The organism is Micromonospora sp. PRAS1, assembly GCF_059553435.1.
In genome coordinates this window covers 1-55605 of record NZ_JCANNB010000035.1, presented here as the reverse complement: position 1 = coordinate 55605, position 55605 = coordinate 1, and the positions used below count along the sequence as shown (strand labels likewise).

The window sequence follows — 55605 nt, the reverse complement described above, 5'->3', positions numbered from 1 at the left end:
CCGGCGGCACGAGGAGTCGATCATGCCCGTGATCATGCCGTCCCGCCGCAAGCTGCGCCGGTGCCGCCGGGTCGGCCGGTCAGTCCCGGCGCCGCCAGACCGGCCGGTCAGTCCCGGTGCCGCCGGGTCGGCCGGTCAGTCCCGGTGCCGCCGGTCAGTCCCGGCGCCGCCGGTCAGTCCCGGTGCCGCCGGTGCCGCCGGTCAGTCCCAGCAGAGGCAGAAGGGGTGGCCGACCGGGTCGGCGTAGACCCGGAAGCCGTCACCGTCGCCGGGCAGCCGGCGGGCGCCAAGCGCCAGCGCCGCCTTCTCCGCGCTCTCGATGTCGTCGACGGTGACGTCGAGGTGGAACTGCTGGGGCCGCGCCGGATCCGGCCACGACGGTGGCCGCAGTTCGGGAGCCCGTTGAAAGGCGACCCGGGGCTGGTGCCCGGGACTGCCGCCGAGCACCACCCACTCGTCGCCGTCGCACTCCTCCTCCACCACTGGCAGGCCGAGCAGCTCGGCGTAGAAGCCGGCCAGTGCGCGCGGATCGGGACAGTCGATCACCGTGGTACGCAGCCGTCCAATCATGGCGAGCATCCTGCCCGCCGGGTACGACAGGAAACCTCACTCCTCGGACAACCGGCGGCCGGCGTCCCGACAGGCCGTGAGGAGCGCCCGGGCATCCGCCGGAGCCGCCCCGGCCAGGCCACACGCGGGAGTGACCACCACCTGCTCGGCGAGCCGGCTGCGAGGGAAACCGAGGCGGTCCCAGAGGGTGCGTACCCGGTCGGCGACCTGTGCGGAGGTCGGCGCGCGACCGGCCGGCGCGGCGCTCGACGCCAGCCGGGGCCGGGCACCGGCTCCGCCGGTTCGAGCACGACCGGCCGGCGCGGCACCGGGCGGCGGGCTGGTCGGTGCGGCACCGGCAAGCAGCCCGAGCCCGGCGTCGATCGCCTCGCCGAGCGGGTCGAGTTCGGTGATCAGGCTCAGGTCGAGCGCGACGCCGACCGCACCTGCGGTCCGGATCAGCTCCACCGGCACGTCCGAGGCGCAGCAGTGCACCACGGTCGGCACCCCGACCGCCTCGACGACCGCGCCCAGCAGCGTACGGGCGTCCGCCTGGTCCATCGCCCGGTAGGTGCCGAGACCGCTCTCGGTCGGTACCCGCCCGGCGAGCACCGCCGGCAGGGCCGGCTCGTCCAGTTGGAGCAGCACCGACGCCCGGGGCACCCGGCGGGCGACCGCGTCGACATGGCCGCGCAGTCCCTCGGCGAGCGAGCCGGCCAGGTCACGGACCGCGCCGGGGTCGCGCAGCATCCGACCGCCGATCGGCAGCTCCACCGAGGCGGCCAGGGTGAGCGGGCCGGCCGCCTGGATCTTCAGCGGGCCGACGTACTCCTCAGCCTGCTCGGCGAGCTGGTCGAGGTCACGTTCCATCAGGTCACGCGCGCGGCGCAGGTCCTTGCCGGGGCGCGGGGCCACCCGCCAGCGGGCGGCGTACAGCTCCACCGGCAGCTCGACGAGCAGGCCGCCTGTGCGGCCGATCAGGTCGGCCCCCGGCCCGCGCGCCGGCAGCTCCGGCAGATGGGGCAGGGCCGGCAGTTCCCCGAGCACCACCCGCTGCGCCTCGGCGATGTCGGTGCCCGGCAACGACCCGATTCCCGTCGCCGCACCCGCCGGCCAAGGCCAAACCTGATCACTCACGGCCGAAGCGTACCCGCCGCCGACCCCACCCCCGATCGACCAGGAGGTACGCGTCCGGATTCCGTGGCCGCGCCGCCGCGAACTCCTTGGTCAGCTCGAAGCTGGGGTGGTGATGGTGGCGGAGCCGAGGACGATGTCGCCGGCCGGATCGGGGCGGTAGGCGACGATCGCCTGGCCGGCGGCGACGCCACGGACCGGGCGGCGCAGCTCGGCGTGCAGGCTGTCGGCGGTGACCGTCACGGCGGCGGGCACGACCACGCCGTGGGCGCGCAGCTGCACCTCGCACTCGATCGGAGCGTCGGGGCGGGACGCGCCGGTCCAGATCGGGCGGACCGCGCGGACCTCGGAGACCTCCAGCGCCTCGGCCGGGCCCACGGTCACCGTGTTGGTCTTCGGGGTGATGGAGAGCACGTACCGCGGCCTGCCGTCCGGTGCCGGGCGGTCCAGGTGCAGCCCGCGCCGCTGGCCGACGGTGTAGGCGTACGCACCGGCGTGCTGGCCCACCACGGCACCGGTGGTCGCGTCGACCACGTCACCCGGCGTCTCGCCGAGCCGCTGGGCCAGGAAGCCGCGGGTGTCCCCGTCGGCGATGAAGCAGATGTCGTGCGAGTCGGGCTTGTCGGCGACCGCCAGGCCCCGGCTCGCCGCCTCCTGCCGCACCTGCGCCTTGGTCGAGTCGCCGAGCGGGAAGATCGAACGGTCCAACTGCTCCCGGGTCAGCACGGCCAGCACGTACGACTGGTCCTTGGCCTCGTCGACGCTGCGACGCAGCAGGCCGTCGGGGCCGAGCCGGGCGTGGTGGCCGGTGACCACGGCGTCGAAACCCAGGGCCACCGCCCGGTCCAGCACCGCAGCGAACTTGATCTTCTCGTTGCAGCGCAGGCACGGGTTCGGCGTACGCCCCGCCGCGTACTCGGCGACGAAGTCGTCGACCACGTCGGCGTGGAACTGATCGGCCATGTCCCAGACGTAGAACGGGATGCCGAGCACGTCGGCCGCGCGCCGGGCGTCGCGGGAATCCTCCAGGGTGCAGCAGCCCCGCGCGCCGGTGCGGTAGGTCTGCGGATTGCGCGCCAGCGCCAGGTGCACGCCGGTGACGTCGTGGCCGGCCTGCACCGCCCGCGCCGCCGCCACGGCGGAATCCACTCCGCCGGACATCGCCGCCAACACCCTCACCCGGACCACGCTCCCTTCGCCAGTCGAGCCTATCTCTGCGCCCGCCTCCGCCCCGCGCGGCAGCGACGAACCCCGCCGATCTTGCACTTATCGTCGCCGAATTGCACCCTTCACGGCCTTTGCCGCGACCAGAAGTGCAAGATCGACGGGGCGGGCGGGGGCGGGGGCGGGCGGGGGCGGGGGCGGGCAGGGGGTCAGCGGGGGGTGCGGAGGGCGGCGGCTCGGCGGGCGCGGTCGACGGCGGCCGGCAGGGCGGCGATGAGCGCGTCGATGTCCTCGGCGGTGCTGGTGTGGCCGAGGGAGAAGCGCAGCGAGGAGCGGGCCCGGTCGTCGTCCGCGCCCATCGCCAGGAGCACGTGCGAGGGCTGGGCCACCCCGGCCGAACAGGCCGAACCGGTCGAACAGGCGATGCCCTGGGCGTCCAGCAGGAGCAGCAGGGCGTCCCCCTCGCAGCCCGGGAAGGAGAAGTGCGCGTTGCCGGGCAGGCGGTCGGTCGGATCGCCGTTGAAGATGACCTCCGGCACCGCCTGCCGGACCCGCCGGACCAGGTCGTCGCGGAGCGCGGCCACCCGGGCGGCGTACTCCTGCTGGCCCTTGACCGCAGCCTCGACGGCGACCGCGAAGGCGACGATGCCGGCGGCGTCGAGGGTGCCGGAGCGCACGTCGCGTTCCTGTCCGCCGCCGTGCAGCAGCGGCACGGCGGTGACGTCGCGGGCCAGCACCAGCGCGCCGACCCCGACCGGGCCGCCGAGCTTGTGGCCGGTCACCGTGAGCGCGGCGACCCCACTGGCCGCGAAGTCGACAGGCACCTGGCCTACCGCCTGGATGGCGTCGGTGTGGAACGGCACGGCGTACTCCGTGGCCACGGCGGCCAGCTCGCCGATCCGCTGGACGGTGCCCACCTCGTTGTTGGCCCACATGGCGGTGATCAGGGCGACCCGGTCGCCGTGCTCGGCCAGCTCGGCGCGGAGCGCGTCGGGGTCCAGCCGGCCGGCGCCGTCGACCGGCAGCCAGCCCACCTCGGCCTCCTCGTGCCGGCTCAGCCACTCCACCGCGTCGAGCACGGCGTGGTGTTCGACCGCGCTGCAGACCACCCGGCCCCGGCGGGCGTCGGCGTCCCGGCGGGCCCAGAAGATGCCCTTCACCGCCAGGTTGTCGCTCTCCGTACCGCCCCCGGTGAAGATCACCTCGGAGGGCCGGGCTCCCAGCGCGGCGGCCACCCGCTCCCGCGACTCCTCCACCCGCCGCCGGGCACGCCGACCGGACGCGTGCAGGGAAGACGCGTTGCCGACCTCGCGGGCGGTCGCGACGTACGCCTCGAGTGCCTCGTCGAGCATCGGGGTGGTCGCGGCATGATCCAGGTAAGCCATCACGGTTCAGCCTAACGACCGCACCTGCTCCGACCGCAGGCCGGATGACCGGATGCCGGCGGTCAGAGCGGCACCGCGGTCACGACGATGTTGTCGCGGTACCGACGGGCGTCGGCGTCGAACGGTCCGCCACAGGTGATCAGGGTCAGTCGGGGCTGGCCGTCGCGCGCGAAGTAGCGCTCCAGCGGGATCTTCGTCTTGTCGTACTCCTCCCGGGCCACCACCCGGTAGGCCCGCTCGGTGCCGTCCTCGCCGGTGGCCGTCAGGGTGTCGCCCGGGGCGAGTTCACGCAGCCGGTAGAAGGCGCCCTTGCCCTGCTCCGCGCTGTCGACGTGCCCGGCGATCACCACCGAGCCGGCCTCGGCCTCGATCCCGGGGCCGTAGCGGTACCAGCCGATCTGGTCGACGCTGGGCGGCACCTCGAACTCCCCGGTGCGCTCGTTGACCCCGACGGGATTGACCCGCGCGGTGACCTGGATCGCGGGGATCCGCAGCCGGACCGGGGGCACCGGTTCGGCGTCGTCGGGCAGGGTTCCGGGGGCCACCGCCACGGAGGGTGCGGCACCCGGCGTACCGGTGACCGACGGGCTCGGGCTGGCCAGCGCGGCGGCCTGCTCGGCGCCGACGTTCCCCGCCGGCCGGGACATCACGGCCAGCGCGGTCGCGACGGCGAGCGCGGCGGCGCCGGCGGCCACCGCCGCCAGCGCCCCACGGTTGACCACGGTCACCGGCGGCCCGACCTGACGACCGCAGCCCGCGCCCCGCCCGCGACTAGCAGCAGGAGCCCGGTACCCGCCAGCGCGTACCACCAGACACCGAGGCCGGTGTCGGCCTGCCCGCCGGTGCCGCTCGGCACGCCGGAGGGCGCCGAGTGCAGGCCGGTGATGGTCTGCGCCACGACGGCCAGGTTCTCCGCCTCGGCCGAGCCGATGGCGTAGACGATCGTCGCGGTGCCCTCACGTAGGTTGAGGTCGGCCGGCCCGATCGCCACCGTCTCGGTGCCGGCGAGCACCACGTCCGCCGAGACACTGCCCGCGTCCACGTCGGCCTTGGCCTCGTTCGGGTTGGTCAGGTCCTCGAAGACCGGGCTGCCGCCGGCACGCACGTCCACGGCCGGGGCGGCGGCGGTGTGCCGGACGATCAGCCGGGCCTTGCCGGCGTCGAGCTTCGCGGTGTCGTTGACGAACGGAGTGATCTTGGGCTGGCCCTCGGCGTCGAGGTGGGCGGCGATGCTGATGTTCGCCCCGCCCGGCACCTCGGCGTCGTCCACGGTGAGGATCGCCTGCCCGATCGGCTCGCCGGGCTTGGTCAGGGCGATGTCGTACGCGCCCTCCGCCAGGTCCAGCGGGCCGGCCACGTCACCGGGCTCGAAGTTCTCAAGCGTCTTCTCGCCGTTGACGTAGACGTCGACCGGAGTGTCCGGGATGCCGTGCACCACGGAGACCTTCGAGCTGGCGGCGTACGCGGGAGTCGCCGTCGCGAGGCCGGTGCCGACAAGGGTCAGCGCGGCGACCGCGCCACCCGCGGCAATCCGGCGAAGGTGCCCGAACCGCATGTCTGCCTCCTGATGGTTCGTACTGGTTCGTTGGTGTTGCTGACATCCCGAGTTACGCCGGCACGTCGCCGCCTGGATGCGACCCGCTGCGACTTTCTTTTTTCGGCTCCGACCGCATCCGCCGGGCGGGTTCCGGACGAAGTGGGGTCGAGGAGCTACTGGGCTGACAGAGGGGACGGCACCGGTGCGAGCTACAGTCGGGCATGCCCCCAACCAGGCGAACTGTCCCGTGACCGGGACCCGGCAGGCGCCGGGAACGCCCGAGGACGACCTCGCCGACCGGTTCCGCCACGGCGACGAACTTGCGTTACGCGAGGCGTACGACCGCTACGGCCGGGCCGTCCTCCATCTGGCCACCAGCACCCTGGTCAACCGCAGCGACGCGGAGGACGTCACCCAGGCCACCTTCGTCGCCGCCTGGCTCGGCCGGGACACCTTCGATCCGGCCAAGGGCTCCCTGGTCGGTTGGCTGCTCGGGATCGCCCGGCGCAAGGTCGTGGACCGGCTGCGGTCGGCCGGCCGGGAGAACCGGGTGACCGAGGCGGTACGCCAGTTGCCCGAGCCGGCGGCCACCGCGAGCGATCCGGATCTCGTGGTCGACCGCCTGGTGATCGCCGACGAACTCGCCCGGCTTCCCGCCGAGCAGCGACGCATGCTGGAGTTGGCGTTCTTCGACGATCTGACCCACCAGCAGATCGCGGCGGTGACCGGAGTGCCGCTCGGTACCGTCAAGAGTCACATCCGACGCGGCATGGCCAGCCTGAAGCGCAGATGGGAGGTGGACGGTGCCGCACCTGGAGCACGATCGACTGGTCTTTCTGGCACTCGGTGAGAGCGAGGCGGAGGAGGTCGACCGCACCCACCTCGACCTCTGTTCGCACTGCCGGGGAGAGTTGGAGAAGCTGCGGCACGTCGCCGGCCTCGGCGCCGCCACCCAGGGGCTACGTCACCTGCCCGACCCGCCGGAGCACGTCTGGCAGGGCATCACGGCCGAGGTCCAGGCCGCGCGGGAACTACCCGCACTGACTGCCGACCGGCGCCAGCGACCGCCCGAGCCGCGCAGCGGTGCCGCCCCGACCGGAGTGGCCGCCCCGACCGTCACCGGCCCTGGCGCGCCGGCACGCCCACGGCGGGTACGCGTGCCGCGCTGGGCGACGACCGTGGCCACGGCGGTGGCCGCCGCCGCTGTCGGGATCGCCGGCACCGCCGCTGTGCTGGGTGGGCGCCCGACCGAGCCCGAGCCGCCGGCCCCGCAGGCGGTGCTGGCCAGCGCTCCGCTGGCCGCGTACGGCAGCACTCCGCCACAGGCCCGGGGAGACGCGCGGGTGCTTGAGAGCGGCGAGCTTCACGTGCATGTGGCGAATCTCCCAGCCGTGCCGGGGTACTACGAGGTCTGGCTCATCAACCCGCAGAACATGGAGATGTTCTCGATCGGCGTACTCGGCAGCGGTTCCGACGTGTTGCTACCGCTGCCGCCCAACGTCGACCTCGGGCAGTACTCTGTTGTCGACATCTCGGCCGAACAGTACGACAACAACACCGCCCACTCCGGGGACAGCCTGTTGCGGGGCTCCTTGACGGGCTGATCGGCGGGCCGGATCAGCTCCCCGGCCCGCCGATCAGCTCCCTGTCGGCGCGAGACGACGAAGCCGCCGTCCGATATCGGACGGCGGCTTCGTCGCGTACGCGTCACTTGCGCTTGCGGATCTCCTCGGCGGCCTGCGGCACGATCTTGAACAGGTCGCCGACCACGCCGTAGTCGGCCAGTTCGAAGATGGGTGCCTCGCCGTCCTTGTTGACCGCGACGATGGTCTTCGAGGTCTGCATGCCGGCCCGGTGCTGGATCGCGCCGGAGATGCCCAACGCGACGTACAGCTGCGGGGAGACGGTCTTGCCGGTCTGCCCGACCTGGAACTGGTGCGGGTAGTAGCCGGAGTCGACCGCGGCCCGGGACGCGCCGACCGCGCCGCCGAGCAGGTCGGCCAGCTCCTCGACCAGCTTGAAGTTGTCTGCGTTGCCCACGCCGCGGCCACCGGAGACGACCACGCTGGCCTCGGTGAGTTCCGGGCGGGAACCCTTCTGCTCGGCCACCCGCTCGACCACCCTGGCCAGCTTGTCGGTGTCCGTGGCAGTGACGCCGAGCTGCTCGACCGCTGCGGTCGCGGCGGCCGGCGTCGGGGTCACCGAGTTCGGTCGGACGGTGACCAGCGGCAGGCCCCGGGTCACCTTGGACTTGACGATCGTCGAGCCGGCGAAGACCACCTGGGTGGCGGTGCCGTCGGCGGCCAGGGCGACCACGTCGGTCAGGATGCCGTTGTCCAGCTTGACGGCCAGCCGGGCGGCGATCTCCTTGCCCTCCTGCGAGGAGGCGAGCAGCACGGCCGCGGGCTGCACCCGCTTGACCAGGTCGGCGACGACGGTGGCCTTCGGCGCCACCAGGTACCCGTCGATCTCCTCGCCCTCGGCAGCGTAGATCTTCTCGGCTCCGTACTCGCCAAGCTTGCCGGCGAGCGCGTCGGCGGCACCGGCACCGCCGAGCACCACCGCGGACGGGCTACCCACCTCCCGGGCCAGGGTCAGCATCTCCAGGGTGACCTTCTTGACGCCGAACTCCCGGGTGGCTTCGACGACGACGAGAACCTCAGACATATCCCCCACCTCTCACACGAACTTCTCGGTGGCGAGGAACTCGACCAGCTGGACGCCGCCGGAACCCTCGTCGGTGACCTTCACGCCGGCCGAGCGCGGCGGACGCTTGCTGTGCTCAAGCACGACGCTTGTCGCGCCGTCGAGGCCCACCTCACCGGCGGCGACGCCCAGGTCGGCCAGGGCCAGGGTCTGCACCGGCTTCTTCTTGGCGGCCATGATGCCCTTGAACGACGGGTACCGCGGCTCGTTGATGGTGTCCCACACCGAGACGATCGCCGGCGTCGCGGCGGTGACCACCTCGTAGCCCTCCTCGGTCTGCCGTTCCACGGTGAGCGTGGTGCCGTCGACGGTGAGCTTGCGGGCACCGGTAAGCGCCGCGATGCCGAGCCGCTCGGCCAGCATGTGCGGCATGACCTGTACCCGGCCGTCGGTCGACTCCGACCCGCAGAGCACCAGGTCGGCGTTGAGCTGACCCAGCGCGGCGGCGAGCACCTTGGAGGTGGCCACCGCGCACGAACCGTGCAGCGCGTCGTCGACCACGTGCACCGCCTTGTCCGGGCCCATCGACAGCGCCTTACGGATCGACTCGGTCGCCCGGTCCGGACCCATGGTCAGGATGGTCACCTCGCCGCCGTGCGCTTCCTTGATCTTCAACGCCTCTTCGATGGCGTACTCATCCATCTCGTTGATGACGTTGTTCGCCGAACCGCGGTCGACAGTGTTGTCGTCAGAACGCAGGTTGCGGTCCGCGCCCGAATCGGGCACCTGCTTGACGAGTACGACGATGTTCATCGCGCTTCGACGACCCTCCTGCTGTGGTGGTGTGATCATTCACCCGGTCTGTGGGCCGCAGCCTCGCTCCTGAGCCACCGTTCGGTCAACCACGAGCCGCTGTGCGGTTGCCCACGGCGCAATGTTACCTGTCAGTAGCATCTGCGCCCAGCGCGCCCCTGACCCGGTCGATGGCCTCGGCCTCGGCGGGACTGACGCCGTCGTGGGCCCGCGCCGTGCGGTCGGCGGCGGCCAGCACCACCGAACGGTAGACCGGCACCTCCCCCGGCGCCTTCTCGGCCAGGATCTGCACCGCCCGGCGCAGCGCCGGCAGCGTCACCGACTCGATCTCCGCCGCCGAGTCGCGCGGCAGCCTCGGCAACGGCCCACTTGTCAACGCCTCCCGCACCACGCCACCGGCGTCGGTCAACACCCCGGCGGCAGCGAAGCTCTCCCGGAACAAGGCGAGTATCCCCGGATCGGCGTTCACGACCAGGAACACCGCGCCGAAGGCACCGGTCTTGAGGGTCAGTTTCTCCTCGTCCGTCAGCCGTAGCGCCATGATCACGGAGTGTAGACGTAGGGAGTCGTGGTGGTGACCGGGACGAGCCCGAGCCGGCCCAGCACCGGTCGGCTCTCGGCACCGGCGTCGACCTGCAACAAGGTCCGGCCGCGCTGCCCGGCGAGCCGGGCCCGGTAGGTGACAAGCGCCCGGTAGATCCCCTGGCGCCGCCACTGCGGCCGGGTCGAGCCGCCCCAGAGGGTGGCGAACGTGGTGCCGGCGGGATAGCGCACCCAACCCGCGCTGACCACCGTCTCGTCGGCCTCGGCCACCACGACCGTGATCGCCTGCGGATCGGTGACGATCTCCCGTTCCAGCCCCTCGGCCAGACCGGCGAGGTCGTGACCCCACGGCTCGGTCTCCAGCTCCGCGATCCGGTCCAGGTCCGCACGGGTGGTCACCTCCCGCAGGCGTACGCCCTCGGGGACCACCGGCAACGCGGAGGCCAGCGGCGCGACCGGACCGACAAGCACGGTCTCCTCGTCCTCCGGCGCGAACCCCGCCGCGCGCAGCCGCTGCGGCAGGTCGGCCGGTTCGTCGTGGCCGTGCAGCTTCCACTCCACCGGCTCGCCCCGCTCCCGGAACACCGCCACCTGACGGCGGATCAGGTCGTCGAGTTCGGCACCACCCAGGCCACCGAGGTCGCGATAGGTCACCAGGCCCCGATGGCTGAGGCCCAGCACCCGGAACAGCGGACCGTCCGACTCCACCTCGACGCCGTCCGGCGCCGGGTCGGGCAGGCCCGGCCGCAACTGGGTGTCGTACGCCGAACGCAGCGTGGTCTCGTCAAGATCCGTCATGTCCCCAGGCTATTCCCGCTCGGCACCGGATAATCACCACCGTGTGGCAAGGGATCAAGAACTGGTTCGACCCCAGGGAGCTGCGGTCGGTGGGTACCACCCCCGACTACCGCTTCTCCCTGGCCAACGAGCGAACCTTCCTGGCCTGGCTGCGTACCGGGCTGGCGCTGGTCGCCGGCGGTTTGGCCGCCGCACAGTTCCTGCCGAGGCTACCGATGGTGCACCTGCGCGAGGCGATCTCCGTGAGTCTGCTCCTGCTCGGCGGCGCGGTCGCGATCCGGGCGGTCGACCACTGGGCGCGTACCGAACGGGCCATCCGGCTCGGCCGGGAGCTGCCCGCGTCCCGCTTCCCGGCCGTGCTCGCCCTCATCGTCGGTCTCGGCGCGCTGCTGCTGGTGGTCGCGGTGCTGGCCGGCGCGATCAACGAATGACCGGTACCCGCGATCCCGGGCTCCAGCCCGAGCGGACCCGGCTGGCCTGGCGACGAACCGCCCTGGCGACGACGGTGGTGGCCCTGCTGACCGTCCGGCTGGCCCTCACCGGCGGCCCCTCCGGCGCGCTGCCGGCCACGCTGGCCATCCTCGGTTGGGGCGGCGTCGTCACGCTCTGCTGGCGACGGGCCACCGGCACCGGCCGGCACCGCACGGGCGGTCGCACCCTGGCCACCGCCGGTCTGGCCACCGCCGGATTCGCCCTGATCGGCGTCGTGCTGGTGCTGTGCGGGCTGTGACCACTGTCCGGGGTAGGCCATGATGGGTACATGGCCCGGCTCTACATCCTCCTCTTCGTGGTGCAGGTCGTCCTCGCCGTCTGCGCCCTGATCAGCTGCCTCTCGGCCGAGGAAGACGACATCCGTCATCTGCCCCGGATCGTCTGGGTGCTGATCATCCTGTTCTTCCCGCTGGTCGGCTCGATCGCCTGGTTCGTCGCCGGGCGCGAGCGCAAGACGGTCGCCGGCGGTCCGTGGGCGGGCACCAGCCCTGCCCAGCACCGGCCGGCCCGGCCGGTCGCACCCGACGACGACCCCGAGTTCCTGCGCTCGATCGAGGAGCGTTCCCGCAAGGAGGACCAGGAACTCTTCCGCCGCTGGGAGGAAGATCTCCGCCGCCGCGAGGACGACCTGCGCAAGGAGGATCTCCGCCGCCGCGAGGACGACCTGCGCAAGCGCGAGGGTGACCCCCCACGCGAGGAACCCCGCCCCTAACCGCTCCCCCACCCACCCACCCCGCCCCCAGCGTTGATCATGAGGTTGGCGGCAGTTTGAAGATCAACTACTGCCGCCAACCTCATGATCAACGAAGTGCTGGGGGTTGGGGGGTGGGGGGTTAGGCGAGGTTTGAGGAGCGGGGGTAGGCGTCGGCGGGGTCGGTGAGGACGTTTACCAGGTAGGGGACGTTGGCGTCGAAGGCGCGGTGCAGGGCCGGACCGAGATCCGCGGCCTTGGCGACCGTCTCGCCCGCGCCACCGAGCGCGCTGACCACCTGGTCGTAGCGCAGCTCGGGCTGGAGATCGGCGGCGACGTCGTAGCCGTACATGGCGTGCATCGGGTGCTTCTCCAGGCCCCAGATGCCGTTGTTGCCGACCACGATGACCACCGGCAGCTTCTGCCGGACCAGGGACTCCACGTCCATCAGCGAGAAGCCGGCCGCGCCGTCGCCCATCAGCACGCAGACCTGCCGGTCCGGGTGGGTGACCCGGGCGCCCATCGCGTAGCCCATGCCGGTGCCGAGGCAGCCGTACGGGCCGGGGTCGAGCCAGGTGCCGGGCTGGGCCGGCTCCAGGTACCGGCCGGCGTACGAGACGAAGTCGCCGCCGTCGCCGATGGTGACCGCGTCGCGGGCGAGCACCTTGCGCAGCTCGCCGTAGATCCGGGCCGGGCGGATCGGGTCCGTCTCGGCGGCCATCTCCTCGGCGTCGCGGGCCTTCGCGGCGTCCTCGGCGGTGCGCAGCTGCGCCACCCAGTCACCGTGGTCGGCCCGGTCGCCGGCGTGCTCGGCCAGGGCGGTGAGGATGCTGCGCAGGTCACCGGCGGGCGCGACGGCCGGCTGTACGTGCCCGGCGCGCTGGCTGGGCGCGTCGACGATGTGCACCACCTTGGCGTCGCCGAAGTCGCCGAAGGAGAGCCGGAAGTCCAGCGGGGTGCCCACCACCACGACCACGTCGGCACCGGAGAGGGCCACCCGACGGGCCTTGGCGAAGGCCAGCGGGTGCTCGGGCGGCAGCGCGCCCCGGCCCATGCCATTGGTGAAGACCGGCACTTCGAGGGCCTCGGCGGCGGCGCGCAGGGCCTCCACGGCGTCACCGGCGTAGACGTCCGAGCCGGCGACGATTACCGGACGCGCCGCGCCGGCGATCAGGCGGGCCGCGCTGGCCACCTCGTCGGGGTCGGCCTCGATCGGGGCGATGGCCGGCCCGGCGGGCGCCTCGGCGTCGCCGGTGGAGAAGATCGCTTCGAGCGGGAAGTCGAGAAAGACCGGGCCCCGGTGCGGGGTGAGCGCGGCGTCCAGCGCGGCGGCGACGGCCCGGGGAATGTCGTCGGCGCCGAACACCGTCTCGGCGTGCTTGGTCACCGGGGCGACCAGCGGCAGGTGGTCCATCTCCTGGAGGCTGCCCGAGCCCCAGCGGAACTGCGGGGCTCGCCCGCCGAGCACCAGCACCGGGGAGGCGTTGAAGTACGCGCTGGTCAGCCCGGAGATGCCGTTGGTGACGCCGGGGCCGGCGGTGAGCACGGCGAGACCGGGGCGGCGCTGGAGCTTGGCCACTGCCTCGGCGGCGAAGACGGCGGACTGCTCGTGCCGGACGTCGTAGATCGGGAACCCGGTCCTGTGCGCGGCGTCGTAGAGCGGAAAGACGTGCCCGCCGGAGAGGGTGAACATCTCCCGCACCCCGTACGCGCGCAGCGCCGCGAGGGCGAGTTCTCCGCCGTGGCCTTCGATCCGCTCCGTCATGCCCGCTCCCTCTCGTTGCCCTCGTCGCTCGACCGGAGTCACACGCTACTGGCCGGTAAGAGGAATGTGAACCATCTTCATCGGCCGGTGAAGTCCGGCTTGCGCTTCGCCACGAACGCCGCCATCCCCTCCCGCCGGTCGTCGGTGGCGAAAAGCGCCGCGAAGAGCTGGCTCTCCCAGGCCAGACCCGAGTTCAGGTCCATCTCCAGGCCGCCGTCGACGGCCAGCTTCGCCGCGCGCAGCGCCTGCACCGGGCCGTTGACGTACGGCTGCACCAGCGCCACCGCGGCGTCGTAGACCTCGCCGGCCGGGGCGACCCGGTCGGCCAGGCCGATCCGCAGCGCCTCCGGCGCGTCCACCATCCGGCCCGACATGATCAGATCCTTGGCACGGGCCGGGCCGACCAGCCGGGCCAGCCGCTGGGTGCCTCCGGCACCGGGGATGATGCCGAGCTTGATCTCGGGCTGGCCGAGCTTGGCGTCCTCGGCCACCACCCGCCAGTCACAGGCCAGCGCCAGCTCGCAGCCGCCGCCGAGGGCGTAGCCGGTGATCGCGGCGACCACCGGCTTGGGGATCCGGGCGATCGCGCCGAGCGCGCTGGACAGGTCGGCCGCCCGGTCGGCCATGTCCACGTAGGACATGTCGGCCATCTCCTTGATGTCCGCCCCGGCGGCGAAGACCTTCTCCCCGCCGTACACGATGACGGCACGGACCTCTGGGTCGGCGGTGGCCGCCGTCGCGGCGGCCCGCAACTCCTCCTGCACCTGGGTGTTGAGGGCGTTCATCGGCGGCCGCTCCAGCCGGATGGTGCCGATGCCGTCAGTGGTCTCCAGCCGCACGAACTCGCCCACGCTGACCCTCACTTCCTCGTCGAAGTCGCCTGCCAACCTTACGGCCAGCCGCCACCGGCACGTAGTCTGGCTGCCAGTCCCACGACCCGGAGTTCCCGTGATGGTCACGTACTACGACGACAGGTCCGTGCAGGTCACCTCCGTCGCCGTCACCGTCGACGGCGACTCCTACCCGCTGTCCGAGATCACCGATCTCTGGCACCACCGGGGCAGCCTCTCCTGGCGGGTCCTGGCCGGTCGCGGCGCGCTCGCCGGGGCCATGATCGGCCCAGTGGTGGCCGCCGTCGCGGGCATCGCGCTCGCCGTCTGGCTCGACGGGTCGGCAACCGTCACCGTCGCAATCATCGGCAGCTCGATCCTGATCGGGCTGGCCGCCGGACCGATCGCCGACCAGCTCTTCGAGTACTTCGACCGCTCGTACGCCCGGGGCAGCCGCCCCCGGGAGATCTGGATCCGCTGGCGTGGCCACCCGGTCCGGCTCCTGCGCACCCCCGACGCCCTGCGCTTCGGCCAGATCTACCGCGCCCTGCAACGCGCCCTCGAAGCCACCCAGGTGCAAGGAAGGGCCCCCTATTAACGCCTGCGGTATAGCAAGGGCCCCTTATTAACAAAGCCACCCCCTCCGAGTCGAGCGGTCATCCGACCGGCACAGGTTGCCCGGAGATGGTTAGGCTTAGTGATGGTCCTCTATTACCGGGACGACGCGGTGCAGGTCACCTCGGACGCGATCCGGACCGGCGGGCAGGTCATCCCGATCGACGAAGTCACCTACGTCTGGCACCAGAAGGGACGCACGACCCTGGCCGTACGGGGTCGGGTGCTCGGTCGGGGCGTACTGGTGCTGCTGCTCTCGCTGCCACCGCTGGTCGCGCTGGTCTGCGTACTCTCGCTGGCCTGGTCGGCGCAGGACCGGGGCGAGTGGATGCCGGCCCTGATCGTGCTGGTGGCCTGCGTGGTCATCGCGCTGGCGCTGACGCCCTTCCTGGAGATCCCGCTCGGCTGGCTGGACCGGTCGTACGAACGCGGCAACCGGGTGCACGAGTTGTGGGTGCAGTACCGGGGGCAGCAGGTGATGTTGCTAGACACCCCGGACGCGCTGCGCTTCGGGCAGATCTACCGGGCGGTGCAGCGGGCCGTGGAGCACGACACGCCGGACGGGTGACACCATCCGGCCGCATGGTGGCCGAGCCGGCGGACCGGCCCGGCCACCATCAGTTCCCGCACCCGACACCGGCGACAGGACCGGCGGTCGCTACTGGGTCAGCTCGGCGACCTGCTCAGCGGTCAACCGGGGCACGTCCGCCGCGGCCCGCTGCGTCGCGGCGGCGGTCGGCGGATCCGCCGGCCGACGCAGGTGCCAGTCCGTCACCGCCTGGTAGGCGGCGACCACCGAAAGCAGCCGGTCCTCGGCGTACGGGAGGCCACCGAGAATCGTGCCGATCGGTACCCCGGCGGCGGTGGCCCCGATCGGGAAGGCGATCTCCGGCAGACCGAGGATGTCGAAGGGCACCGGGCCGGTCTGCACCACCACGTCGCAGCTGTCGAAAAGGTCGTTGAGTACCCGTTCCATCAGCAGCAGCTTGGCCCGCTGTCCGGTGATGAACTCGTTGCTCCCCAGCAACGCACCCTGCAACCAGCTGGTCACGGAGACCCCGAACCCGCGCAGGTCCGTACGCAGGTACGGCATGAACGGCTCGCTGCGCTCCGGCAGGCGGATGTTGTTGAACGTGGTGCCGGTCAACTCGTTCCAGCCCTCGGGCAGGGCGACGTCCACAAGCGTGACGCCGGGAATGGCGGCGAGCTGAGCCAGGTACGCCTGGCGGGCCAGCGCGGTCGCCGAGCTGCCGTTGGTGAAGCCGGGCAGCACCCCGATCCGGCTCTTCCAGCGCAGTCTGACCCGACGCCCCTGGTACACCGGGGTCGCCGCGTCGATCAGGTCGGGCACCTCGGGCAGCCCCTGGCTGCGCGGGTCGGCGGGGTCCTCGCCGGCCATCGCGGTAAGCATGATGGCGGCGTCCTTGGCGTCCCGGGCCAACGGACCCGGATGGTCGCGGGTGTAGCTGAGCGGGATGATGCCGGCTGCCGAGACCCGGCCCATGGTCGGCTTGAGCCCGGTCAGGTTCTGCGCGTTTGCGGGGGCGGTGATCGAGCCGCCGGTCTGGGTGCCGATACCCGCGGTCGCCATCCGGCCGGCCACCGCCGTCGCGGTGCCGGTGGACGACCCGCCCGGGTCGGTGTTGCGGTTGGTCGGCGTCCAGGCGTTGACAGTGGTGATGACACCAGCCGGGGTGGTGGCCCGGGTGGTGGCCAACGGTCCCATCTGCGTCTTGCCGAGCACGATTCCGCCGGCCCCGGTCAGCCGGGCCACCGCCGTCGCGTCGTACGGCGGCCGGAAGTCCTGGAACAGGAAGGAGTTGGCGGTGGTGAGCACCCCTTCGGTGTAGAAGTTGTCCTTGACGGCCAGTGGAATGCCGTGCAGTGCGCCGCGTCGGGGCCGGCGGCGGGCGTCCCGCGCCGCCGCGATCGCCGCGTCGGCGAGCACCAGGTTGAAGGCCTGGTACGTGCCGTCATGGGCGGTGATGCGGGCCAGGTACGCCTCGACCAGCTCCTCCGGAGTGAGCTTGTTGGCCCGGATGAGCCACGCCGCCTCGGCGATGGTGAGTTCGGTCGGATCGGCGACGGCCTCTGGGCGTGGCTTGACGTAGGCGCTGGGGCGATCCAGCGCCTGCCTTGCGGCCCTGGCGTTCGCCGCCGAGGGGCTCGCTGCGGCCACTGCGGGAAGCGCGACAGTGGTGCCCACGGCGGAGACCGTGGCCAGCGCGGCGGTGCGGGCCAGGAACGCCCGGCGATCGATCGAACGGTCGAGTGGTTGAGCGCTCATGCCTTCCGCCATTCGATGCTGTTCGAGGGGTACAGGATCGGCACCCGCTGCTGGGACAGGGCCTTCGCGGTGTCCGCGTCGGCCGCCTCGGGTGTTGGCAACTGGTACGCGGCCAGCGCCACCACGGTGCCGCGCAGGAAAGAGCGCAGCGAAGCGAGCACCGAGTCGCGGCCCGGCGAACCGGTTTCCGGGTCGGCGGCGGTGCCGGGCGGAAGTTGATCGAGATCGATGCCGAGCGCGGCGATCCGGGCCCGGATCAGGGTGTTCAGCTCAGCATCGGTTGGCGGAGTGGGCGCCATGGTGCTCCTCCAGGTGCTGATCGACGAGGTTCGTGATCCACGGTGACCTGAAGCTAGGTGGCCCGCCGCCAGCGGGACTGCGGGCGACCATGGAATTGAGCAACATTTGATTCTGGCTCCGCGGCCCTTCGGCCGAGGCACGGTTCGCCGAGAGCCGACGCGGCCTTCAGTCGAGCCCCGATTTGCCGGGAGCCGACGCGGCCTTCAGTCGAGCCCCGATTTGCCGGGAGCCGACCCGTGCCGGGGAAGCCAGGGCGGCGGCGCGAGGCGCTGGTGCCGGGGTCGTCCGGCGTACCGGGGCCGCCCGGCGCACACTTGACCCATGGCGATCCCCCTTCCCCGGCCGACCGCGGTCGTCGGTCTCACCCGTTCGGCCTTCGACTCGGCCGCGTCCTTCGCTGCGATCCCGGGCCGCGCCTTCGCCGTGCTCGACGGGGTGGAGGCGCTGCTGACCCGGATCAACGGCGTGGTGGACCGGGTCGAGCAGACCCTCGACCGGACCGACCAGCTGCTCACCGACGCCGACGTGGCGGTCCGCGAGGTCGCGGTGATCAGTGCCGCCGCCACCGCCGCGGTGGAGAACGCCACCGAGGTCGCCGCCGCCGCGACGGTGGTGATCGGCGAGGCCGAGCAGGTGTCGGCCGCCGCCGGGGTGGTGGTCGCCACCGCCGACCGGGTGGCCCGGGCGGCGGCCGGCGTGATCGACACCGCCCAGTCGGTCGCCGGTCGGGCCGCCGAGACGGTGGGGGTGGCGGCCGAGGCGGCGAGCACGGCCGCCGAACTGCTGGCCGCGTACGAGCCGGCGTTGCGGCGGGCCGCCCCGATGGCGACCCACTTCATCGAGCAGCTCAGTCACGAGGAGGTGACCGCGGCCGTCCGGCTCGTCGACGAACTGCCCAAGCTGCGACAGCACCTGACCTCGGACATCCTGCCGATCCTGGCCACCCTGGACCGGGTCGGCCCGGACCTGCACGATCTGCTCGACGTTACCCGGGATCTCAAGCTGGCCGTGGCCGGCATTCCCGGCCTGGGCATGCTCCGGCGGCGGGGCGAGAAGATGACCGACGAGACCGGCTGACAGGGACCTCGTCCGGCCGCGACCAGCAACGGTCGCGGCAGCGCTGGTTCAGCGGTCGCGACCAACAGCGCTCGCAGCCAACAGCGCTCGCGGTCGGCAACGGTCGCGGCCAACAGCGCTCGCAGCCGGCGGCGGTCGCGGTCGGCGCTGGTTCAGCAGTCGCAGCCGGCGGCGGTGCAGGCGGCACCGGCGGGACGCGGTGCGGTCAGGTCGTCCACCGGGCGGTGGATCCGTCCCGTCGCGGTGACCACCGGCAGGCCCTCCCGGACCCAGTACTCGTACCCGCCGCGCATCTCCTTGACGGGATAGCCGAGCCGGGCGAACTCCAACGCGGCCCGGGTGGCGCCGTCACAGCCGGGACCCCAGCAGTAGGTGACCACCCGCGACCCGGCCGGCACCGTACCGGCCGCCGCCGTGGCGATCCGGGCCGTGGGCAGGTGTACGGCATCCGGCAGGTGCCCCTGGTCCCAGGCGACCTCACTGCGCGAGTCGACCACCACCAGGTCGGGCAGCGCGGCGGTGAGGTCGGCGTGCACGTCGGCTACGTCGGTCTCGAAGCGCAGCCGGGCGAGGAAGTGTCGGACAGCTGCGGCCGGCTCGGCGGCCGGCACGGCGAAGGCTCTGGTCATGACAGTGATCCTGGTCCGGCGGCGCTGGGCGGGCGAGTGGCGGAGACGACGTACTCCGCTAACATCCCGCCATGTCTCCGGTCGACCGCAGCGTCGCCGTGCTCGCGTACCCCGGGATGTCGGTCTTCGAGACCGGGATCGTCACCGAGGTCTTCGGGCTGCCCCGCCCCGAACTCGGCGTGCCCTGGTACGACCTGCGGCTCTGCGCCGAGCGGCCGGGTCCGGTCCCGGTGCTCGGCGGCGCCAGCCTGCACAGCCCGTACGGGCTGGACGTGCTGGCCACCGCCGCGACGGTGATCGTGCCCGGGGTGCCGGACGTGACCGGCGTACCGTCGCCGGAGTTGGTCGCCGCGCTGCGCCGGGCGCACCGCCGCGGCGCCCGGATCCTCTCCATCTGCTCGGGCGCGTTCGCCCTCGCCGGCGCCGGCCTGCTCGACGGCCGGCGGGCCACCACCCACTGGCAGTACGCGGACCTGCTGGCCCGCCGGTACCCGGCGGTGACGGTGGACGCCGACGTGCTCTACCTGGACGACGGCGACATCCTCACCAGCGCTGGCAGCGCGGCCGGTCTGGACCTCTGCGTGCACGTGGTCCGGCGCGACCACGGCGTGGCGGTCGCCAACGCGGTGGCCCGCCGGCTGGTCATCCCACCGCATCGCGACGGTGGTCAGGCACAGTTCATCGAGGCGCCGGTGACCGTGGACCCGGACGACGACCGGATCGCCGGCAGCCTCGCCTGGGCGCTGGCCCACCTGGCGGAACCGGTCACCGTGGCGCGGCTGGCCCGGCAGGCGCACATGTCGACCCGTACCTATCTGCGGCACTTCGCCCGGGCCACCGGCACCAGCCCGATCCGCTGGCTGGTCGAGCAGCGGATCCGGGCCAGCCTGGCGCTGCTGGAGACCACCGACGCACCGATCGGGCAGATCGCGGCGGCGGTGGGCTTCGACACCCCGGTCACCTACCGTCACCACTTCGCCCGGGCGATGCGGACCTCGCCGTCGGCGTACCGCCGGGCCTTCCGGGCCGACCGGGGCCGCCCGCCGGCGCGCGGCGGCTGAGCAGGTCGAGGCGGCTGAGCAGGTCGAAGCGCCGGCCGTCAGCCCCGGCGGCGCAGGGCCGACCGGTCAGGAGACCGGTACGTACAGTTCGTCGATCTCGGCGCGGCGGGGCAGCGACACGCTCGCGCCGAGCCGACGGACGCAGGCCGCGCCGGCCGCAGCGGCCCAGCACACCGCGTCGACCAGGTCGCGGCCCTCACCCCAGGCCACGGCGAGCGCGCCGGTGAACGCGTCCCCGGCGGCGGTCGAGTCGACCGTCTCCACCGGTACGGCGGGCACGTGCACGGCGGTGCCGTCCCGGTCGCCGTACCAGGCACCCTGCCCGCCGAGGGTGAGCACCGCCCGGGGCACCAGTTCGAGCAGCGCCTGCGGGTCCTCCCGGCCACGGCCGGTGTACGCCTGCGCCTCGTTCTCGTTGACCACCAGCAGATCCACCGCGGCCCAGAGCTCCGGCGGAAGCGGGACGGCGGGCGCCGCGTTGAGCACCACCCGGGTGCCGGCGGCCCGGGCGGCCACGGCGGCCTCGGTCACCGTCTCGACCGGGATCTCCAGCTGCGCCACCAGCACGTCTGCGTCGCGTACCAGGGCGAGTTCGGGCTCGGTGAGCGTGGTCAGCGAGGCGTTCGCGCCCGGCGTCACCAGGATCGCGTTCTCGCCCTCGGCGTTGACCATCACCAGGGCCACCCCCGAGGCACCGTAGGTGACGCGCAGCTGGCTGGTGTCGACACCGGCGGCGGTGATCCGGGCCCGCAACGTGACGCCGAACGAGTCCGAGCCGATCGCGCCGAGGAAGGCGCAGGCGGCACCCGCGCGGGTCGCGGCGATGGCCTGGTTGGCACCCTTGCCGCCGGGCACCATGACGAAGTCGGTGCCGAGCGTGGTCTCACCCGGCCGGGGCAGGGCCGGGGCGGTGGCGACCAGGTCCATGTTGGCGCTGCCCACCACGACGACGCGGGGCTGTCGCACGGCGGCCTCCTGCCTTCCCTACGCCTCAGGCGGCGCGGGCGGTGTAGCGGTCGCCGGCGCGCTCGACCAGCAGCGGCAGGCCGAAGGTCTTGGTCAGGTTGTCCGGAGTGAGGGTGTCCGCCAGCAGCCCCTGGGCCATCACCGCGCCCTCGCGCAGCAGCAGCGCGTGGGTGAAGCCGGGCGGGATCTCCTCCACGTGGTGGGTGACAAGCACCAGCGCCGGGGCGTCCGGGTCCTGCGCCAGCTCGGCGAGGCGGGCCACCAGTTCCTCCCGGCCGCCCAGGTCCAGCCCGGCCGCCGGCTCGTCGAGCAGCAGCAGCTCCGGGTCGGTCATCAGCGCGCGGGCGATCTGCACCCGCTTGCGCTCACCCTCCGACAGGGTGCCGTACGTCCGGTCGGCGAACGAGCCGACGCCGAGCTGGTCGAGCAGCAGGCGGGCGCGGGCCTCGTCGGCCGGGTCGTAGCTCTCCCGCCAGCGGCCCACCACCGACCAGGCGGCGGTCATCACCACGTCACGGACCCGCTCCTCGGCGGGCAGCCGCTCGGCGAGCGCGGCGGTGGAGAGCCCGATGCGGGTACGCAGTTCGTTGACGTCGGTGCGGCCGATCCGCTCCCCCAGCACGTGCGCGGTGCCGGTGGTGGGGTGCAGCCGCCCGGCGGCGAGGTTGAGCAGGGTGGTCTTGCCGGCCCCGTTGGGCCCCAGCACCACCCAGCGTTCGTCCAGCTCCACCCGCCAGTTCACGTCGTGCAGCAGGGCGGTGCCGGACCGGCGTACGCCAACGCCGTCGAGGCTGACCACCAGATCCGCGTCCACGGGCGAGGGGGCGGGTGCGGCACCGGCGGCGCCGGGGATCAGGTCACCAGTCACCTGCCCATCCAATCACGCACGGCCGGGCGGCCCCCACCGGCGTACGAGGTAGCCGTAAGGTGGGGCGCCGTGTCGTTGCTCACCCCATCCGGAGGGACCATGCCGAGCGGGGTCATTGAGATCGAGGGTCTGCGCAAGACCTTCCACAGTGTGCGCCGGGGTCGTCGGGTCGCCGTCGACGGTTTCGACCTGGAGGTCGGGGCCGGCCAGGTGCACGGATTCCTCGGTCCCAACGGGTCGGGCAAGACGACCACGCTGCGGTCGCTGCTCGGGTTGGTCCGCGCCGACGCGGGCCGGATGAGCGTGTTCGGTGCGGACGCTCCGGGTCACCTGCCCCGGGTCGCCGGCCGGATCGGCGCGATCGTGGAGAGCCCGCAGTTCTTCGGCAACTTCACCGGCTACCGCACGCTGCGGCTGCTCGCCCTGGCCGGCGGCGTGCCGCTGGCCAGGGTGGACGAGGTGCTGGAGGAGGTGGGGCTGGGCGACCGGGGCGACGAGCGGGTCAAGGGCTACTCGCTCGGCATGAAGCAGCGCCTGGCGGTGGCCTCCGCCCTGCTCAAGCGCCCCGAGCTGCTGATCCTCGACGAACCGGCCAACGGGTTGGACCCGGCGGGCATCCGGGAGATGCGTGACCTGATGCGCGGGCTGGCCGCCAACGGGGTGACCGTGCTGCTGTCCAGCCACATCCTGGCCGAGATCCAGCTCATCTGCGACCACGTCACGATCATCTCCCAGGGCCGGCGGGTGGCGGCCGGTCCGGTGGAGCAGGTGCTGGCCGGTTTCGACCGCAACGAGTGCCTGGTCCGCGTGGACGACCTGGCCCGGGCCGAGGAGTTGCTGCTGGCCGCCGGGCTGACGGTCACCGGGCATCCCGACCACCTGGTGGTCGGCGGCGTGCCGGATCCGGTCACGGTCAGCCAGACGCTGGGCGAGCAGGGTATCTGGGTACGCGAGCTGACCCCGCTGCGGCCGGATCTGGAGAGTGTCTTCCTGGAGTTGACCGGCACCACGCCGGATCCGGGCATACCCCGGCAACCGGACGGCCCGGGGCCGTACCAGGATCCGGCCATGATCGACCTCGACGTGCGGGGAGCTGACGCGTGAACCTGATCCGGGCCGAGGTGGAGCGACTGGCCGGGCGACGCTTCGTGCAGCTCATGGTCGTCCTGCTGGTCTTCGCCTTCGCGGTGACGGCGGCGACCACGCTGGCCGGCTCGCACCAGCCCAGCTCCGTCGAGCTGGCCGAGGCGCAGCAGCGGGCCGTCGCCGAGCGGCGCGAGATGGAGTTGCAGCACGCCCGCTGCCTGGCCCGGGAGCAGGGCGCCACGCCGCCGGCCGAGGACTTCGGCTACGTGCCGGCCGACTGTAGCGAGCTGGATCCGGCCCTGCGGGACCGGCTGCCGGTGACCGCCGACTTCCTGACCGGGGTCTTCACCTTCACCCGGCAGGCGGAGCCACTGCTGTATTTCCTGGTGGCGTTCCTGGTGCTGTTCGGCTTCCTGGTCGGTGCCTCCTACATCGGCGCCGACCTGAACTCGGGCGGTGTGGTCAACCTGCTGCTGTGGCGACCGCGCCGGCTGACCGTGCTCGGCGCCAAGCTGGGCACCCTGCTCGGGGTGACCCTGGCGTTGTCGGTGCTCGCCTCGCTGGCCTATCTCGTCTCCTTCTGGCTCATCGCACAGATCGCCGGCTATCCCGGCCCGACCGACGCCTCCTTCTGGGCGTCGCTCGGCGCGATCTGGGGACGTGGCCTGGTGCTGGTGCTGTTCGCCACGGCGACCGGCTTCGCCATCGCCACGCTCGGCCGGCACACCTCGGCGGCGCTCGGCGCGGTGGCCGCGTACCTGGTGGTCTGGGAGCTGGGCGCCCGGATCGTGCTGGAGATCCTGGACACGGCGCGGCCGGACCAGCTGATGCTCTCCACCTATATCGGCGCATGGCTGAACGGGCAGCTGACGGGCTGGGACAGCAGCGCCTGCACGGCGGTGACCTACGGTTACTGCGACGGCAGCTACATCGTGACCTGGCGGCCGGCGCTGGCCGTGCTGCTGCTGCTCACCGCCGGCCTCACCGCGCTGGCCTTCGCCGTGTTCCGGCGTCGCGACCTGGTCTGACCGGCCCCCGGTTGAGCTGGTCTGCCCCGGGCCGGCCGAGCTGGTCCGGGCCGGCTGGTTCTGATCCGGCCCGGGCCGGTCAGCCGACGGTGGAGCCGAAGACCTCGTCCCGGACGGCGTCCAGGGCGGTACGCAGCGCCCCGTGCAGGATCGGCTCCTCGGTGAGCCCGGTGGGTACGACCCGGGGGCGTACCAGGGTGATGGCGGCGACCTCGTGCTGGACCCGCTCGGCCAGCGCCGCCCCGCCGGCCTGACCGACCTCGCCGGCGAGCACCACCAGCGGCGGGTCCAGCACCACGCAGGTGCTCGCCACACCGAGGGCGAGCCGGCGGGCCACCTCGTCGAGCATCGGGCCGCCGGTGGTGCCGTCGGCGATCGCGGCGCGCACCGCGTCGGCGGCGGCAGCGTCGGGATAACCGTGCTCGCGGGCCAGCGCCCGGATCGCGTCCGCGCCCGCCACCTGCTGGAACGCGGGCTTGGCCCGGCGGGAGACGTCGCGTGGGATGGGCGCGCCGGGCACCGGGAGGTAGCCGATCTCGCCGGCCGCGCCGCTGCTGCCGTGGTGCAGCCGCCCACCCAGCATGATCGCCAGGCCGACCCCGGCGCCGACCCAGACCAGTACGAAGTCCGCCAGGCCCTGGGCCGCGCCGGACTGCGCCTCGGCCACCGCCGCGAGGTTGACGTCGTTCTCGAACACCACCGGGGTGTCCAGGTCGTCGCGGAGCGCGGCGAGCAGACCGCGGTGCCAGCGGGGCAGGTTGAAGGCGAAGGTGATGTCGCCGGTGCCGGGGTCGACCAGTCCGGGGGTGCCGAGCACGATGCGGCGCACGCTCGACAGCTGTGCTCCGGCGCTGCTGGCGGCCTGGACCACGGCGTTGTGCACCACGCCCACCGGGTCGTCGGTGTCCCGGGTGGACTGCTCGACCCGGCCGATCACCGTGCCGGTGATGTCGGCGCAGGCGGCCACCACCCGGTCCGGACCGACGTCCACCCCGATCACGTGGGCGCTGCCCGGCCGCACCGCGTAGAGCTGGGCGTTCGGCCCCCGCCCGCCGGCCTGCTCACCGACCCGGGTGACCAGCCCGCGTTCCTCCAGCCGCTCCACCAGCTGCGAGGCGGTGACCTTGGACAGGCCGGTCAGCTCGCCGAGCCGGGCCCGGGTCAGCGGCCCCTGTTCCAGCAGTAGTTCCAGCGCCGCGCGGTCGTTGAGGGCTCGCAACAGACGTGGGGTGCCGGGCAGCCGGGTCGCACTCATGCCGTGTCCTCGAGTTCAGTAAACTTTGCTAACTGTAAACTGCCCTGCGAAAGGGTAGCCGTAGCGTATCGGCCGCGCCGACGGGAAGCTCTCCACCGACCCGGTACGAGATCCGCGACGGTACGAGATCCGCGACGGCCGGCAGGAGAGGAGAGATCACGTGGGACTGGATCCCGGACTGCGCCGCCTCGCGCTGGGCACCCTGCTGGCCGCGTACCCCGGACCGGTCCCGCCCGACTGGGCCGTCGACCTGGTCGCCGACGGGCTGGCCGGGCACACCCTCTTCGGTACCAACATCCACCAGCCGAGCCAGGTGGCGGCGAGCACCGCCGCGCTACGGGCCGGCCGGTCCGACGTACTGATCGCCATCGACGAGGAGGGTGGTGACGTCACCCGGCTGGCACACGCCACCGGCAGCCCGTACCCGGGCAACGCGGCGCTCGGCGCGATCGGCGACGTCTCCCTCACCCGCCGGATCTACCGGGCCATCGGCGCGGAACTGGCCGGCCTCGGCATCACCGTCAACCTGGCACCCACCGTGGACGTCAACAGCGCCGACGACAATCCGGTGATCGGCACCCGGTCGTTCGGTGCCGATCCGGTGCGGGTCGCCGCCCACTCGGCCGCCGCGACCACCGGCCTCCAGTCCGCCGGGGTCGCGGCCTGCGCCAAGCACTTTCCCGGGCACGGCGCCACGGTCACCGACTCCCACTACGAACTGCCCACAGTGGACGTCTCGCCGGAGCTGCTGCGCCAGCGTGACCTGACGCCGTTCGCCGCGGTGGTGGCCGCCGGAGCCCGGGCGGTGATGACCGCGCACATCCGGGTACCCGCGCTGACCGGCGACCGACCGGCCACCTTCAGCCGGGCCGTGCTGGTGGACCTGCTGCGCGTCGAGTACGGCTTCACCGGTGCCGTGGTCACCGACGCGCTCGAGATGAAGGGCGCCGCCCTCGCGGCCGGCGGGATCGCCCCCGGCGCGGTGCTGGCGCTGGCCGCCGGCGCGGACCTGCTCTGCATCGGCGCCAGGGTCGACGCCGACCTGGTCGAGCGGGTGGCCGCCGAGATCGTGGCCGCGCTCGGCGACGGCCGGCTGCCCCGGAAGCGGGTCGAGCAGGCGGCCGGCCGGGCCGCGGAACTCGCCGCCTGGACCCGGGCCGCCGGCACCTGCACCACCGTCCCCAGCGACCTGGGGTACGCGGCAGCCCGGCGCGCGGTACGCGTGGAGGGCGTCCTGACCGGGTTGGAGCAGCCGCTTGTGGTGCAGCTGCACGCCGCTGCCACCATCGCCGAGGGGCGGGTGCCGTGGGGCCTCGGCCCGCACCTGAACGGCACTGAGCAGATCCGTGTGGTGGCTGCCGAGATCGACCCGGAGGAGCTGCGACAACGCGCGGGAAGCCGGCCGATCGTGCTGGTCGGCCGGCACCTGCACCGGCTGCCCGGCGGGCCGGAACTGATCGCCGCCCTGGCCGCCACCCATCCGGTGACGGTGGTCGAGATGGGCTGGCCGGCCAGCTGGCGACCGACCGGTGCCCGGGCGTTCGTGGCCACGTACGGCGCGAGCCACGCCAACGGCCGGGCCGCTGCCGAGACGCTCGGCCTGACCCGCTGACCCAGCCGCCGCCCGGCTGCCAGGTTCCGCCGCTCCACACTCGACCGGCAGCCCTCTTGAACGTGTTCAACTCATGTCGTACGCTGACCACATCGATACTTGAACGTGTTCAAGACGGGGGTCCGGCATGGACATCAAGGTCTGGATGTACGTGGTCTACCTGGCGGTCAGCATCGGCCTGACCATCTGGGTGGCGCGGGCGCTGGCCCGCAACGGGCTGATCTTCCTGGAGGATGTGTTCGCCGACGAGCGCCTGGCCCGTGCCGTGAACAACCTCCTGGTGGTCGGGTTCTACCTGCTCAACCTCGGCTACGTCACGGTCGCCATGCGCCACTCCGGATCGGTCGGCTCGACCAGCCGCGCGATGGAGGAGCTGTCCTGGAAGATCGGCCTGGTGCTGCTGGTGCTCGGCGCGCTGCACTTCTTCAACGTCTACGCCCTCGGTCGGTACCGGCGCAGTCGGCTCCGCCAACTCGCCACCCATCCACCGCTGGCCCCGATCGGCCACCTGGCGATGCCGCACCCGACCCCCGCGCAGCACCAGCCCCACCCGCCGGCGGGACCGACCCCACCGGCCCGATGACCGCCAACGACCAGGGCGGAACGACGGGGCTGCCGGACGCCACCACACACGGGGGTGGTGGCGTCCGCAGCTTCACCGTCCTCTACGACGCGCACTGCCCGCTGTGCCGGGCCGCCCGCGAGTGGCTGGCTACCCGGGCTCAGCTCGTACCGCTGGAGTTCGTGCCGGCGGGGTCGGCCGAGGCCCGGCGGCGCTTCCCCGGTCTGGACCATGACGCGACGCTGCGTGACCTCACGGTGATCGCCGACACCGGAGCCGTCTACGCCGGGGACGGTGCCTGGTTCGCCTGCCTCTGGGCCCTCGCCGACCATCGGGCGACGGCCGACCGGCTGGCCCGCCCGCACCTGCTCCCCCTGGCTCGGCGGGTGGTGGCCACCGCCTCGGCGATCCGCGAACGCGTCCGCGACCCGCAGCCGGCGCCGACCGACGACCCGGCGGGATACGGTGACCCGGATGACCGACCAGAGTGCGCCGACGACCGCTGCGGGTGGTGAGCCGACCACCACCCGGGGCGAGCAGACGCGGCAGCTGATCCTGGAAACCGCGATGCGGCTGTTCCGCGAACGCGGCTATGCGCGCACCACCATGCGCGCCATCGCCCAGGAGGCCGGCGTCGCGGTCGGCAACGCCTACTACTACTTCGGCTCCAAGGAACACCTGATCCAGGAGTTCTACACCCGCACGCAACGGGAGCACGCAGCGGCGGCGCGGCCGGTGCTGGATCGGGAGTCCGACTTCGCCGCCCGGCTCTCCGGGGTGCTGCACGCGGCCATCGACGTGCTGACCCCCTCGCACGAGTTCGCGGCCAGCTTCTTCAAGGTCGCCGCGGAACCCACCTCGCCGCTGAGCCCCTTCTCGGCCGAGACGGCCGCACCGCGCGAGGCCGCCATCGCCATCTTCGCCGAGGTGCTGGCGGGCTCCACCGCCAAGGTCGACCCGGAACTGCGGCCCCAGTTGCCCGAGCTGCTCTGGTTGGCGTACATGGGGACGGTGCTCTACTGGGTCTACGACCGCTCGCCGGGGCAGACCCGCACCCGGAAGCTGATCGACGGCGCCGTACCGCTTATCGACCGGCTGGTGGGGCTCTCCCGGCTGCGGGTGCTGCGCCCGGTCACCCGGCAGGTGGTCGATCTCATCCACACCCTCCGTCACTGACGTGACCGATCCGCGCCAGCACATCACCCCAGGTCAAGTCCGCTATTGGACAGCGCTCAACCGGTGCTTGGAGCTTGCCGAGGAGCAAACAAATACGTAGCGTGATCGAGGTCGAGCCCGCTGTAGACCTGGGGAGGAAGGCTGCGGACCGTGGATCCGGCCCGGGATCCACGGTCCGCGCCCGGCCCCAGCCCCGGGCCAAGGAACGTGCGAACACGTCCCCGCCTCCCGGTCAGCTGGGATAGACCCCGTACGAGCGCCAGCCCCGGTCGGGAAAGCCGGCCGCCTGCGCCACCCGGGCGGAGGCGGCGTTGCGCCGGCCGTGCAGATAGGTCGGCACGGCACCCTCGTCAAGCACCCGCCGAGCGGCCTGGGCTACCAGCCGCCGGGCCAGTCCGCGGCCGCGCGCTGCCGGCACCGTGCCCACCGCCAGTTCGTGCCCGTACCGGTCGTGCCGTTTGATTCCGACCCCGGCCAGGTAGCGGCCCTCGTCGTCGCGGACCACCAGCACGGCCCGGTCGAACAGCCGCAGCCAGGAGGGGAGTCCGGCGGTGCCGGGCGGGATCCACTCGCCCACGTCCGGCAGTGGCGTGGGCGCGACACTCCACCGGAACACGTCGTCGTGGATCGCCCAGCCGGGGTGACCGACCGCCGCCGGCAGGGCGCGCAGCAACCGGTCCGGCTGTCGGGCCAGTTCGCGCACGGCCGCAACCCGGTCCGGCGGCACGGAGAGCACCGTGCTCGCCCCGGCGCGGACCGCGACGGCCGGCCGCAGCCGCCCGTCCCAGGCCGGGCAGGCCCGCCGCCACGACCCCACCACGTGCAGGCCCGGACCGGCCGGCCACTGCCCCAGCCAGGTCGCCAGGTGCAGGTGGAGTCGCCGGTCGAGCATCCGTCACCTCCTGCGCCGCGCTTGCCACCCGACGTCACTCACAGTACGACGGCCGGGTACGGCGGCGCCGACCGATGATCGGCGCGGGGCCCTCGGTCACACCTCGGTTCAACCGGCCCTAACCAGGCCGGTTGAGGCGCTGAGCCGGCGGGTAGAGGTGCACGACGACGCGAACGGGTTGCCAGTTCGCGATCATCCACACCGTCCCGGGAACCTGATCCATCGACCGAGCGTCATATTCATTTCCATACATGGACAACTTTCTCTGAAACGGTGGGGGCATGCCAATCGAGCCGAACGACCGCTGCCAGCAGGACGCCGAGCAGATCTGGCGAGGCCGTCCGCTCGCCTGTCGCTTCCCGGCCCAACCGCCGTACCGCGACCACCGAACCGGCGGGCTCTCCTGGCACGAGCTGAACGAGCTGCCCGCCGCCGCCACCCGGCACCGCCTGAACACCCGCTGACGGCGAGCCAGCGGGGGCTTTCGCAAACATGCGCTGACGGCGAGCCAGCGGCGGCTTTCGCACACCTGTCGGGTAACGTCTGCTGGTCCCTCGACCGGGTTACGACAGGAGCTACCGCACCCATGGGCAAGAAGACCATCCGCGTCTCCGACTTCAGCGGCACGGTGCTGCGCCCCGACGACGAGGCGGTCCGCGTCGTCGTCCTGGAGCACCCTGACCTGGTGGCCGGGCCCGTGCAGCTGGACGCCACGCCGACCGAGATCGAGACCATCGACGACGCCGCGCTGGACGTGGCGGTGGTCGAGATCCACGACCAGCACGGCGGCGGCGAGCCCCGCCGGGTGGTACTGACCGCCAGCGAGTTCGACGCCATGGCCACCGACACGCCGATGGCCCAGCTGCTGAAGACGGCAGAGCGGGTACGCCCGCCCAAGGCCCGCCGCACTGCCGAGAAGGTCGACTACGGCACGATCGAGCATGCCGGTAAGCCGCACCGGGGGCGGGTCACCGAGGAGGAGGCCCGGCTGGTGCGCGAGCAGCTCGACGAGGTGAACAAGCGCCTCGCCGACGTGGGGCTGCGCCAGATCGACCCGGCCGACCCGGAGCACGCCGCCCGGTACGGCTTTCCCACCGCTTCCTGATCGACTACTCGAAGACCCGCAGCTTGGCCAGGGCCGCCGCGATGTTCGCCTCGGTGGCGGCCTTCTCCACGCCGAGGCCGCTGAGCACGCCCTCGCCGTTCTCCTGCTCCAGCAGGGCCAGCAGGAGATGCTCGGTGCCGATGTAGTTGTGCCCGAGCCGCAACGCCTCGCGGAAGGTCAGCTCCAGCGCCTTCTTGCCGGCGGCGTCGTACGGGATCAGGTCGGGCACCTCGTCGACCGAGGGCGGTAGCGCGGCGGTGGCCGCCTCCCGCACCGCCTCGGCCGACACCCCGGCGGCGGTCAGCGCCCTCGCGGCCAGCGCCTCCGGCTCGGCGAGCAGGCCGAGCACCAGGTGGGCCGGGGTGATCTGGGCGCTGCCTGCGGTTTTCGCCTCGTTCTGCGAGGCCATCACCACGTTGCGGGCCCGCGGGGTGAACCGCTGGAAGCCCTGCTGCGGGTCCATCGCCGAGCCGACGAAACGCTTCTGCGCGGCCTGCTTGCTCACCCCCATGCTGCGGCCGATCTCGGTCCAGGACGCCCCGGAGCGCCGGGCCTGGTCCACGAAGTGGCCGATCAGATGGTCGGCCACTTCACCGATGTGGTCTGCGACCAACACGGCGTCGGTGAGTTGGTCGAGGGCGTCGGTGTGGGCCTGTTTGATGGTCCGGATCAGATCGTCCAGCCGGACCGGGCTGCTCATCTGCACGGGATCGGTCATGCGTCAACTTTAGGTTGACGCACCCTTGTCGTCAACCCCAGGTTGACGATCACGGGCGGCAACCATCACCGATGATCGCTGTTAACAACCTTGACTAAATCCCGCAAAATCGACAGACTCGGATTTGGAGAGCGCTCTCCCTGCTCGCTGCCCCCATCCCTCGTCGGCGCTTCCGTCCCTCCACCCCCGAGGAGATCCATCGTGTACGCCATCTCCCGCAGCCTCCGGCGGACAGCCGCCGCCGTCGCCGCGGCCCTCGTCACCAGCGCGCTCGTCCTACCGGTGCAGTCCGCACCGGCCGCCGCCGCCATCGGTGGGCTCACCTGGCAGGACGAGTTCAACGCGCCCGCCGGCACGCCGGTCGACCAGTCCAAGTGGCGCTTCGACATCGGCGGCCACGGCTGGGGCAACAACGAACGGCAGTACTACACAAACAGCACAAGCAACGCGGTGCATGACGGGCAGGGCAACCTGGTCATCACCGCCCGCCGGGAGAACCCGGCCAACTACCAGTGCCACTACGGTCGGTGCGAGTACACCTCGGCCCGGCTGCTCACCGCCGCCACCTTCAACCAGGCGTACGGCCGGTTCGAGGCGCGCATCAAGGTCCCCCGGGGTCAGGGCATCTGGCCGGCGTTCTGGATGCTCGGCAACGACTTCGGCAGCGTCGGCTGGCCGGCCTCGGGCGAGATCGACATCATGGAGAACATCGGCCGGGAACCGAACACCGTGCACGGCACCATCCACGGGCCGGGTTACTCAGGTGGCGGTGGGATCACCGGCAGCCGCACCATCGGGCAGCCGCTCGCCGACGCGTTCCACACCTACCGGGTGGACTGGGAGCCGAACATCATCCGCTGGTACCTCGACGGCCAGGAGTTCTTCCGGGTCGACCCGGGCCGGCTCGGCGGCAACCGCTGGGTCTTCGACCATCCCTTCTTCATGATCCTCAACGTCGCGGTCGGTGGCAACTGGCCCGGCTACCCCGACGGCTCGACCCAGTTCCCGCAGCAGATGCTTGTCGACTACGTCCGGGTCCACGGCTACGTGCCGGACGGCAACACCGGCACCACCCGGATCCGGGGTCAGCAGAGCGGCCGGTGCATCGACATCCCCAGCGCGAACCCGGTCGACGGAGCGCCGCTGCGGATCTGGGACTGCAACAACACCGCCGCCCAGGCGTGGACCTTCGCCGCCGACGGCACCGTCCGCGCCATGGGCAAGTGCATGGACCCGGCCTGGGCCGGCACCGCCAACGGCACCGAGGTCAACCTGGTCACCTGCAACGGCAACCCGGCGCAACGCTTCACCCTCAACGCCGCCGGCGACCTGGTGAACCTGAGCGCGAACCGTTGTGTCGACGTACGCGACAACAACCCGAACAACGGTGGCCGGCTGCAACTGTGGGACTGCGCCGGCACCGCCAACCAGAAGTGGTCACGCGCCTGACCGCGCCCGGCACCCGTGCTCCGGGGCTCACCGCCGGCCGGCGGTGAGCCCCGGCGGCCTCCGGGCCGTAAGAGTCGGTGACGGACCCGATGGGTAGTAGCCCGCTGGGGTCACAAGGTGCGGGAGGCGACATGGAGAAGGCTCCGCCAGCGATCGACCTGGACTTCGTGCCGGTGCAGCAGTACGTGTACGACGTACCACCGCCACGGCCGACCAGCCGGCGACGGTGGTGGTGGCTCGCCGCGGCGCTACTGCTGGTCCTGGTGATGGTGGTGGTTGCCAGCTGGACCTGGGTGAGCGTCCGGGGCGACGGCCGCGACGGCCATGTCGTCAGCGCCGCCACCGACCTGCGTGCGGCCACCTTCGTGCTGCTCGACGGCGCCGACGTGATCCGGCTACGCACCGCCGACCTGGGCGAGGAGACCTACCGCGTCGCCACGCCGCGCGACTCCAGCATCCGTCCCACGGTCTCCGTCTCCGACGAGAGCGTGCTGACCAGCCTGCGCGACACCGACCGGGACGGCCCGGCGCTGGTCGAGGTGGTGCTGCACGAGGCGGTGCGCTGGCACGTCCGGCTCGACGGCGGCGCCAAGGAACAGCACCTCGACCTGCGTACGGCCCGACTCGACGGGGTCGAGCTGACCGCCGGCGCGCACCGGATCGAGCTGGACCTCCCGCCGGCCGACGGCACCCTGCGCACCCTGCTCAGCGGCGGGGCGAACCAGGTCATCGTGCGACGGGCCAGCGACGGGCCGGTGCAGGTGCGGGTTGGCGGCGGGGCCGGCTCGGTCACCGTCGACGGCACCGTCCACTCCGGTGTGGCCGGCGGCACCACCTTCACCCCGCCCGAATGGCCGGCGGCGACGGATCGCTACGACATCGACGCGAGCGCGGGGGTCGCCACCCTGACCGTCGATCGCACCGACGCCAGCCGCTGACCACCCCGCCGCGTCCGCCGGCACCGGGCGGCCGGATACGGTACGTCGGGTCCGGCCGGGCGCCGCGGCGAGCACCCTGCGCGCCAGGGCGAACGACCCGGCGTCGAGCGGGTGTGGAAGGGGTGCCGGTGAAGCGGCTGCACGTCGGCTGCGCCATGTGGACGCACAAGGCGTGGCAGGGGCGGCTGCTCGCGCACCCGCTGCCGCCGCAGGAGCGACTGCGGCACTACGCCGGCTGGTGTGACGCGGTCGAGGGCAACACCACCTTCTACGCGACGCCGGCCCGGGAGACGGTGGAATCGTGGGCCCGGCAGACCGACCCGGACTTCCGGTTCGTGGTCAAGCTGCCGAAGGTTGTCACGCACGAGCGCCGGCTCACCGAGGTCGCCGAGCCGATGCGGGTCTTCCTGGACGCGATCGAGCCACTCGGTTCCCGCGCCCACGCCCTCTGGGTCCAACTGCCCGGATCGTTCGGCCCGACCGACGTACCCTCGCTGCTTCGTTTCCTGCGCCGGCTGCCCGGCACCCACCGGCGGGCCGTGGAGGTCCGCCACCCCGCGTTCTTCACCGACCCGCACTGCGCGCGGGAGTTGACGACGGCGCTGGGCGCCGTGGACGCCGAGTGGGTTCCCTTCGACACCACGGCGTTCTTCGCCACGCCGCCGACAAGCGACGCCGAGCGGGACGCCTGGACGAAGAAGCCCCGGCTGCCGCTGCGTGATGTCGCGCTCACCGACCGGCCGATCGTCCGGTACCTCGGCCGCGACGACCCGGAGCGGACCGTGGCGGGCTGGCAGCGCTGGCTCGACGTCACCGCCGGCTGGCTGCGCGAGGGCCGCTCGCCGACCGTCTTCATCCACACCCCGGACAACGCCGACGCACCCACGTTGGCCCGCCGCTTCCACGCCGAGGTACGCGCCCGCGTGCCCGACCTGGCGCCGTTGCCCGAGCCGATCCCGGTCGAGCCCACCACCCTGTTCTGAGCAGCGGTTCAGTAGCCTCCGGCATCGCCTCTGGTAACCCGGTAGCAGCGGCTCAGCCGAGTGTGCCAGCCGAGGAAGCGGTCGAACATGTCCGCCGCACTGCCGGTCACGCTGGGATCGAGTTCATGCAGTTCGTCGAGGGCCACCTGGAGCCAGCCGGCCAGGTAGAGCGAGAGGTTGACCGTGCTGTCGCCGTAGTCGGCCAGCATGGCGATCTTCGCCTGCGTGCAGGGCCACGGATGCCGGCACCGACGGCACAGCCACAGGGGCCGTACCGGCAGATGGTCTCCCAGACCGGACGCGGACAGGTGGACGGGTGGCGGGGGTTTTCCACTCATCGGTGGCCGGACAGTTGGTGCCTCACGCAATAGGAGGCATTCCGGCCACGGCCCGGATAACGAAAATATCCCCCAACTCCGCGAAAAATCGTGGGCGACGGGCCGCCGCGATCAGGCCCCGGGAGTCGCGATCAGGCCCAGGGAGTACGGACGACGAAGGAACTCTCGGCGCCGAACGTGCTCGTGCCGTCGGAGACGTCGATCCAGTACCCGCCGTCGCGATGGCGCACCACCAGAGCCGGGTAGTTGTGCGACTGCAAGGTCACCGAGTTGCCGACCGCCCCTGGACGGGGGCAGAAGGTGGCGTCCTCGCGGAAGAGTCGGGTGCCCTCGTCCGGGCTCAGTCTGAGCCGGAGATTCGAGTGCCGCAGGTAGCGGCCGTCGGCGGCGCGCAGCGTGACGCAGTCGGCGTCGGCGAGCCCCCGGCTGACGGTGAAGGTGGCCCGCTGCCGGACGTCCGGCCCGCTGGCCGCGCGCACCACGCCGGCGGCGGCGAATTCGCCGTCGACGGTCAGGTACCGGCCCTGCGGCTCGACCGACTCCAGCGACCAGGTGCCCAACGGTATGGTGCCCGCCGGCACGGACGACCGCGTCGCCGTCGGCGCGGAACTGGCCGCCGAACTCGGTGCGGGGCTGGGCGGAACGGCGGTCGGGCTGGGCGGGACGGGCCGTTCGACGGGTGGGGTGGGCGCCGCGACGGCGGCCGGCGGCGGGGCGGGTGCCGGGCCGGGCTGGACGGCGACGACCGCGGTACCGGTGACGAGCACCGCGCCGGCGGCGGCGCTCGCCAGCGGATGGGCCGCCACCGCCTGACTGAGCTTGCCGAGCAGGGACACTCCCGGCACGGTTCCGGCGGCGGCGGGGTAGGCGGCAGCCAGCACGGGTGCGCCGGTCGCTGTTCCGGCCAGTACGCCCTTGGCGGCCAGCGCGGCGGTCAGCCCGGCCGGCACCGCCAGCGGTGCGATGCCCAGCAGCAACCGCTCGGCGGCGACCCGCCCCTCGGCCGGGGCCGTGCAGGTCGGGCAGCCGCGGATGTGCCGGGTGATCCGCTTACGCCAGACCGGCGTACGGTGGCCGTCCCAGCCCTGGACCGTGGCGGCCAGTTGCGGGCAGCGCGGCTCGGCGGCCAGCGCGGCGACGATGGTCCGGCCCAGCTCCAGTTGCTCCCGCATCCGTTGCAGGCGCACGCCGACATGGGCGACGGTCAGGTCGGACGCCGCCGCCACCTCGCTGCGGTTCAACCGGCCGGCGCACTCCTGCCACCAGAGCGACAGCAGTGGCCGGTACGCCGGGTCGAGCCAGTGGCTCGCCTCGACCACCTGCCGGCGCTGGTCCGACACGTGCAGCCGGAGGATCGCCTCGTTCTCGACGTTGCCGACGTGCGGAATCTGCTCCTCCGGGTTGACCGCCGTGGCCCGGTGGGCGGCGGTGCGTACCCGTTGCCGGTGGGTGGCGATCTGGCGTAGCGCGATCGCCACCAGCCACGACCGGAAGCTCTCCGGACTGCGCAGGGCGGGCAGGTCGCGAAGCACCCTCAGCAGCGTTTCCTGCACCACGTCGTCGACGTCGGAATGCCCGTCGAGCGCCCGACCGACCACGTTGTACAGCAGCGGCAGGTGCTCGGCGATCAGGGCTTCCCGGGCCGACCGGTCACCTGCCTGCGCCGCGACGACGAGGTGCGCGTGGTGCGCAGTCACCGTCATCCCGCACCGCCTAGGAAAGGGTCCCGCCGAGCACGACGACACCCTACGGCTTCGCGCATCGGGTGACGAGCGCGGCGACCGGTGTGGACTCGGCTGCTCTCCCTCCGTTACAGTTCCGAATATTGTAGCGATCGATACAGAAAGGAGTCGGGCATGACGGGACTCGACGGCAAGGTCGCGCTGGTGACCGGGGGCAGTCGCGGCATCGGTGCGGCGATCGCCGCCCGGCTCGCCACGGACGGTGCCGACGTGGCGATCACCTACCGCGCCGCGGCGGACCGCGCGAAGCGGGTGATCGCGGAGGTGGAGGCGGTCGGCCGGCGTGGTCTGGCCATCGCAGCGGACAGCGCGGACGCCGCGTCGGTCACCGCAGCGGTGGAGCGTACGGTCACCGGGTTGGGGCGGCTGGACATCCTGGTCAACAACGCCGGGATCTTCCCGTACGGGCCGGTCGAGGAGGTCAGCCTCGCCGAACTGGACCACACCCTCGCCGTGCACGTACGCGGGGTCTTCCTCGCCACCCAGGCAGCCGTACGACACATGGGAACGGGTGGACGGGTCATCAGCATCGGCAGTTGTCTCGCCGAGCGGGTGCCGTACGCCGGGGTCAGCCTCTACGCGATGAGCAAGAGCGCCCTGCTCGGCCTGACCCGGGGCCTGGCCCGCGACCTGGGGCCCCGGGGGATCACCGCGACCCTGGTCCATCCCGGCTCCACCGACACCGACATGAACCCGGCCGACGGCGAGGGCGCGGAGCACGAGCGCGCCTTCACCGCCCTCGGGCGGTACGCGGCGACGGCGGAGATCGCGGCGACGGTCAGCCATCTCGCCGGCGAGGGCGGTCGCTACATCACCGGCACCGCCATCGCCGTCGACGGCGGCTTCGCCGCGTGACGATGGGGAGGGGATCCATGGCCTGGCTCGCCCTGGTCCTGGCCGGACTGCTCGAGGTCGTCTGGGCCAGCGCGTTGAAGCACACCGACGGGTTCACCCGCTTCTGGCCCTCGGTGCTGGCGGTCACCACCGCGGCGTCGAGCTTCTTCCTGCTGGCCTGGGCGATGAAGAGTCTCCCGGTTGGCACCTCGTACGCCATCTGGGTCGGCATCGGCGCCGTCGGCGTCATCATCGCCGGGGTGGTCACCATGCAGGAGGACCTCGGCGCCGCCCGGCTCTTCTTCCTCGGGCTGATCGTCGCGGGGATCATCGGGCTGCGGCTGGTGGAAGACTGAGCCACCGAGCCCCAGGGGCGGGAAGGAGATGTGACACCCGGATGGCGAAGCGAGGTCGGCCCCGCGCCTTCGACCGGGCCGTGGCGTTGCGGCGGGCGATGGAGGTCTTCTGGCGCCACGGCTACCAGGGCGCCTCGATGGCCGGGTTGACCGCCGCCATGGGCATCAACGCGCCGAGCCTCTACGCCGCCTTCGGCAGCAAGGAGGCGCTGTTCCGGGAGGCGGTCGACCTCTACAACACCACCGAGGGGCGGGGACCGCAGGCGGCGCTGAACGGTGACGGCACCGCCCGGGACTCGATCGAGGCCATGCTGCGCCACCATGCGCGCAGTTACACCGACCCGGCGAGCCCGACCGGCTGCCTGGTGGTCCTCGCCGGGGCCGGCAACGTGCCCGAGTCCGACGCGGTGGGGCGTTTCCTAGCCGAGTGCCGGGAACGCGACATCGCCGAGGTCCGGCGCAGGATCGTCCGGGGCGTCGACGAGGGCGACCTGCCGGGGAGCGTGGCGCCCGAATCGCTCGCCCGATTCGTCGGGGCGGTCGCGCAGGGCATGGCGGTACAGGCCCGGGATGGAGCCACCGCGGACGAACTCGACGGCATCGTCGACTGGGCCATGGCCGCCTGGGACGGACTGGTTTCCGACCCGATCACGGGACAACGATTTCGGTAGCTCTCGATTACCCTGAGCAAGGTGATCGACGTTGGCGGCGAGCCGTGGCCGGTCCGCATCCGCGGCCCGCACGGGGTTGTCGGCGCCGGCATGGCGGTGCACGAACGCCACGTGTTGACCTGCGCACACGTCATCCGTGACGCGGGCGGGACCACCGGCACCGCGCCCGACGGCCCGGTCGACGTCGACCTCGTCGGTCAACCGGGCACCCCGACGGTCTCGGCCCGGGTCGTGCCCGGCTGCTGGGCCCCGCCCGGCGACGACGGGCGCGGCGACGTCGCGTTGCTCGAGTTGGCGGTGCCGTTGTCGCGCGGCCCGTTCGCACCGCTGCGTCGGGTGCGGCCGTGGGGCCGCCGGGTCGTGGTGTGTGGCTTTCCGGAGACAGTGGAGCACGGCCTGCACGTCCGGGCCAGGCTCGCCGGGCCGGCCGGTGCGGGTCGCGAGTGGGTCCAGATGGATTCGGAGACCACCGGCCCCCAGATCGTCCAGGGCTTCAGCGGCGCGGGGGTGGTCGACGCGACCACCGGTCACGTCGTCGGGATGGTGGTCAGCGCCTACGACAACAGCGACGGCGAGCAGTTCGCCGTCGCCGGCCGGGCCCCGGCCAGCGGGTTGTCCTGGATGATTCCGGTCGAGACGATCCTGCGCTACCTCCCGCCGGCCCGCGCCTGGGTCTCCGGCGAGCCCTCGGTCGACCGCGATTTCCTGCGGCTCGATCACAGTCCGGCGGACCCGTCGATCGTCAGTCGGCTCACTGACTTCTTCGATCAACGGCGGTTCGCCAACGTGCTGATCCTGGTGCTCGGCCATCCGGGTTCCGGCACCGCTGCGGCGGTGCGCCAGGCGGCCATCTCCTCCAGCCGGGAGTTCCGCCCGCCCGCCGGCCCGCCGAACGGCCCGGACGATCGGGCCGCCCTGCTGCCGGTGGGCAGCATCGACCTGGCCGTGGACGTGGCGGGCAAGAGCACCCGGGAGGTGTCCCAGCGGATCGCCGACTGGGCCGGCGTGGCCGACGGCGGCAGCGGCCAGACCTTCGAGACGCCGCCGCAAGCCCTGATCATCAACAACATCGACGAGGCCGACGATCCGGAGAAGTTGCTCTCCACGGTGGTGCTTCCCATGGTGGACCAGGCACCCGCGCGTGGCCTGCGACTGCTGCTGACCTTCCGCAGCGAGTCGGTACCGCTGCGCATCACCCTGCTGGCGCGCCGTGTCGCCAGTCTTCAGGCCACCGAGGAGGCGGCCCACCGCGCGCACCGCAAGGTCGCCGCGCTGGTGGCCGACGCGCCGCCCGCCCCGTCCCGGGCGACCGACCTGCGGGTGCTGCTCACCACGCTGCGGGCCGCCGCCGCAGCCGGTGCGGCTGACTCGCTCGCCACCGACCTGGCCGTGGCCGAGCAGGCGACCGACCGGGCGTTACGCAAGGCCGAGGCGGTGCGGCAACAGCTCGTCACGTTGCGGGAGAGCTGGTCCGAGGTGTCCGGCCGACTCGACGGCTTTCTCGCCCAGGCGATCCGTCACGGCCTCTCCGAGGACCCTCTGCTGAGCCCGATCTACCGTCGGGCGCACGAGTTGCTCCTCGGCGGCGAGTGCGACCTGGTGGCCGCCGACGCGGCGGTGCGGCGATACAGCGAGGCGCTCGTGGACCGGATCACGGGTGATTCGGAGCGGGGTGCGCATTGAGCAGCTGCACCCGGACGATCGGCTGCACCGGCACCGTCGACGCCGGTTACTGCGACCGCTGCGGGCTGTCGCCCGCTCCCCCGGCGTCCCCTTCGGTGCCGGTCGACCGGCCGGAGCAACTGGCGGCGTCCCGGTCAGCCCAGCAGGACAGCTGGCTGGTGGCCAGCCTCGTCTCCCTGCCGGTGCTGACCTTCTCTCCCGGTCAGGCGGCGACGCAGCCGCTGCGGGTGCCGGAGCAGGACCGCTTCTGCGCCAAGGGACATCCGGTCGGTCGGAGCCGGGCCGGCCGACCCGGCCTGGACGAGGGCTTCTGCCCACTCTGCCGCACCCCGTTCCGGTTCCTGCCCGGCCTGGGCCCCGGCGCGGTCGTCGCCGACCGTTACGAGGTGGTGCGCTGCCTGGCCCGGGGTGGCCAGGGCTGGATCTACCTGGCCAGGGACGCCCACCAGGATCACATCGAGGTCGCGCTGAAGGGCGTGCTGCACGCCAACGACGAAATGGCACTCGCGGCTGCCGTCCAGGAGCGACGGTTCCTCAACTCGCTCGATCATCCCAATATCGTCCGGAGCATCGACTTCGCCATCCACGACGACCCGGTCGCCGGTCCGACCGGCTACATCGTGATGGACTACCTCGACGGCATGTCGCTGCGCAGCCTGCTCAAAGCGGCCAAGGACCCACGGCAGCCGGATGTCTCGCTGCCGCTTGACCACATCCTCGCGTACGGCCACGAGATCCTGGCCGCCCTGGATTACCTGCACCGGCGCGGCCTGCTCTACACGGACATGAAGCCGGACAACGTGATGCGTACCGCCGACCGGATAAAGGTGATCGACCTGGGTGGGGTACGCCGCGACGACGGCGGCCACGCCGGGCTCGTCGGTTCCCCCGGCTTCATGGTCGGCAGGGAGGAACTCCAGACCCGGGGGGCGAGCCCGCGCTCCGACCTGTTCGCCCTCGGCCGGACGCTGGCGGAGCTGTTCGCACACCGCACGCCCGGGCCGGACACCCCCGGCGCGGCTGACGACGCGTTGGGCGTCGAGTCGTTCCACCGGCTCGTCGACCGCGCCACGCACCCCGACTGGAATCGCCGGTTCGCCACCGCCCGGGAAATGTCCGAGCAACTGCTGGGGGTGTTACGGGAGATCCTGGCCGGCGCACCGGACCAGCGCCAGGCCGAGCCCATCTCGCTCTTCCAGCCCGCCGCCCGGCTGCTCGACGCGGGCCTCGGGGTGGTCCTGCCACTGCACACCTGGACCGGCGAGCAGGACGGCGCCGTGCTGGATCACGGCTGTCCCGCAGCCCCGGTGGTGGCGCTCGGCCTGCCGGTGCCGCGCCCCGACCCGGACGACCCGGCTGCCGGCGAACTGGGCACGATCGACGCGCCGGACGCGCAGAGCCTGCTCAACAAGCTGGCCACCGTGCCGCAGGAGTCGGTCGAGGTCGCACTGCGCCGGGTCCGGGCCCACCTCGAACTGGACGATCCCCGCTCGGCCGCGGCCGCCCTGGCCGACGCCGAGGCGCTGCTCGGGACGCGGGCGGCGGCCGACTGGCGACTCGCCTGGCACCGGGCGCTGATCGCCCTGACCGAGGACCGGATCGACGAAGCCGCCCGCGAGTTCGACGCGGTCTACGCCGACATCCCGGGGGAGATCGCTCCCAAGCTCGCCCTGGGCTATTGCGCCGAGCGGCTTCGCGACGGCTCGCGAGCGGCCCGCTTCTACGCCGCGGTCTGGCGGCGGGACCCGTTCCAGGCCAGCGCCGCGTTCGGGCTGGCCCGGCTCCGGTTGGCGGCGCTCGACCGGGCCGGCGCCGTCGCCATCCTCGACGAGGTTCCGGCGCTGTCCCGACACCACGACGCCGCGCGGATCGCCGCGGTGCGGGTGCTCTCGTCCCGGCTGGCCGGCGGATCGTCCGCCGCACCCGCGCTGCCCACCGCCGACGACCTGAGCGCGGCCGTGCGCCGGCTGGCAAGCCTGCACCTCGACGGCGGCGAGCGGCACGGCGAGTCCCGCGACCGGCTGACCGCGGCGATCCGGGAGGTCGCGCTCGACCTGATCCGCTCCGGGAAGGCCACCGGCCTGGTCCGGGGCCGGGTGCTCGGCACGCCGCCGACCGAGCGTGGCATCCGCGAGTTGCTGGACCGGTCGTACCGGGCCCTCGCCCAACAGGCCCACCAGGCCGAGGAGCACAACGTGCTAATCGACCGGGCCAATGCGGTACGGCCCCGGACCCGATGGTGAGGACCGATCTGGAGGGGAGCGTGATCAGTGAACGCCGGCTTGGAGTTCAGCCTGGAGGTCAACCAGAACAAGTATCTGCCGGTGGGCGGCACGGCGATGCACGCGATCCTCTCGGTCACCGGGCGACGGGCCACCGACGGGGATGACCAGGCGACCGGGCCGGATCCGTCGCAACTGGCCGAGGTGCTGGTGATCGACTGCTCCGGGTCGATGACGGATCCACCCACGAAGATCGGGGCGGCCCGCCAGGCCACCGCAGCAGCCATCGACGTACTGCCCGACGGGGTCCGGTTCGCCGTGGTCGAGGGGACCGAGCGGGCCCGGGTGGTCTACCCGCCCGAGCCCGGGCTGGCGGTCGCCTCGGCGGCCAGCCGGAAACGGGCCAAGGCGGTCGTCGCCCGGCTCAGCGCCAGCGGCGGGACGGCCATGGGCAGTTGGCTGGCCGCAGCCCGAGACCTGCTGCCCACCGACGCCTCGGCGATCTGTCACGTGCTGCTGCTCACCGACGGCATCAACCAGCACGAGACCCAGGAGGAACTGGAGCGGGTGCTGCAGACCTGCGCCGGCAGGTTCGTCTGCGACCCCCGGGGCATCGGCGACGGATGGCGTCCCCGGGACCTGATCCGCATCGCCACCGTGCTCAACGGCACCGCCGAGGCGGTACGCCGACCGGCCGAGTTGGAGGCGGGTTTCCGGGAGACGATCCGCGCCGCCCTGGCCAAACTGCAACCCGACGTACGGATCCGGGTGCAGACCCTGCCGTACTCCCGGGTGGGCTTCTTCAAGCAGGCCAGACCCGCCCTGATGGATCTCAGCGAGCAGGCGGACGAGGTCGACGAGCGGACGGTGGAGTTCGCCACCGGATCGTGGGGCGCGGAGCGCCGGGACTTCCACCTGCGCCTGGACGTCACGGCGCCGGACGGCATCCTGGACGAGGATCGTCTGGCCGCCCGGGTCGACCTGATGGTCGGTGGGCAGGTGCGGCCCGGCTCCGCCACGGTGCTTGTGAACTGGACCGATGACCTGGTGAAGTCGGCCCGGCTCGACTCCGACGTCTCCCAGGTGACCGGGCAGGAGGGCGTACGCCAGGCCATCAACGCCGGCTGCGACGCGTACGACCGGGGCGACCTGATCGAGGCCCATGCCCAGTGGAGCCGAGCGGTCGAGCTGGCCACCCGGACACGGGACGAGCCGGCGCTCAGGCAACTGCGGTACCTGGTCGATATCGAGCCCGATGGGCTGGTCCGGTTGAAGCAGAATCTCAGCCGGATGGACGTCCACGTCAGCTCCGTCATGTCGAGCCAGACGCTCCACCCCGACCAACCACCACGCCCACCGGCGCAGCACGGGCCGCCGGAGGCACACCGCCTCTGCGGTGACTGTGGTTGGCCGTCGCCATCCGACGCGGAGTACTGCGAGCGTTGCAACGCCGAGTTGGGCACCGTTGATCCGGCCAGGCGGGCGGGGACGTGACGGCGGTCGACACTCCCCGACCGCCGGCCCGGCGCGTCAGCACCACCCGGCGTACCTTGTTGCGCCTGCGGATGGCCCTGCTCGCCAGCACGGTGATCGCCCTGGTCGGCTGCCTGACGGTCTTCCTCGGGGTCGCCCGGACGGCCGACGCGGCGGCGAACCGGTCGGTGCCGGCGATCCTCGCCGTGCACGACGCGCAGCACGCGCTGCGCAGCGCACACGCCGCGGCGGTACGCAACCTCGCCGACGGCGGGACGGTCCTGGGCGGGCCGGGGGTGGAGTACCAGCGCCAGATCGCCGGTGCCGGCCAGTACCTCACCCTGGTGGCCGAGAACAACGCGGCCGGTGACGCCGGCACCCGGGACATCCAGACGATCGAGGCTCTCCTGGTCACGTACACGGGGCTGATCGGGCAGGCCGACGCGCGCTACCGGGACGCCGGCCTGCGGGCGCTCGGCGCCGCCGCGCTGCGCGACGCGACAAGCCTGCTGAACGACATCCTGGCGCTGCTCGACACGTTGCGGGAGAAGCAGTTGGCCGTCCTGGACAAGCAGGTGGAGGCCGGCTGGACGCAGCGCTTCACAGCGGTCGCCTGGCTGTTGCCGGTGCTCATCCTCGGCGCACTGCTGGTGCTGGCACAGGGCTACCTGTCCCGCCGGTTCCGGCGGACGGTGAACGTCCCCCTCCTGCTGGCGACGGCGGCGACGCTGGTGATGGTCTGGCTGACCTCGCTGAGTCTCGGCTCGGCGACACATCTGGATCAGGTCGGGCGGGACATCCAGTCCGTCCACGACAGCCGGCTACAGCAGGTTCAGGAGGTAGGTGCCGAGGCTGCCGAGCGACTCGCCGCCGAAGTGCGCAAGGAGTGCCCGAAGGCGTGCGAGCCGGTCCTCGCGGCGCTCGACGCCGACGCCCAGGCCGCTCCGGCGGGGACACCGGGCGGCTCCGCCGCGCTGGAGGCCGAGACGATGGCCCGCGCCGACCGGGCGGCCGACAGCCGCTCGGTGGAGTTCGTCCTGCCGGTGCTGGCCCTCAGCATCGCGGTGCTGGTACTCGCGGGATTCCAGCCCCGCCTGGCGGAATACGGACATCTGTCGACATGACCAACCGCAGACGTACCTCAGAAACGGCGCTGGCCCTGGTCACGACGCTGCTGGTCGGCGCCGGGCTGGTCGGCTGCTCCGCTGCCGAGCCGGCCGGGCGGGTGACCGTCCTCGGCTCCTGGACGGGCGAGGAGCAGGCCGTCTTCCGCGCGGTGCTCGACGGGTTCGAGGCCGAGACCGGCATCCGTGCCGACTACCAGGGCCACCGGGACGTCAGTCAGGTGCTCCAGGCGGGGATCGAGCGGCAGCGCCCGCCCGATGTGGCGATCGTGCCCCGCCTCAACGACCTGCAACGCTACGTCAACGAGGAGGCGCTGCGCCCGCTGGACGGGATCGCCGAGCTGACCGGGGACCCGGGCGCCGGGCCGCAGTTGATCCGCATCGCCGGCCGGGCCGAACCGGACGGCCGACCGGTCGGCCAGAAACAGGTCTACGCGGTCGCCATCGCCACCCACCTCAAGAGCGTCTTCTGGTACGACCCGTCCCGGCTGGCCGAGATCGGCCATCCCGAGCCGCCGACCAGCTGGGACGAGCTGGTCGCCATCGGCTCCGACGCTCGGGTCTCCTGGTGCCTGGGGATGAGTTCGCCACCGGTAAGCGGCTGGCCCGGTACGGACTGGATCGAGGACATCCTGCTGCACCAGTCCGGTCAGCAGACGTACGAGCAGTGGACCCGGGGCGAGCTGGCCTGGCGCTCCGAGCCGGTCCGCAACGCCTGGCGCGCCTGGGGTGAGCTGTTGCAGACGGTCGCGTCCCGGGACGCGGCGCGGGCCGCGCTCTTCGCCACCTGGCTGGAGGCGGGGGCCGGGCTGTTCAGCTCGCCACCCGGTTGCCACCTGGACCATCAGGGCTCGTTCGTGGTCCGCAACTACCGGTCCCTGCCGGACGTCGAGCCGGGTCGATTCGACTTCTTCCCCATGCCGCCGATCGGATCGTCGGACACCTCGTCACTCCAGGAGGTCTCCGACGATGTGGCCGCGATGTTCCAGGACACCGAGCCGGCCCGGAAGCTGATGGCCTACCTGGCCTCGGAGCGCGCCCAACAGATCTGGCGGCAGTCAAGCGAGGGGCTGTTCTTCAGCCGCCGGGCGCAGCCGGCCACCGACGCCGACCCGGTGATCGGCCGGATCGCGGCCCGACTCGGCACCGGGATGCTCTGCCGCGACGGCTCGGACCTGCTACCGGCCGCCGTGGCCACCGCCTTCGAGCGGGCGGTGCTGGTCTATCTGCACCAGCCCGACCGTCTGGACGCGTTGCTTACCGAACTCGACGCGGTCGCCGGCACGGTTCCGCGCACCGAGTGGATGGACCTGGGCTGCGATCCGGCAGCACCGCCGACGGACGAACAAGGGGCATGAGAGATGAGCCAGCTGCGCCGATTCCAGCTTGATTCCGGTGGCTCGGTGGTGGTCGAGGTCGACGGCAAGCCCGGCGTGACCCAGGCCGGCAACGCGGGCAAGGTCGTCCAGGACGCGCGGGTGACCTTCGACCGGGCCCTGGCGGAGGTACGCGACGCCGCCTCCGTCGCGCTCGCCCAGTTCCAGTCGATGGCCCACCGGCCGGACGAGATCGAGATCAAGTTCGGGGTGCAGTTGACCGCGGACGCGAACGCCGTGATCGCGCGTACCGGGGTCCAGGGCCAGTTCGAGGTGACCGTGCGGTGGCAGCGGTCCCCGGCCACGCCCAGCCCGTGACGAGGAACACCCGTCAAACCCGTCGGTAGGTCGGTAAACCGGCGGCGCACTGTCGGTGGCGGTGATTAATCTGCCTGGGCGCCACGCCACCACCGGCACCGATCCCCGGTCACATCCGACTTCAGGAGACCTCGTGACACAGCAACCCGTCGCGGCACCGCCGCCGGTCGCGACATCGAACAAGCTCGACGCCGCCGTGCTCAAGGTGGCCGGCGTCGTGGTGCTCGGCGCGATCATGTCGATCCTCGACGTGACGGTGGTCAGCGTCGCCCTGCCGACATTCCAGAGCGAGTTCGACGCCTCGTACGCCCGCGTCGCCTGGACGATGACCGGCTACACGCTGGCGCTGGCCACGGTGATCCCGATAAGTGGTTGGGCCGCCGACCGGTTCGGCACGAAACGCCTCTACATGATTGCGCTGGCGCTCTTCACAATCGGCTCCGGCCTCTGCGCCACCGCCGACACGATCGGGCAGCTCATCACGTACCGGGTCCTCCAGGGTCTCGGTGGCGGCATGCTCATGCCGATCGGCATGACGATCATGACCAGGGCGGCCGGCCCGCACCGGATCGGCCGACTGATGGCCGTCCTCGGCATTCCGATGCTGCTCGGCCCGATCAGCGGTCCGATCCTCGGTGGCTGGCTGATCGACGTGGCGAGCTGGCACTGGATCTTCCTGATCAACCTGCCGATCGGCATCGTCGCGCTGGTCTACGCGCAACTGGCCCTGCCGAAGGACAGCCCCGAGCCGTCCGAGTCGTTCGACTTCGTCGGCATGCTGATGCTCTCCCCCGGCCTCGCCCTGTTCCTCTACGGCGTCTCCACGCTGCCCGAGACGGGCACCTTCGCCGACGCTGAGGTCTGGGGCCCGATGCTTGTCGGCGCGGCGCTGGTGGTGGCGTTCGTCCGCTACTCGTTCAAGCCCCAGCACCCGCTGCTCGATCTGCGGCTGTTCCGCAACCGCAGGCTGACCGTCGCGGCGGTGACCATGTTCGTCTTCATCATCGCGTTCATGGGCGCCGGCCTGCTCTTCCCTAGCTACTTCCTCCAGGTGCACGGCGAGTCGACGCTGCACGCCGGTCTGCTGATCGCGCCGCAGGGCATCGGCGCGATGCTCACCATGCCGATCGCGGGCGTGCTGGCCGACAAGGTGCCGGTGGGCCGCACCGTGCCCTTCGCGCTGCTGCTGATCGTCGCCGGCATGTTCACCTTCACCCAGGTCGACGCGAACACCTCGTACCTGCTGCTCTGCGGCTCGCTCTTCGTGATGGGCCTGGGCATGGGCGGCACCATGATGCCGATCATGACCTCGGCGCTGAAGACCCTCACCGGTCACGAGGTGGCTCGCGGCACCACCCTGCTGAACATCCTTCAGCAGATCGGCGGCTCGGTCGGTGCCGCGGTGATGTCGGTGATCCTGACCAACGAGCTGAACGGCTCGCCGAAGATCCCCGGCGTGACCGGCCCGAACGGTGAGCCGGTCAGCGAGGCCGGGCTGGCCATCGCTGCCCAGCAGCAACCCGAACTCGCCCAGCAACTCCCCGACCCGTCGCTTATCGAGCGCGGGCTCGACTTCGCCGCCAGCTCGTTCGCCACCACGTTCTGGGTGGCCTTCGGCCTGGTCCTGCTCACGCTCATCCCGGCCGCGTTCCTGCCGCGTCGGCGGGAACGCTCGCACCTGCTGGACGACCAGCCCGGGGGAAGCCCCGGCGAGCAGCCGAAGACCCCGGTCATCGTCCACTGATCCCCGGTCGTCGGGGCCGGCCGGACACACCGTCCACCGGCCCCCTCGTCCCCGGGTGACGCCTCATCCCCGGGGTGATCCGCGCCCGTCAGGCGGGAGCTATCCCGCCCGCGCTGAAGGTGAGGTCCGGAAACCCGTACCGCGCCCGCATGGTGGCGGCCAACTCCGCGCTGACCTGGCCGACCATGACCTCGACCCCGGATCCGTCGGCGCGCGGCGTCACCGCCGCGACGGCAACCCCTTCCCCACGCCAGTACGCGAGGTCCGTCCCGATGCGCTCCGCGACCTCGTGCAGGAGCACGCGAGGGTGTCGTGCGTCGGCGAAGGTGAGCCGGAACTCCGGATGCCGATCACGTAGTCCGGCGTCGAACTCGTTCACCCCTGCGACGGGCACCCGGTGCACCACGAACCCCGCCCCCGCCACGCTCAGCCCGGCGTACGAATCGGTGGGATAGCTCCGCTCGGCGTCGCGGATCAACAGTTCTCGTGCTGGTTCAGCGACGCTTGTCGTCGGAGCGGCCAGCAGCTCCCGAGACTGGGTCGACGCCCGGTCCGCCGGCTGCCCGGCGCACCCGGCGGCCACGGCCAGGACGCCGGCCGCCACCAGAATCAACCGTCTCGTACGCATGGCAGAGTTCAGCGTACCCGCGACTGGGTTGGAGCGGCTCGATGTCGGATGATCGCCTGAGACACCTGGCTGGCCAACGGGAGCGATGGTCGTCGGGACGCTGATTTCAGAGTGAAATCAATATTTCAGTGTGAAATCACGCCAGTTCAGAGTGTGCTTCTGGCCGGGCAACAGCTCATCGAACCTCGGCCAGGAGGCAGCATCCCAGCCGTAGGCGGCGGTGAAGTCAGCGAAGGCCCCGGGGTCCGACTGATCGGCGGCGAGCGATCGGTACGGCAACTCCACGGTTACGCCGGGCGCGGTACGCACCACGGTTCGACCCGGACATCGGATTTCGGGCAGCCGGAGGCACGCCCGCGCAACCTCGACAGGCACGCCCGCGCAACCTCGACAGGCGTGCACGCGCCACCTCGACTCGCTTTCGTCGTACGTCAGACCATTTACGGCTGTCTTGCGGGCCTGTTAACAGCAGAGTATGTTAACGCTCACATCGATCCCCTCGGATGCCCTTGATGGCCTCTGTATGGGGAGGTCACACCGCTGTCGCCTCTGGTCGAGCGCACGACCGCAGCCAGAAAGGTCACCACCATGCCGTTAACCCGACGACAGTTCACCCTGGGCGCGCTCGCCACCGGCGCGCTCACCACGACCGGGCTGGCGATCAGCCCCGGGTCCGCCTCCGCGGCGACCAACACGGCGTACCTGAACGTCTACTTCACCGAGACGCCGAACCAGTCCGCCTCCAACTACGGCCTGCACCTCGCGGTCAGCCGCGACGGTCTCAACTGGAGCCCGCTGAACCAGAACAACCCCGTCGTCACCCCGACCCAGGGTGACCTCGGCCTGCGCGACCCGTACATCTACCGCAAGCAGGACGGCACCTTCGTCGTCATCGCCACCGACCTGCGCGGGCTCAACTTCGGCCGCAACAGCCAGTACCTGCACGTGTGGGACTCGACGGACCTGTCCAGCTTCACCGGGTACCGCCTGCTCCGGATGCACACCTACAGCAACGTGCACACCTGGGCCCCTACGGTCTTCTGGGACGCCGCACGCAGCCAGTACGGCATCGTCTACTCGTCGAACACCACCACCGACCTGTTCCTGATCAACTACACCAGCGACTTCCGCACGGTGAGCGCGCCGCAGACCTACTTCAGCCCCGGATTCCCGGTGCTCGACGCCGACATCCGGGTCAGCGGCGGCGTGACGTACATGGTCTACAAGAACCTCGCCGACGGGAACCTGTACGTCTCCCGGTCCAACACCGGAGCGCCGAACAGCTTCACCACCTACACCAGTGGGCTGCGGCAGGGTACCGCCATCGAGGGCGCGCACCTGGTGCCGCGCAACGACGGCAGCGGCTGGTGGCTCTGGGGTGACTCGTTCGGCCCCATCAACAACGACATGTACCTCTGGTCCAACAGCAACGTCGGCACCAACTCGTGGGTGGTGGCGAACCAGCGCGACTACACCCCGCCGCTGAACTCCAAGCACGGCTCGATCGTCGGGATCACCGACGCCGAGTACAACAACGCGGTCAACCGGTGGGGCCTGCCGAACTGGGTCCGGTTGAAGTCCTCGAACTTCCCCGACTACTTCGTCCGGCACAGCAACAGCGCCATCCGGATCGACCCGTACCCGTTCGACCCGCACCAGGACCAGCTGTGGCGGATGGTGCCGGGCCTGGCCGACTCCGCCGCGGTCTCCTTCGAGTCGGTGAACCGCCCCGGCAACTACATCCGGCACAGCGGTTACGTCGCGCAGCTCGCCGCCAACGACGGCAGCGCCACCTTCCGCGCCGACGCCACGTTCTACCGCACCGCCGGCCTGGCCGACAGCTCGTGGTCGTCGTTCCGGTCGTACAACTTCCCCGACCGGTACCTGCGGCACGCCGGCTACGTCCTGCGCATCGACCAGCTCAGCGCGAGTTCCGCCGCGTCCGACCGCCAGGACGCGACCTTCCGCGTCACCTCGTAGTTACCAGTGCCGGGTCCACCCGGCGCCCGCTGGCAGGCCCCGTTCCGGGGCCTGCCAGCCTGCCAGGAATCGAGGAGCAATGGGCTCATTGTCCCCTGGAAGACTGTCCCGTCGGAACCTGCTCGCCGCCGCCGCCCTGGGCACCGCCGCCACCACGCTACCGCTGCCGACCGGCCTGCTGGCGCCGGCGGCCGCGGCCACACCGCAGAGCATCCTGGAGAACCTGGTCAACCTGCGGTTCGGCATGTTCCTGCACTTCAACATGGGTACGTTCACCGACGAGGAGTGGGCCACCCCCCGCCAGGACCCGACCCGGTTCGCCCCCAGCACCGTCAACTGCGGCCAGTGGGCCGACGCCGCGGTCTCGGCGAAGATGCGGTACGGCGTACTGACCGCCAAGCATCACGACGGGTTCTGCCTGTGGCCGACCGCGTACACCAACTACAACGTGATGAACAGTTCCTACCGGCAGGACATCGTGGCGCAGTACGTCAACGCGTTCCGTGCCCGTGGCCTGCGAGTCGGTCTGTACTACTCGATCTGGGACCGCAGCTACGACGTGCAGGCGTACGACACCCATCACAGCGTGCCGGCCGACCAGTTCATCGTGCCCGGCGACATCACCTTCATCCTCAATCAGCTGCGCGAACTGCTTACCAACTACGGCCCCATCGACATCCTGTTCACCGACGGGTGGACCTGGCAGATGGGCCAGCAGGACGTGCCGTACCAGCAGGTCCGCAACCTGGTGCGGTCGCTGCAACCGGACTGCGCGATGATCGACATCGGTGGGCTGACCCAGCCTATGATCGGCGACGCGATCTTCTTCGAGGAGCCGCTGGGCGTCCGGGCACCGGCGGGCAACACCTACGCGGCGTTGCAGGGGCAGACGATAAGCAACGGCTGGTTCTGGCACCCGTCGACGCCCGTCAACAACCCGATGAGCCTGTCGTCGATCCTGGAGCACCTGGCCGACCTGGAGCCCAAGTACACCTCGTTCATCCTCAACTGCCCGCCCAACCGCAACGGGGTGCTGGACACCAACATCGTGAACCGGCTCGCCGAGGTCGGCCGGGCCTGGAACCCGAACCCGAACCGCCCGCCGCTGCCACCCCAGCCACTGCGCGCCGAGTACCCGGTCACCCCGGTCAACGCGTACGCGACGAGCTTCCGCGCGGGCGAGGGGCCGCTGAACGCCATCGACGGACACCACAACGTGTGGTACCAGTCGTGCTGGTCGACCTACGGCGGACCGGCCCTGCCACAGTCGATCACGATCGACCTCGGCGGAGTGTGGAGCAACATCTCCACGCTTGAGTATCTGCCCAGGCAGTTGAGCCGCGGCAGCAGCGGCAACGGCGACATCACCTCGTACACCATCTTCACCAGCACCGACGGGGTCACCTTCAGCCAGGCCACCAGCGGCAGCTGGGCCGGCGACGTCAACTACAAGGTGGCCGAGTGGTCCCCCCGCAACGCCGGTTTCGTGCGGCTTCAAATCAACGCCGCCACCGGCGGCTACGCCAACGTCAGCGAACTGCGCATCGGGGGTCGCACCGCCAGGCCGGCCCTGGTCTCCCGGCTGCCGATCACCACCGGTAGCTACCGGATCGTCGCCCGGCACAGCGGTGGCACCGTCGACGTGTCGGGGGTGGGCACGGCAGACGGCACCAACATCCACCAGTGGCAGTGGGCCGGCGCCAACAACCAGAGGTGGACCTTCGAGTCCACAGGTGACGGGTACTTCGAGGTCCGCGGCGTGCACAGCGGCAAGCTGATGGAGGTCGCGGGGCTTTCCCGGGACGACAACGGCAACGTCGCGCTCTGGGCCGACGCCAACGTCCCCCAGCAGCACTGGGCGATCACACCGGTGGGCGGCGGCTACTACCTGTTCACCAATCGGCTCAGTGGTAGGGCCCTCACCGTCGCCGGTGGCAGCACCGCCAACGGTGCCAACATCACCCAGCTCACCTACAGCGGTCTTCCGCAGCAGCAGTGGCAGCTCATCCCCTCGTAGCGAACGAAGCATCGCCCAACCCGCCCGCGCCGCGATTGTCGTACCGAGCGGCGATGTGGCGGCCCTCGATTTCCTACATCCCTCCGAGTAACGACGAGGTGAGACAGCAACCATGAACAGATCCTTCGCGACCCCCCGCACCGGTCGGGGCCTACTCGCCCTGTTGCTGGGTGTCTGCGCCGCCCTGGTGGCGGTGCTGCCGGCCGAACCCGCCAAGGCCGACAACCCGATCGTCCAGCACATCTACACCGCCGACCCGGCACCGCTGGTGCACAACGGCCGGGTCTACGTCTACACCGGCCGGGACGAGGACGGTTCGACGTACTTCACCATGCGCGAGTGGCGGGTCTTCTCCTCCTCGGACATGGTGAACTGGACCGACCACGGCGTGCCGATGAACCTGGCCACGTTCAGCTGGGCCAGCGCGGACGCCTGGGCCGGCCACGTCATCGAACGCAACGGCCAGTTCTACTGGTACGTGCCGGTGAAGAACCGGGCGACCGGTCGGATGGCCATCGGGGTGGGCGTGTCCAGCAGCCCCACCGGTCCGTTCCGGGACGCCCTGGGCCGGCCCCTGCTGGAGAACGCCGAGATCGACCCGCACGCGTTCATCGACGACGACGGCCAGGCGTACCTCTACTGGGGCAACCCCAACCTGTGGTACGTCCGCCTGAACAGCGACATGATCTCGTACTCGGGCGGCCTGACCCAGATCCCGCTGACCACCGCCGGCTTCGGCACCCGCACCGGCAACCCCAGCCGGCCCACCCTCTACGAAGAGGGGCCCTGGGTCTACAAGCGCAACGGCACGTACTACATGATCTGGGCCGCGGAGTGCTGCGGCGAGTACATCGCCTACTCCACCGCTCCCGGGCCCACCGGCCCGTGGACCTTCCGCGGCACCGTGATGCCCCGGCAGGGCAGCAGCTTCACCAACCATCCCGGCATCATCGATTTCGCCGGCGGATCGTACTTCTTCTATCACAACGGCGCGCTTCCCGGCGGCGGCGGCTTCACCCGCTCGGTGGCGGTGGAGAAGTTCACCTATCGAGCCGACGGCACGATCCCGTCGATGAACATGACCACCGCCGGTGCCCCGCAGGTCGGCACCCTCAACCCGTACGTGCGGCAGGAAGCCGAGACGATCGCCTGGGGTTCCGGCATCGAGACCGAGCGCGCCAGCAGTGGCAGCATGAACGTCTGGTCGATCGACAACGGCGACTACATCAAGGTTAAGGGCGTCGGCTTCGGGACCGGCGCGTCCTCCTTCACCGCGCGGGTGGCCTCGGCCGCCGCCGGCGGCAACATCGAGGTACGCCTGGACAGCGCGACCGGTCCGCTGGTCGGCACCTGTCGGGTGTCGGGTACCGGCGGCTGGCAGAACTGGGTCGACACCTCCTGCCCGATCAGCGGGGCGAGCGGCACCCGTGACCTGTACCTGCGCTTCACCGGCGGCTCGGGCAACCTGTTCAACTTCGACTGGTGGCAGTTCAGCAGCGGCGGCACGCCGACGCCGTCGTCGTACCGGATCATCAACCGCAACAGCGGTCAGGTGATCGACGTGCAGTCACCAAACATGAACGACCTGGCCGTGATCGGGCAGTGGACCAGCAACGGCAACCCCTGGCAGCAGTGGCGCTTCCTCGACGCCGGCAACGGCAACGTCCGCCTGCAGAGCGTCAACAGCGGCAAGTGCATCGACATCATGAACTTCTCGACCGCGGACGGGGCCCAGGTCATCCAGTACAGCTGCCACGACGGTCTCAACCAGGTCTTCACCTGGCGGTCGGCCGGCAACGGCTACTACAACCTGGTCAACGTCAACAGCAACAAGTGCCTGAACGTGGTCGGCGGCTCGACCACCGCCGGGGCTGCGCTGGAGCAGCGCACGTGCACCACCGCGAACAGCATGCAGTGGTCGCGCGCCTGAACAACCCACACCATGCCGACGCCACCACCAGACGCCGGCAACCGGCAAGGCCGCGCGGGCGGTGCCCGCGCGGCCTCGATTGAAGGAGTTGATCCATGAAGGTCGAGGAAGAGGCCCGTCCCGCCTCTCCAGGAAGACGTCGCTGGTCGTCCGGGCTCGCCGCCGTGACGGCAGCGGTCGTCGCGGCCGGCGGCTTCGCCGTCGTGACCGCGACG

58 protein-coding genes (1 of these 58 only partly in view) are annotated in these 55605 nt (G+C 71.8%); 33 read left to right on the top strand and 25 right to left on the bottom strand.

Features of this window, described 5'->3' with window-relative positions:
- The 7 genes from AC507J_RS25875 to AC507J_RS25845 all read right to left on the bottom strand — a co-directional run.
- Nucleotides 1–24, bottom strand: partial view of an ADP-ribosylglycohydrolase family protein gene (locus tag AC507J_RS25875; protein WP_496291926.1) — the start only. 981 nt of this gene lie to the left of the window's left edge; 24 of the gene's 1005 nt are visible here — the first part of the coding sequence; its start codon is at nt 22–24; the stop codon falls past the left edge of the window.
- A 177-nt stretch (nt 25–201) separates the two neighbouring features.
- A complete protein-coding gene (locus AC507J_RS25870; RefSeq protein ID WP_496291924.1) occupies nt 202–570 on the bottom strand; it encodes a VOC family protein in 369 nt (122 codons plus the stop codon).
- A 36-nt stretch (nt 571–606) separates the two neighbouring features.
- Nucleotides 607–1686 (bottom strand): uroporphyrinogen decarboxylase/cobalamine-independent methonine synthase family protein, encoded by a 1080-nt coding sequence (locus AC507J_RS25865; protein WP_496291922.1) that lies wholly within the window; start codon nt 1684–1686, stop codon nt 607–609.
- A gap of 90 nt (nt 1687–1776) precedes the next feature.
- Nucleotides 1777–2862: a tRNA 2-thiouridine(34) synthase MnmA gene (mnmA, locus tag AC507J_RS25860; protein WP_496291920.1), complete on the bottom strand. Its 1086-nt coding sequence runs from the start codon at nt 2860–2862 to the stop codon at nt 1777–1779.
- A 194-nt stretch (nt 2863–3056) separates the two neighbouring features.
- Nucleotides 3057–4232 (bottom strand): cysteine desulfurase family protein, encoded by a 1176-nt coding sequence (locus AC507J_RS25855; RefSeq protein ID WP_496291918.1) that lies wholly within the window; start codon nt 4230–4232, stop codon nt 3057–3059.
- A 62-nt stretch (nt 4233–4294) separates the two neighbouring features.
- Nucleotides 4295–4960, bottom strand: a complete 666-nt coding sequence (locus AC507J_RS25850) for a class F sortase (protein WP_496291916.1) — start codon at nt 4958–4960, stop codon at nt 4295–4297.
- Complete coding sequence (locus AC507J_RS25845; RefSeq protein WP_496291914.1) at nt 4957–5787, bottom strand: DUF4397 domain-containing protein; 831 nt, start codon at nt 5785–5787, stop codon at nt 4957–4959. Before AC507J_RS25845 ends, AC507J_RS25850 begins: the two co-directional genes overlap by 4 nt.
- Nucleotides 5788–6016: 229 nt before the next feature.
- Between AC507J_RS25845 and AC507J_RS25840 the strand changes: the two genes are divergently transcribed.
- Both AC507J_RS25840 and AC507J_RS25835 read left to right on the top strand, forming a co-directional pair.
- Nucleotides 6017–6619 (top strand): RNA polymerase sigma factor, encoded by a 603-nt coding sequence (locus tag AC507J_RS25840; protein WP_496291912.1) that lies wholly within the window; start codon nt 6017–6019, stop codon nt 6617–6619.
- Nucleotides 6573–7373, top strand: a complete 801-nt coding sequence (locus tag AC507J_RS25835; protein WP_496291910.1) for an anti-sigma factor — start codon at nt 6573–6575, stop codon at nt 7371–7373. Before AC507J_RS25840 ends, AC507J_RS25835 begins: the two co-directional genes overlap by 47 nt.
- A 103-nt stretch (nt 7374–7476) precedes the next feature.
- On the opposite strand, the gene AC507J_RS25830 is transcribed toward AC507J_RS25835, so the two are convergent.
- The 4 genes from AC507J_RS25830 to AC507J_RS25815 form a co-directional block, all read right to left on the bottom strand.
- Complete coding sequence (locus AC507J_RS25830) at nt 7477–8436, bottom strand: electron transfer flavoprotein subunit alpha/FixB family protein (RefSeq protein ID WP_496291908.1); 960 nt, start codon at nt 8434–8436, stop codon at nt 7477–7479.
- Nucleotides 8437–8448: 12 nt separating this feature from the next.
- Nucleotides 8449–9228, bottom strand: coding sequence for an electron transfer flavoprotein subunit beta/FixA family protein (locus tag AC507J_RS25825; protein ID WP_496291906.1), 780 nt, complete (start codon nt 9226–9228; stop codon nt 8449–8451).
- 124 nt (nt 9229–9352) lie between these two features.
- Nucleotides 9353–9775 carry a hypothetical protein gene (locus AC507J_RS25820; RefSeq protein ID WP_496291904.1) on the bottom strand — a complete coding sequence of 141 codons (423 nt, stop codon included), beginning with the start codon at nt 9773–9775 and terminating at the stop codon, nt 9353–9355.
- Nucleotides 9772–10569: a GNAT family N-acetyltransferase gene (locus AC507J_RS25815; RefSeq protein ID WP_496291902.1), complete on the bottom strand. Its 798-nt coding sequence runs from the start codon at nt 10567–10569 to the stop codon at nt 9772–9774. Before AC507J_RS25815 ends, AC507J_RS25820 begins: the two co-directional genes overlap by 4 nt.
- Before the next feature lie 41 nt (nt 10570–10610).
- On the opposite strand from AC507J_RS25815, the gene AC507J_RS25810 reads away from it, so the two are divergent.
- Genes AC507J_RS25810 through AC507J_RS25800 form a run of 3 tightly spaced genes read left to right on the top strand, consistent with a single transcriptional unit; the run spans nt 10611 to nt 11773 of the window.
- Nucleotides 10611–11000, top strand: coding sequence for a YidH family protein (locus AC507J_RS25810; protein WP_496291900.1), 390 nt, complete (start codon nt 10611–10613; stop codon nt 10998–11000).
- Nucleotides 10997–11299, top strand: a complete 303-nt coding sequence (locus tag AC507J_RS25805; protein WP_496291898.1) for a DUF202 domain-containing protein — start codon at nt 10997–10999, stop codon at nt 11297–11299. The genes AC507J_RS25810 and AC507J_RS25805 overlap by 4 nt, the downstream gene beginning before the upstream one ends.
- Before the next feature lie 30 nt (nt 11300–11329).
- Nucleotides 11330–11773 (top strand): PLD nuclease N-terminal domain-containing protein, encoded by a 444-nt coding sequence (locus AC507J_RS25800; protein WP_496291896.1) that lies wholly within the window; start codon nt 11330–11332, stop codon nt 11771–11773.
- Nucleotides 11774–11894: 121 nt separating this feature from the next.
- Here the strand turns inward: AC507J_RS25800 and AC507J_RS25795 are convergent, their stop codons facing one another.
- Together AC507J_RS25795 and AC507J_RS25790 are read right to left on the bottom strand one after the other, a co-directional pair.
- Entirely contained in the window at nt 11895–13517 is a 1623-nt protein-coding gene (locus tag AC507J_RS25795; protein WP_496291894.1) for an acetolactate synthase, read from the bottom strand.
- A 77-nt stretch (nt 13518–13594) separates the two neighbouring features.
- Nucleotides 13595–14368: an enoyl-CoA hydratase-related protein gene (locus tag AC507J_RS25790; protein ID WP_496291892.1), complete on the bottom strand. Its 774-nt coding sequence runs from the start codon at nt 14366–14368 to the stop codon at nt 13595–13597.
- Between the two features lie 100 nt (nt 14369–14468).
- Here AC507J_RS25790 and AC507J_RS25785 point away from each other — a divergent pair, with 100 nt between their 5' ends.
- On the top strand, nt 14469–14945 hold the full coding sequence (locus AC507J_RS25785; protein ID WP_496291943.1) for a DUF6232 family protein: 477 nt from the start codon (nt 14469–14471) through the stop codon (nt 14943–14945).
- A 102-nt stretch (nt 14946–15047) separates the two neighbouring features.
- Nucleotides 15048–15530 (top strand): DUF6232 family protein, encoded by a 483-nt coding sequence (locus AC507J_RS25780; RefSeq protein WP_496291941.1) that lies wholly within the window; start codon nt 15048–15050, stop codon nt 15528–15530.
- A 90-nt stretch (nt 15531–15620) separates the two neighbouring features.
- Here AC507J_RS25780 and AC507J_RS25775 read toward each other — a convergent pair whose 3' ends face one another.
- Nucleotides 15621–17249 carry an amidase gene (locus AC507J_RS25775; protein ID WP_496291890.1) on the bottom strand — a complete coding sequence of 543 codons (1629 nt, stop codon included), beginning with the start codon at nt 17247–17249 and terminating at the stop codon, nt 15621–15623.
- The gene (locus AC507J_RS25770) at nt 17246–17548 is read right to left on the bottom strand and encodes a hypothetical protein (RefSeq protein WP_496291888.1); all 303 of its coding nucleotides are present in this window, start codon (nt 17546–17548) and stop codon (nt 17246–17248) included. The genes AC507J_RS25775 and AC507J_RS25770 overlap by 4 nt, the downstream gene beginning before the upstream one ends.
- A 322-nt stretch (nt 17549–17870) precedes the next feature.
- Between AC507J_RS25770 and AC507J_RS25765 the strand changes: the two genes are divergently transcribed.
- Complete coding sequence (locus tag AC507J_RS25765; RefSeq protein WP_496291886.1) at nt 17871–18626, top strand: hypothetical protein; 756 nt, start codon at nt 17871–17873, stop codon at nt 18624–18626.
- Nucleotides 18627–18778: 152 nt separating this feature from the next.
- Here AC507J_RS25765 and AC507J_RS25760 read toward each other — a convergent pair whose 3' ends face one another.
- Nucleotides 18779–19255 carry a rhodanese-like domain-containing protein gene (locus tag AC507J_RS25760; protein WP_496291884.1) on the bottom strand — a complete coding sequence of 159 codons (477 nt, stop codon included), beginning with the start codon at nt 19253–19255 and terminating at the stop codon, nt 18779–18781.
- 71 nt (nt 19256–19326) lie between these two features.
- Here AC507J_RS25760 and AC507J_RS25755 point away from each other — a divergent pair, with 71 nt between their 5' ends.
- Nucleotides 19327–20316 carry a helix-turn-helix domain-containing protein gene (locus AC507J_RS25755; protein WP_496291882.1) on the top strand — a complete coding sequence of 330 codons (990 nt, stop codon included), beginning with the start codon at nt 19327–19329 and terminating at the stop codon, nt 20314–20316.
- A 66-nt stretch (nt 20317–20382) separates the two neighbouring features.
- Here AC507J_RS25755 and AC507J_RS25750 read toward each other — a convergent pair whose 3' ends face one another.
- Both AC507J_RS25750 and AC507J_RS25745 read right to left on the bottom strand, forming a co-directional pair.
- A complete protein-coding gene (locus AC507J_RS25750; RefSeq protein WP_496291880.1) occupies nt 20383–21282 on the bottom strand; it encodes a ribokinase in 900 nt (299 codons plus the stop codon).
- Nucleotides 21283–21307: 25 nt separating this feature from the next.
- The gene (locus tag AC507J_RS25745) at nt 21308–22150 is read right to left on the bottom strand and encodes an ABC transporter ATP-binding protein (protein WP_496291878.1); all 843 of its coding nucleotides are present in this window, start codon (nt 22148–22150) and stop codon (nt 21308–21310) included.
- Nucleotides 22151–22249: 99 nt separating this feature from the next.
- Between AC507J_RS25745 and AC507J_RS25740 the strand changes: the two genes are divergently transcribed.
- Nucleotides 22250–23254, top strand: coding sequence for an ABC transporter ATP-binding protein (locus AC507J_RS25740; protein WP_496291876.1), 1005 nt, complete (start codon nt 22250–22252; stop codon nt 23252–23254).
- Nucleotides 23251–24264: an ABC transporter permease subunit gene (locus tag AC507J_RS25735; protein ID WP_496291874.1), complete on the top strand. Its 1014-nt coding sequence runs from the start codon at nt 23251–23253 to the stop codon at nt 24262–24264. The genes AC507J_RS25740 and AC507J_RS25735 overlap by 4 nt, the downstream gene beginning before the upstream one ends.
- A gap of 79 nt (nt 24265–24343) precedes the next feature.
- On the opposite strand, the gene AC507J_RS25730 is transcribed toward AC507J_RS25735, so the two are convergent.
- Nucleotides 24344–25519 (bottom strand): ROK family transcriptional regulator, encoded by a 1176-nt coding sequence (locus AC507J_RS25730; protein ID WP_496291872.1) that lies wholly within the window; start codon nt 25517–25519, stop codon nt 24344–24346.
- A 160-nt stretch (nt 25520–25679) separates the two neighbouring features.
- Between AC507J_RS25730 and AC507J_RS25725 the strand changes: the two genes are divergently transcribed.
- The 4 genes from AC507J_RS25725 to AC507J_RS25710 all read left to right on the top strand — a co-directional run bounded on the left by AC507J_RS25725 (nt 25680) and on the right by AC507J_RS25710 (nt 28869).
- Nucleotides 25680–27131 (top strand): glycoside hydrolase family 3 N-terminal domain-containing protein, encoded by a 1452-nt coding sequence (locus AC507J_RS25725; RefSeq protein WP_496291870.1) that lies wholly within the window; start codon nt 25680–25682, stop codon nt 27129–27131.
- A 127-nt stretch (nt 27132–27258) separates the two neighbouring features.
- The gene (locus tag AC507J_RS25720) at nt 27259–27714 is read left to right on the top strand and encodes a hypothetical protein (RefSeq protein WP_496291868.1); all 456 of its coding nucleotides are present in this window, start codon (nt 27259–27261) and stop codon (nt 27712–27714) included.
- Nucleotides 27711–28208 (top strand): thiol-disulfide oxidoreductase DCC family protein, encoded by a 498-nt coding sequence (locus AC507J_RS25715; RefSeq protein WP_496291866.1) that lies wholly within the window; start codon nt 27711–27713, stop codon nt 28206–28208. The genes AC507J_RS25720 and AC507J_RS25715 overlap by 4 nt, the downstream gene beginning before the upstream one ends.
- Nucleotides 28168–28869, top strand: coding sequence for a TetR family transcriptional regulator (locus AC507J_RS25710; RefSeq protein WP_496291864.1), 702 nt, complete (start codon nt 28168–28170; stop codon nt 28867–28869). Before AC507J_RS25715 ends, AC507J_RS25710 begins: the two co-directional genes overlap by 41 nt.
- Nucleotides 28870–29101: 232 nt before the next feature.
- Here the strand turns inward: AC507J_RS25710 and AC507J_RS25705 are convergent, their stop codons facing one another.
- Nucleotides 29102–29761, bottom strand: a complete 660-nt coding sequence (locus AC507J_RS25705) for a GNAT family N-acetyltransferase (RefSeq protein ID WP_496291862.1) — start codon at nt 29759–29761, stop codon at nt 29102–29104.
- A 281-nt stretch (nt 29762–30042) separates the two neighbouring features.
- On the opposite strand from AC507J_RS25705, the gene AC507J_RS25700 reads away from it, so the two are divergent.
- Together AC507J_RS25700 and AC507J_RS25695 are read left to right on the top strand one after the other, a co-directional pair.
- On the top strand, nt 30043–30225 hold the full coding sequence (locus AC507J_RS25700) for a DNA repair protein (RefSeq protein ID WP_496291860.1): 183 nt from the start codon (nt 30043–30045) through the stop codon (nt 30223–30225).
- 122 nt (nt 30226–30347) lie between these two features.
- A complete protein-coding gene (locus AC507J_RS25695; protein WP_496291858.1) occupies nt 30348–30866 on the top strand; it encodes a hypothetical protein in 519 nt (172 codons plus the stop codon).
- A 4-nt stretch (nt 30867–30870) separates the two neighbouring features.
- Here the strand turns inward: AC507J_RS25695 and AC507J_RS25690 are convergent, their stop codons facing one another.
- Nucleotides 30871–31584 carry a Clp protease N-terminal domain-containing protein gene (locus AC507J_RS25690; protein ID WP_496291856.1) on the bottom strand — a complete coding sequence of 238 codons (714 nt, stop codon included), beginning with the start codon at nt 31582–31584 and terminating at the stop codon, nt 30871–30873.
- 201 nt (nt 31585–31785) lie between these two features.
- Here AC507J_RS25690 and AC507J_RS25685 point away from each other — a divergent pair, with 201 nt between their 5' ends.
- From AC507J_RS25685 to AC507J_RS25675, 3 genes are all read left to right on the top strand, one after another.
- Nucleotides 31786–33033 carry a ricin-type beta-trefoil lectin domain protein gene (locus AC507J_RS25685; protein WP_496291854.1) on the top strand — a complete coding sequence of 416 codons (1248 nt, stop codon included), beginning with the start codon at nt 31786–31788 and terminating at the stop codon, nt 33031–33033.
- 131 nt (nt 33034–33164) lie between these two features.
- Entirely contained in the window at nt 33165–33971 is an 807-nt protein-coding gene (locus AC507J_RS25680; protein ID WP_496291852.1) for a hypothetical protein, read from the top strand.
- A 128-nt stretch (nt 33972–34099) separates the two neighbouring features.
- Nucleotides 34100–34954, top strand: coding sequence for a DUF72 domain-containing protein (locus AC507J_RS25675; RefSeq protein WP_496291850.1), 855 nt, complete (start codon nt 34100–34102; stop codon nt 34952–34954).
- 8 nt (nt 34955–34962) lie between these two features.
- On the opposite strand, the gene AC507J_RS25670 is transcribed toward AC507J_RS25675, so the two are convergent.
- Together AC507J_RS25670 and AC507J_RS25665 are read right to left on the bottom strand one after the other, a co-directional pair.
- Nucleotides 34963–35292 (bottom strand): hypothetical protein, encoded by a 330-nt coding sequence (locus tag AC507J_RS25670; protein ID WP_496291848.1) that lies wholly within the window; start codon nt 35290–35292, stop codon nt 34963–34965.
- Between the two features lie 131 nt (nt 35293–35423).
- A complete protein-coding gene (locus tag AC507J_RS25665; RefSeq protein ID WP_496291846.1) occupies nt 35424–36995 on the bottom strand; it encodes a sigma-70 family RNA polymerase sigma factor in 1572 nt (523 codons plus the stop codon).
- A 153-nt stretch (nt 36996–37148) separates the two neighbouring features.
- On the opposite strand from AC507J_RS25665, the gene AC507J_RS25660 reads away from it, so the two are divergent.
- From AC507J_RS25660 to AC507J_RS25615, 10 genes are all read left to right on the top strand, one after another.
- Nucleotides 37149–37889, top strand: a complete 741-nt coding sequence (locus tag AC507J_RS25660; RefSeq protein WP_496291844.1) for an SDR family NAD(P)-dependent oxidoreductase — start codon at nt 37149–37151, stop codon at nt 37887–37889.
- A gap of 17 nt (nt 37890–37906) precedes the next feature.
- Nucleotides 37907–38224 carry a quaternary ammonium compound efflux SMR transporter SugE gene (gene sugE, locus AC507J_RS25655; RefSeq protein ID WP_496291842.1) on the top strand — a complete coding sequence of 106 codons (318 nt, stop codon included), beginning with the start codon at nt 37907–37909 and terminating at the stop codon, nt 38222–38224.
- Nucleotides 38225–38265: 41 nt separating this feature from the next.
- Entirely contained in the window at nt 38266–38895 is a 630-nt protein-coding gene (locus AC507J_RS25650) for a TetR/AcrR family transcriptional regulator (protein WP_496291840.1), read from the top strand.
- Between the two features lie 21 nt (nt 38896–38916).
- Complete coding sequence (locus AC507J_RS25645) at nt 38917–40578, top strand: S1 family peptidase (RefSeq protein ID WP_496291838.1); 1662 nt, start codon at nt 38917–38919, stop codon at nt 40576–40578.
- On the top strand, nt 40575–42821 hold the full coding sequence (locus AC507J_RS25640; RefSeq protein ID WP_496291836.1) for a serine/threonine-protein kinase: 2247 nt from the start codon (nt 40575–40577) through the stop codon (nt 42819–42821). Before AC507J_RS25645 ends, AC507J_RS25640 begins: the two co-directional genes overlap by 4 nt.
- A 27-nt stretch (nt 42822–42848) precedes the next feature.
- The gene (locus AC507J_RS25635) at nt 42849–44294 is read left to right on the top strand and encodes a VWA domain-containing protein (RefSeq protein WP_496291834.1); all 1446 of its coding nucleotides are present in this window, start codon (nt 42849–42851) and stop codon (nt 44292–44294) included.
- Entirely contained in the window at nt 44291–45397 is a 1107-nt protein-coding gene (locus tag AC507J_RS25630) for a GlnX family signal transduction membrane protein (RefSeq protein WP_496291832.1), read from the top strand. The genes AC507J_RS25635 and AC507J_RS25630 overlap by 4 nt, the downstream gene beginning before the upstream one ends.
- The gene (locus AC507J_RS25625; protein ID WP_496291830.1) at nt 45394–46755 is read left to right on the top strand and encodes an ABC transporter substrate-binding protein; all 1362 of its coding nucleotides are present in this window, start codon (nt 45394–45396) and stop codon (nt 46753–46755) included. Before AC507J_RS25630 ends, AC507J_RS25625 begins: the two co-directional genes overlap by 4 nt.
- Nucleotides 46756–46758: 3 nt before the next feature.
- Nucleotides 46759–47091, top strand: a complete 333-nt coding sequence (locus AC507J_RS25620) for a CU044_2847 family protein (RefSeq protein WP_496291828.1) — start codon at nt 46759–46761, stop codon at nt 47089–47091.
- 133 nt (nt 47092–47224) lie between these two features.
- A complete protein-coding gene (locus tag AC507J_RS25615) occupies nt 47225–48835 on the top strand; it encodes a DHA2 family efflux MFS transporter permease subunit (RefSeq protein WP_496291826.1) in 1611 nt (536 codons plus the stop codon).
- A gap of 88 nt (nt 48836–48923) precedes the next feature.
- Here AC507J_RS25615 and AC507J_RS25610 read toward each other — a convergent pair whose 3' ends face one another.
- Nucleotides 48924–49463, bottom strand: a complete 540-nt coding sequence (locus AC507J_RS25610; protein ID WP_496291824.1) for a hypothetical protein — start codon at nt 49461–49463, stop codon at nt 48924–48926.
- Nucleotides 49464–49580: 117 nt separating this feature from the next.
- A complete protein-coding gene (locus AC507J_RS25605; RefSeq protein ID WP_496291822.1) occupies nt 49581–49775 on the bottom strand; it encodes a hypothetical protein in 195 nt (64 codons plus the stop codon).
- A 276-nt stretch (nt 49776–50051) separates the two neighbouring features.
- Between AC507J_RS25605 and AC507J_RS25600 the strand changes: the two genes are divergently transcribed.
- The 3 genes from AC507J_RS25600 to AC507J_RS25590 all read left to right on the top strand — a co-directional run bounded on the left by AC507J_RS25600 (nt 50052) and on the right by AC507J_RS25590 (nt 55390).
- On the top strand, nt 50052–51443 hold the full coding sequence (locus tag AC507J_RS25600) for a glycoside hydrolase family 43 protein (RefSeq protein WP_496291820.1): 1392 nt from the start codon (nt 50052–50054) through the stop codon (nt 51441–51443).
- Nucleotides 51444–51531: 88 nt separating this feature from the next.
- Nucleotides 51532–53460 (top strand): alpha-L-fucosidase, encoded by a 1929-nt coding sequence (locus AC507J_RS25595; RefSeq protein ID WP_496291818.1) that lies wholly within the window; start codon nt 51532–51534, stop codon nt 53458–53460.
- A gap of 112 nt (nt 53461–53572) precedes the next feature.
- Nucleotides 53573–55390: a family 43 glycosylhydrolase gene (locus AC507J_RS25590; RefSeq protein ID WP_496291816.1), complete on the top strand. Its 1818-nt coding sequence runs from the start codon at nt 53573–53575 to the stop codon at nt 55388–55390.
- Nucleotides 55391–55605 lie beyond the last annotated feature (215 nt).

Excerpts from the sequence above, each read along its gene's own strand:
- AC507J_RS25870 (WP_496291924.1), bottom strand. The coding sequence starts at position 570 with ATGATTGGACGGCTGCGTACCACGGTGATCGACTGTCCCGATCCGCGC.
- AC507J_RS25855 (WP_496291918.1), bottom strand. The coding sequence starts at position 4,232 with ATGGCTTACCTGGATCATGCCGCGACCACCCCGATGCTCGACGAGGCA.
- AC507J_RS25845 (WP_496291914.1), bottom strand. The coding sequence starts at position 5,787 with ATGCGGTTCGGGCACCTTCGCCGGATTGCCGCGGGTGGCGCGGTCGCC.
- AC507J_RS25830 (WP_496291908.1), bottom strand. The coding sequence starts at position 8,436 with ATGTCTGAGGTTCTCGTCGTCGTCGAAGCCACCCGGGAGTTCGGCGTC.
- AC507J_RS25825 (WP_496291906.1), bottom strand. The coding sequence starts at position 9,228 with ATGAACATCGTCGTACTCGTCAAGCAGGTGCCCGATTCGGGCGCGGAC.
- AC507J_RS25815 (WP_496291902.1), bottom strand. The coding sequence starts at position 10,569 with ATGACGGATCTTGACGAGACCACGCTGCGTTCGGCGTACGACACCCAG.
- AC507J_RS25805 (WP_496291898.1), top strand. The coding sequence starts at position 10,997 with ATGACCGGTACCCGCGATCCCGGGCTCCAGCCCGAGCGGACCCGGCTG.
- AC507J_RS25800 (WP_496291896.1), top strand. The coding sequence starts at position 11,330 with ATGGCCCGGCTCTACATCCTCCTCTTCGTGGTGCAGGTCGTCCTCGCC.
- AC507J_RS25795 (WP_496291894.1), bottom strand. The coding sequence starts at position 13,517 with ATGACGGAGCGGATCGAAGGCCACGGCGGAGAACTCGCCCTCGCGGCG.
- AC507J_RS25785 (WP_496291943.1), top strand. The coding sequence starts at position 14,469 with ATGGTCACGTACTACGACGACAGGTCCGTGCAGGTCACCTCCGTCGCC.
- AC507J_RS25780 (WP_496291941.1), top strand. The coding sequence starts at position 15,048 with ATGGTCCTCTATTACCGGGACGACGCGGTGCAGGTCACCTCGGACGCG.
- AC507J_RS25775 (WP_496291890.1), bottom strand. The coding sequence starts at position 17,249 with ATGAGCGCTCAACCACTCGACCGTTCGATCGATCGCCGGGCGTTCCTG.
- AC507J_RS25770 (WP_496291888.1), bottom strand. The coding sequence starts at position 17,548 with ATGGCGCCCACTCCGCCAACCGATGCTGAGCTGAACACCCTGATCCGG.
- AC507J_RS25765 (WP_496291886.1), top strand. The coding sequence starts at position 17,871 with ATGGCGATCCCCCTTCCCCGGCCGACCGCGGTCGTCGGTCTCACCCGT.
- AC507J_RS25760 (WP_496291884.1), bottom strand. The coding sequence starts at position 19,255 with ATGACCAGAGCCTTCGCCGTGCCGGCCGCCGAGCCGGCCGCAGCTGTC.
- AC507J_RS25755 (WP_496291882.1), top strand. The coding sequence starts at position 19,327 with ATGTCTCCGGTCGACCGCAGCGTCGCCGTGCTCGCGTACCCCGGGATG.
- AC507J_RS25740 (WP_496291876.1), top strand. The coding sequence starts at position 22,250 with ATGCCGAGCGGGGTCATTGAGATCGAGGGTCTGCGCAAGACCTTCCAC.
- AC507J_RS25730 (WP_496291872.1), bottom strand. The coding sequence starts at position 25,519 with ATGAGTGCGACCCGGCTGCCCGGCACCCCACGTCTGTTGCGAGCCCTC.
- AC507J_RS25720 (WP_496291868.1), top strand. The coding sequence starts at position 27,259 with ATGGACATCAAGGTCTGGATGTACGTGGTCTACCTGGCGGTCAGCATC.
- AC507J_RS25715 (WP_496291866.1), top strand. The coding sequence starts at position 27,711 with ATGACCGCCAACGACCAGGGCGGAACGACGGGGCTGCCGGACGCCACC.
- AC507J_RS25710 (WP_496291864.1), top strand. The coding sequence starts at position 28,168 with ATGACCGACCAGAGTGCGCCGACGACCGCTGCGGGTGGTGAGCCGACC.
- AC507J_RS25705 (WP_496291862.1), bottom strand. The coding sequence starts at position 29,761 with ATGCTCGACCGGCGACTCCACCTGCACCTGGCGACCTGGCTGGGGCAG.
- AC507J_RS25700 (WP_496291860.1), top strand. The coding sequence starts at position 30,043 with ATGCCAATCGAGCCGAACGACCGCTGCCAGCAGGACGCCGAGCAGATC.
- AC507J_RS25695 (WP_496291858.1), top strand. The coding sequence starts at position 30,348 with ATGGGCAAGAAGACCATCCGCGTCTCCGACTTCAGCGGCACGGTGCTG.
- AC507J_RS25690 (WP_496291856.1), bottom strand. The coding sequence starts at position 31,584 with ATGACCGATCCCGTGCAGATGAGCAGCCCGGTCCGGCTGGACGATCTG.
- AC507J_RS25680 (WP_496291852.1), top strand. The coding sequence starts at position 33,165 with ATGGAGAAGGCTCCGCCAGCGATCGACCTGGACTTCGTGCCGGTGCAG.
- AC507J_RS25670 (WP_496291848.1), bottom strand. The coding sequence starts at position 35,292 with ATGAGTGGAAAACCCCCGCCACCCGTCCACCTGTCCGCGTCCGGTCTG.
- AC507J_RS25665 (WP_496291846.1), bottom strand. The coding sequence starts at position 36,995 with ATGACGGTGACTGCGCACCACGCGCACCTCGTCGTCGCGGCGCAGGCA.
- AC507J_RS25660 (WP_496291844.1), top strand. The coding sequence starts at position 37,149 with ATGACGGGACTCGACGGCAAGGTCGCGCTGGTGACCGGGGGCAGTCGC.
- sugE (WP_496291842.1), top strand. The coding sequence starts at position 37,907 with ATGGCCTGGCTCGCCCTGGTCCTGGCCGGACTGCTCGAGGTCGTCTGG.
- AC507J_RS25650 (WP_496291840.1), top strand. The coding sequence starts at position 38,266 with ATGGCGAAGCGAGGTCGGCCCCGCGCCTTCGACCGGGCCGTGGCGTTG.
- AC507J_RS25625 (WP_496291830.1), top strand. The coding sequence starts at position 45,394 with ATGACCAACCGCAGACGTACCTCAGAAACGGCGCTGGCCCTGGTCACG.
- AC507J_RS25620 (WP_496291828.1), top strand. The coding sequence starts at position 46,759 with ATGAGCCAGCTGCGCCGATTCCAGCTTGATTCCGGTGGCTCGGTGGTG.
- AC507J_RS25610 (WP_496291824.1), bottom strand. The coding sequence starts at position 49,463 with ATGCGTACGAGACGGTTGATTCTGGTGGCGGCCGGCGTCCTGGCCGTG.
- AC507J_RS25600 (WP_496291820.1), top strand. The coding sequence starts at position 50,052 with ATGCCGTTAACCCGACGACAGTTCACCCTGGGCGCGCTCGCCACCGGC.
- AC507J_RS25590 (WP_496291816.1), top strand. The coding sequence starts at position 53,573 with ATGAACAGATCCTTCGCGACCCCCCGCACCGGTCGGGGCCTACTCGCC.